Source organism: Rhizobium giardinii bv. giardinii H152, from assembly GCF_000379605.1.
GTDB classification, from domain to species: Bacteria; Pseudomonadota; Alphaproteobacteria; order Rhizobiales; family Rhizobiaceae; genus Pararhizobium; species Pararhizobium giardinii.
Genome location: NZ_KB902591.1, coordinates 1 through 49,797 on the forward strand (window position 1 = coordinate 1; position 49,797 = coordinate 49,797).

A 49,797-nucleotide genomic window follows, 5' to 3' on the forward strand; every position below is an offset into this window, starting at 1 on the left:
TGGAAGATCTTGTCCTTGCCGATCGAGAAGCGCGAGGTGCCGTCCGGCATCAGGCCCTGGCCTTGAGTGGCGCGGATCGAGGTGCACAGGTTGGTCTTGCGCGACAGGCACGAGTAGCATTCGCGGCATTCCGGCGTGTAGAGCGGAATGACATGGTCGCCCTTCTTCAGCGACGTGACGCCCGGTCCGACTTCGACGACGATGCCGGCGCCTTCATGGCCGAGGATCGCCGGAAACAGGCCTTCCGGATCGGCACCCGACAGCGTGAACTCGTCGGTGTGGCAGATGCCGGTCGCCTTGACCTCGACCAGCACTTCGCCGGCGCGCGGGCCATCCAGCTGAACGGTCATGATTTCCAATGGCTTGCCGGCCTGAACGGCAACAGCGGCGCGTACGTCCATGGTTCTTCTCCCTGAATGATTTGGCGCCACAATCGCAGAGTGGCGTGCGGCGCTCAAGCCGGAATCGGCTATTTTGAGTCGTGATTGTCATATGTCCTGCAGGACGCGGTTGATTTCCATCTCAAGGGCAGAGATCGCCTTTCCAGTCTGCTCGTGCAGTTTCTTCACCTGCGCCAGCTGGTCGCGCAACTGGCCGGCAACGCTGTTGGAAAGATCGTCCTTCGGCGCCTCACCGATACCGGCGATCAGCCAGGCCGGGCTGACCCCCAGCACGCCCGCCAGCGTGAACAACCGGCTGGTGCGCGGTTCCGACCGGTCGCGCTCCCATGCGGAAATCGTGTCGCTGCGAACGCCCAGCCGGTCTGCCAGCTCCTGGACAGAGAGATTCATCGCATCGCGCGCGCGCCAGATGCGGCCGCCAAGCGTATCATTGTCGCTTGGCTGGCGAATCATCGCTAGAAAGGTATCGGTTGATAAGCGCATCGGTCTCTCCTTTTGCCTTCTTGGCTTGGATGGTCGAGTTCCGGGGCGGCCGCGCGAATGCGGTCGGATGGTTCACCCGACCAGTCTATACCGACCTCCACGCGATCGGACACTTCAGCACGCCAAAAATACCGCCAAAAACGCCTTTCGCTTCGTGGTCCGACAACAAAGAAATGGAGCGACAGCTTGAGCACGCCATCGCGTATAACCCCCGCCACCACCGTCATGCAGGGTCTTGCGATCATGCTGATTGCGATGATCATCCTGCCCTGCATGGATGCGATCGCCAAATACATGGCCGTCTATCAGGGCATGTCCCCGGGGCAGGTGACGTTCTACAGGTTCTTCTTCCAGCTCGTGTCTGTGCTGCCACTCTTGCTGACCACGGGTGGTCTGCGGGCGCTGAAACCCAGGCGGCTGTGGTTCAATCTGCTGCGCGGCGTGCTGCTTGCCGGCGCGGCATTGTTGTTCTTCGTTTCTGTCAAATACATGCCGCTTGCCGACGTCTTCGCCATCTATTTCGTCGAACCGTTTATCCTTACCTGCCTTTCGGCACTGATCCTGCGCGAAAAAGTCGGATGGCGGCGCTGGCTCGCCATCGTCATCGGTTTCGGCGGCGCAATGATCGTTATCCAGCCGAGCTTCGAGCTCTTCGGCTTGACGTCGCTGCTGCCGGTTTTCTGCGCCTTCCTGTTTGCCTGCTATCTTCTGTTGAACCGGATTGTCGGCAGTGCCGACACGCCGCTGGCGATGCAGACGATCGCCGGGATCGGCGGGTCTCTGTTCATGATCGTGATAATCGCCGTCGGACACAGCGCCGGAGCGGCGGATTTCGTGCCGTCGCTGCCGCATTCCCCACTCGGCTGGGTTCTGGTCATCGCCCTCGGCACGATTTCCGGCTACGGCCACCTCCTGGTCGTCAAGGCGTTTCAGGCAGCCCCCGTATCGCTTCTTGCTCCGTTCCACTATTTCGAGATCATCACCGGGACCGCTCTGGGTTTCCTGATCTTCAGCGAATTTCCGACAGCGTCGAAATGGCTTGGCATCGCGATCATCGTTGGTTCCGGCCTTTTCATGATCTGGCGGGAGCGGCAGGCGGGGCTACTGGATAATTCCCTGGAATCGGATGCTGTTTGAGAATGAGGCGCGGCGCTGCAATGGTAAAATTTGAATGAATCGCGCAGGCGTTTGTTAACGCCCATTCTTTTCTGAATAGAAAGGCGTTGCGCCTACGCTACTTCCAGTTTCATGATGAAACGGGAGAGAGAAAAGATGAGTGAACTTCGTCTTTCTTACCCGGCATGTGCGATCGCCGGGAAAATGCGCTTGACGGCAAAAGATGTCGACGTCCTGCGCGAGCATGTTTTCGCCGGAGGACTGACATCATCGCAGGATGCGATGATCCTCCTGGCAATCAACAGCTCCTGCAGCGAAAAATGTCCCGGGTGGCATCACTATTTCATCGAGACCATGACGGATTTCATCGTCCACCGCACCGAACCGCAGGGCTCGGTGGACGAGTGGAATGCCGATTGGCTGATCGCCATGATCTCGACGCGCGGCGTGATCAATTCGCGCCCGGAACTGGATCTGCTGTTTCATGTCATCGATATGTCGTCGCGCATTCCCGACAGGCTGTCGATCTTTGCGCTTGAGCAGATTCGCCTGGCGATCACCGACGAAATCGGCGCCTGGGCCGTAATGCGCGGCGGCAGGCAACGCGGGTTGCAAAAATCCGACGTCATGCTGATTGGCCGGGTGATGAGCGCGATTGCACGCTCGCGCGGCAACCATCTTACGGCGCAGGAGCAGCGGGCGCTCGATGAGCTCGGCATTCTGACGGGGTTGCCGGCCCATGATGCGACCGCGGCATAGGGCCTTGGAAGCAGGGCAGCGGGCGATCGCCGGCTCTCCGCTTGATTGTGCCTGACGACCGGAAGTTTTTACTGACATTGGCCATTCTCGCGGTGGGCTGGCATATCGGTTTGTCGTCGCAGGCGCTTGGCTGGGCTCGCCGTCTTTGCTCTGCTGAGCCTGATGGGACAGGGCGGCGTCAAGCCACGGCATCGTCTGAACGAGATGACTTGCCGTCAGCGTATCATCAGCCGCCGTGGTCTCTATTCCGCCGTCGCCCTGCATGGCAATGCCATCATCTATGCGACGGACCGGCTGTTTTCCTGAGCGCCGTCGTTGATTGTCGGGCCGAAAATGGCCTCGAACGCCTGGCGCAGCTTGATGTCGACATCGGTGATCATCACCGGCAGGCCGAGATCGACGAGGCTTGTGACGCCGTAACCGCGAATACCGCAGGGCACGATGCCGCCGAAATGATCGAGATCCGGATCGACATTCAGCGAAAGCCCGTGAAAGCTCACCCATTTGCGCAGGCGGATACCGATTGCGGCAATCTTGTCTTCCGCCATCGAGCCATCGGGCAGCGCCGGCCGTTCCGGCCGGCGCACCCAGACGCCGACACGCTCTTCCCGGCGCTCGCCCTTGACGTTCATGCTGGCGAGCGTTTCGATAATCACGCCTTCGAGCGCAGCGACGAAGGCCCGCACGTCCTGCTTGCGCCGCTTCAGATCGAGCATGACGTAGACGACGCGCTGTCCCGGCCCGTGATAGGTGTATTCGCCGCCGCGGCCCGTCTGGTACACCGGAAATCGGTCGGGCATGACGAGGTCCGATGCATCGGCGCTGGTGCCGGCGGTATAGAGCGGCGGATGCTCGACGAGCCATACGAGTTCGTCCGCCTCGCCGGCCGAGATTGCCGCTGCTTCGCGCTCCATCGTTTCCACAGCCTTGGCATAATCGACGAGCGAAGGCGCGATTCGCCAGCGCACCGCCGCTGATCCTTCGGCAGAGAAGAATGTCTTTTCAAGGCTTTCGCGTTGCATGGTCGCCGGCAATCCTGTTTGTGCGTGGTTTCTAGATGGTACGCGAAGGGCCAAGAGTCCAGCGTTCTCAGGGGACGCGAGATCGGCTTGTTGAAATAGTTGCTGTTGCCGTCAACTTTCTGTCATCCTGCTCTTGTGCACCCCAAATGCTTTTGCTACATGCACCCCCGCCGGAGCAATCGGGCACCTACCACGATGCGGTCGTGGCGGAATTGGTAGACGCGCAGCGTTGAGGTCGCTGTGGGGCAACCCGTGGAAGTTCGAGTCTTCTCGACCGCACCATTGGCTTTCGAGCCAAGCAAAAAGAGCCCGCTTTCAGCGGGTTTTTTTATGTCCTGAAAAGCGCTTAGCCAATCCTGCCGAGTTTTGCGAAACGCTTTGTCGCGCGCTCGCGCTTCAGCCGGGACAGCCGCTGCAGCCAGAAGATGCCGTCGAGCTGGTCGATCTCGTGCTGCAGGCAGATCGATAGAAAACCATCGACTTCCGTCTCGACCACATCGCCGGCAATCGTCTGGTAGCGGAGGCGGATCAGGCGGGGACGAACGACGTCTTCGGTGATTCCCGGCATGGAAACGCTGCCTTCGGTGTGCGAGACCGTGTCGCTGGACGACCAGACAATTTCCGGATTGACGTAGATTTTCGGTCCCGATGCGGAATCCAGCTCGATAACCGTGATGCGCTGCAGGACGCCGATATGCGGCGCCGTGATGCCGACGCCCGGCGCTGCGCGCATCGTTTCCAGGAGGTCGTCGGCAAGCGCGGCGAGATCCTTGTCGAACCGTTCCACGGGAACTGCCGGCATGCTCAGCCGCGCATCGGGAAATCGCAGGATCAATCGTATCGGCAAGGTCGCCTCCGCGTAATTAAGCCGCCTCAGAGCTAAACAATTTCTGTGTTTTTGCAACAGCTTGGGTAAAAGTGATGGCGCGATCGCTCTGGGGGCGAATCGGATGGTGGACCTTGCCGGTAGGTTGGTTTAGCAGGGAAGGGCGGTTCCTCTCGCGGGGGCTCCGCGACCATCGGCATATGACATGGCCTTCCTGCTCCCGCCGGTTCGTGTGCCGGCGGCATGGATGGCTGCAATTCTTGCGAGGGCGGGCACATGAGCAGCACCGGCGATCAGGAAAATGAGCGCAACGCGGTGGGCGAAGACGCCTATGACGGCTCCGACATCTATGCCGAAGACGGGTCGGTGCGTTCCGACTACCTGATGCATGTCGGCGCGGCGATTGCCGATCGCGATCTGCTCTATCTTCGCCAGCATGTTGCCCGCCTGCACGCGTCGGAGATGGGCGACGTGCTGGAAGCGATCCAGCCGGAGCAGCGCCGGGCGCTGGTTTCCCTGCTTGGCGAGGATTTCGACCTGTCGGCACTGACCGAAGTGGACGAGGCGATCCGCCTCGACATCGTCGAACACCTGCCGAACGAGCAGATCGCCGCTGCGATCGGCGAGATGGATTCGGACGACGCCGTCTACATCCTGGAAGACCTCGACCAGGAAGACCAGGAAGAAATCCTGTCGAAGCTGCCGTTCACGGAACGGGTGCGGCTGCGCCGTTCGCTCGACTATCCCGAAAGCACGGCCGGTCGCCGCATGCAGACGGAGTTCGTGGCGGTGCCGCCATTCTGGACGGTCGGTCAGACCATCGACTACATGCGCGAGGACGATGACCTGCCCGAAAGCTTTACCCAGATCTTCGTTATCGATCCGACCTTCAAGCTGGTCGGCGCGCTCGATCTCGACCGTATCCTGCGCACCAAGCGCTCGGTCAAGATCGAGACCATCATGCGCGAGACGGTGCACCCGATCCCGGCCGAAATGGACCAGGAAGAAGCTGCCCAGCTCTTCGAGCAATACGACCTTTTGTCTGCTGCGGTCGTTGACGAAAACAACCGCCTGGTCGGTGTCCTGACGATCGATGATGTTGTCGACGTCATCCAGGAAGAGGCTGAGGAAGACCTGATGCGTCTCGGCGGCGTCGGTGACGAAGAACTCTCCGATTCGATCATCAGCACGTCGCGGTCGCGCGTCGTCTGGCTGCTGGTCAATCTGGGAACAGCGTTCCTCGCGGCTTCGGTCATCGGGCTTTTCGAGGCAACGATCCAGCAGATCGTCGCCCTTGCCATACTGATGCCGATCGTCGCCGGCATGGGCGGCAATGCCGGCTCGCAGACGATGACGGTCACGGTGCGGGCGCTCGCGACCCGCGATCTCGATATTCACAATGCCTGGCGCATCGTTCGCCGTGAGGCCGGTGTCGGCCTCTTGAACGGGTTGCTGTTCGGCGTGTTGATCGGCATCGTCGCTGGCGCGTGGTTCCAGGACTACAATATCGGCGGCATCATCGCCGCCGCCATGCTGATCAACATGATCGCCGCCGCTCTGGCCGGGATCACGATCCCGTTGCTACTCGACCGTTTCGGTGCCGATCCCGCCGTCTCTTCGGCGGTTTTCGTCACCACGGTGACGGACGTGACCGGATTTTTTGCCTTCCTCGGTCTCGCGACCTGGTGGTTCCATGTCAGCTAGCGCTTACGGGAAAAGTTTGACTTTTACGTCAAAGTCAATCAGATTGTCCGAGGGACATGCGACGGCCTCTTTTCAGGCGGGTGACCGGCGCGACACTTGAACCGCATCGTGAAGTACCGGCGTCTCGCTTCAGGTGCTTCAAGCCGCGGTTCCAAGCGAGGCAGGCGTGAATAAATACTATACCATTACGGAACTGACACGGGAATTCGGCATATCGACCCGAACGTTGCGCTTCTACGAGGATGAGGGTCTCATTCATCCGGAGCGGCGCGGTCGCACCCGATTGTTCCGCTCGGCCGACCGCCGGTTGATCATGGAAATCCTGCGCGGTCGCCGCATCGGTTTCACCATCGCCGAGATTCGCGAAATTATCCAGGTCTACAAGGATCCGCCCGGCGAGGCGGGGCAGTTGCGGCTTCTGATGAAGCGTGTCGAGGAAAAGCGCGAAGAACTGCAGCAGAAGCGCAAGGACATCGAGGAGACACTCGAAGAATTGAACAATGTCGAGGAAGCCTGTCTGACACGGCTGGCCGAGATAGGTGTTGGCACCTGACGCGCACGGTCTTGCGCCACAGTTCGTGTCAAATCCACCGGCTGGTGGCGCGGCAATAGCGCTCGAACTCGAACCCGAAGCGCGACAACAGATGAAGTTCCTCATTGCGGATGGCAAAGGCGGTCGTCAGGGCCACGGAAGCGCTGGCCAGAATGAAGAACCATGGGTTGAGCGTGATCAGGCCGAAACCGACCATCATGATCGTGTAACCGAGATAGATCGGATTGCGGGTGAAGCGGAACGGTCCGCAGGTGACGAGATGCGATGAACCCCGATGCGGCAGCACGGCGGTGTGCCGTTCGATCAGCGTCTTCATCGCCCATATATCCAGGAACAGCGCGATGAGAACGAGGGCGGCGCCGGCAAGCCACGGTATCCAGCCCTGGCTGTGAGCGACGGCAATCGGCGCCGAACGCCCCAGGGCCACCGCCCCCAGCATGGCGAGCACATAAAGAAAGGGTGGCCAGGGATATGTCAGCGGCTTGGCGCGATAGGCGTTCATGTCTATTCCTTCGCTTGTGCGTCCACGGTGCATTGACCGGCGATGCGCGCAATGCGCTCGTCGGTATTGATGTCGATTTTGCCGGCGTTCAGCGGCTCGAAAAGATTCTCCTCCATCAGCTTGTCTAGCGTGCAGCCGCAGAAATTCGCGCAGATGGCGGCGGTTTCCTGCTTGCGGCAGGTCATCTCGCAATTGGCGCGGAAGGCCTCGACGGGGTCCGGCTTGGCTGCGGGAAAACCGAGAGAGAAGAGATAGACGAGCGCGAACAACAGCGGCTGATGCAGAAGATAGATGACGAGACTGTTGCGTCCGGCCGTGGTCAGCAGCATTTTCCACCGCGCGCTGCCGTCGGTGCGCAATGCGTCGAACCATCCGAAGCCCGTTGCAATGCGCGCCGCCGCAATGCCTGCGAGGAACGGAGCAAGCCATGGGAGCAAGGGGACATAGTCGTTGGAGCGGGGCAAGGTTTCCGACAGGCCAACCCACAGCAGCGCCGGCGTGTCGAACACCGGTGATCGCAGGTAGAACGGTGCCGCGAAGGCCGCGGCTGCCGCCGCCAATGTCAGGAGGGCGGGCAGCCTGAGGAAGACCAGGCCGATCAGGCTCGCCGCGGCGATCGAATGCAGGATGCCGAAGAAGATGAAGCTGTCGGGGAAGGCAAACCAGGTGACGCCGGTGATGGCGAGGGCAGCGGCTGCTATTTTGGCAAAGCGGATGGCGAAGGAGCGGGCGCGAAAGACGGGGTAGTGCCCGAGCACCAGGCTGACGCCGGCCAGAAACAGGAAACTGCCGGCGATCAGCCGTGCATATATCTTGAATGCCCCGGTCGCGACGGTGCCAGGTTCGATATAGCCGAAGAATTCCAGATCCCAGGAAAAATGATAGGTCGCCATGGCGACCAGGGCGACACCGCGCATGGCATCGATCGCCCAGATCCGGCCCCCTTTTTCGGCGGTTGCCGGCGGCGCTGTCCCATTGTCGCTTGCGTTGACTGCGTTGCGAATCGACATGGCTCTACTTTCCAATTCTCAGAACATACGGCGGCAAGCTTGCGTCAGGCGCAAGGGTTCGCTGTGCTGTGTCAAAAACTTAAGGGTTTGTGTCGTCAAGAAGGGCTTCGCGCGCTTCTGAATAGAATTGTCGCCGCGTGAGCACGAAGATGACGAAGATGGTCAGGGCGATGAAGACGTAGGGGCTGACGAACCAGCCGAGATAACCGATCGACAGGAAGATGCTGCGCAGGCCGGCATTGAAGTGCTTGGCGGCGAGGATGTTCATCTTGACTGCACGTCCGGCCGCTCGTTCGGCGCCGGCCCGGTCCTGCTGCATGTCCGACATCATCGGAATGCCGCCGACCAGGATGGAGCAGTAGTTGAACAGGCGGTAGGACCAGGCGAACTTGAAAAAGGCATAGGCGAACAGGCAGGCAAGGCCGCCGACCTTCAGTTCGAAGGCACTGCGCCCGCCATGAAAGACGTAAGGCAGGTCGTTCATGATCGTCTGGACCTGGTCCGTGGCTCCGAGCAAGGCGAAACAGCCGCCGAGCGCGAAGATTGTCGTGGACGCAAAGAAGGCCGTACCCGCCTGCAGGCCGGCAACGATCTGGGTGTCGATCATCTTCAGGTCGCGATTGAGCGAATTGAGGAGCCACCGGCGGCGGTTCTCCATCATCAGCCGCGTCAGGCTGATCCGCTGGAATTGAACCTTGCCGTCCGTGGCCCAGTTGTATCCGGTCCACAGCAGCGCAAAAACCGCCAATGCGATATAATCGGTAAGTGTCATGCTTGTGTTTTTGGCATGGTTTGCCGAAATTGCAAGGCGCTGCGAAAGTTCACCGTGCCCCTTGAAATCGGCTGCCGCGCATGGCGACTTATAGGTGAAGAATCGCCGTGATGGCGCGGGAGCCGCAAAGCGTGTCGCACCCGCGGGACCGGATGTCGGTCGATCGCCTGATGGCAGGCGCAGGATAGCCTAGTTTCGTAGATATGATCATGGTCGGCGTGTTTCCGGCCAACCAGTGCCCAGGGCGGAGTTCGAATGTTTCTTTCGGTTTTTGACGTCTTCAAGATCGGTATCGGTCCTTCAAGTTCGCACACGATGGGCCCGATGTCGGCGGCCAACCGCTTTCTCGACCTGATCCTGTCGAGCGACTGGCCGCGGCCGGCCAATGCTGCCGTCGCCTCGATCAAGTCGAGCCTGCATGGTTCGCTCGCCTTTACCGGTATCGGCCATGGAACGGGCAGGGCGGTGATCCTCGGCCTGATGGGCGAGCGCCCCGATCAGGTCGATCCAGATCGCATGGACGAAATCATCGAAACGGTCGAGCGCACCGGCCGCATCACGCCGCCCGGACATCCGGCCTATGATTTCCAGCCGAAGACCGACCTCGTCTTCGACAAGAAGGTGCCCTTGCCGGGCCACGCCAATGGCATGTCCTTTTCCGCCTTCGACAGGGATGGGCGGTTGCTGCTGAAGCGCGTCTATTATTCCATCGGCGGCGGCTTCGTCGTCACCGATACGGAACTTGAGGCGATGAAGGCGAGCAAGGCAAAGCCGGGCGGCGTCAAGGTCCCCTATCCCTTCTCGACCGCCAGGCAGATGCTTGAGATGGCGGCGCGTTCGGGCCTGTCGATCGCCCAGATGAAGCGGGCGAACGAGGAATGTTCGATGTCGCGGGAGGAACTGGACGAAGGGCTCGATCGCATCTGGGCGGCAATGAAAAGCTGCATCGACCGCGGCCTGACCGGCGGCGGTATCCTGCCCGGCGGGCTGAAGGTGCGCCGCCGCGCCGCCATGATCCACGACAAGCTGCAGGAGGAATGGCGCTCCAACAAGGTCAATCCGCTGCTCGCCAACGACTGGCTGAGCGTCTACGCGATGGCGGTCAACGAGGAGAACGCCGCTGGCGGCAGGGTGGTGACCTCACCGACCAATGGCGCAGCCGGCGTGGTTCCGGCGACCATCCGTTACTATCTGCATTTTCACGACGATGCGGACCATCATGGCATTCGCGACTATCTTCTGACCGCCGCTGCAATCGGCGGCATCATCAAGTTCAACGCCTCGATCTCCGGCGCCGAGGTCGGCTGTCAGGGCGAAGTCGGCTCTGCATCTGCGATGGCGGCGGCCGGGCTTGCGGCCGTGATGGGCGGCACGCCCGAGCAGATCGAGAACGCCGCGGAAATCGCGCTCGAACATCATCTCGGCATGACCTGCGATCCGATTGCTGGCCTCGTGCAGGTGCCCTGCATCGAGCGCAATGCGCTCGGCGCGGTCAAGGCTGTCACCGCCGCGTCGTTGGCGATCAAGGGCGACGGGCAGCATTTCGTGCCGCTGGATGCCTGCATCGAGACAATGCGCCAGACCGGCGTCGATATGCACGACAAATACAAGGAGACCTCGACGGGCGGCCTCGCCGTCAATGTCGTGGAGTGCTAGCGCGTCGTCCTGTGGAGCGGTCAAGAACAAGCTTGACCGCGAGGACCTACTGGGTGTTCAACACCGGCCATGGCCTTGCATCTCATCAAGCTCTGCGTCGGCGCGGATTCGATCGAGGACCTTCGCGAATGGGTTTCGCGGCGGGCCCTGACGGCGATTGCTGCCGGCCTCGAGCCGCATTCCTCCCACACGACCCGCATGGTCCCCAAACGCACCGAGGAATTGCTCGATGGCGGGTCGCTTTATTGGGTAATCAAAGGCCAGGTGCAGGCACGCCAGCGGCTGATCGGTATTGAGACATTTACCGATGCTGACGGAATTGGCCGTTGCAACCTGGTTCTTGGTCCCGAAGTGATCGAAACAGCCTACCAGCCGCGCCGGGCCTTCCAGGGCTGGCGCTACCTGGAGGACAAGGATGCGCCGCGCGACTTGACGGCGCTGGGCGACGAGGCGACCGAGATGCCGCTCGAACTGCGGCGGGAACTCGCGGAGCTTGGCCTTCTTTGACCGTGCTGAACGATGAAAGCCCGGCGATGCCGGGCTTTCATCGTCCTGGATATCGTCTCTTTTAGCGGATTCTGATCCGGACCGGAAAGCGCCCCGAGGGCGAGGTGACGTGCACGTGGATGGAGGCGTTCGGCTGGGTTGAACGCCAGGCCCGCGCGCCATGCGTGAGCAGCAGCGTCACCAGATCCTTCGTCTTCGACTTCGGGCGGCTGCCGAGTTCGGCGATGCGCATCGCCGCTTCATGCAAGGGATGCAGGCCGTAGCGCGGCGCCTTCCGTTTCTTGTCTGAAGCGGGCGTCATGCCCGGACCATTCTCGTTCATTCCCATAACTGACCTCGTTACGCAAAACCCAATCCGAGGAGGACCGCCGGCAAACACGCACCGGCGATCGAAACTTCCAAACCTTATTGCAGACTTGCCCAGCAGGCGAACCCCTTGCGCTTCAGCGTCTTACAGGCATTCAGGGCCTTATCCTGATTGGCGAAACCACTGAAGCGCGCGCGATAGAGATGGCCGTCACCGCTGGCGAAGGCGACGGTAAAGGGCGTTGCGCCGCGCAGGGCTTTGCCGCCCTTGTCCTTGGCGTTTTCGAGCAGTGTCATTGCCTGGTCCTTGTCCGGCGTCGCGCCGATCTGAATGACCCAGCCGGCAGGCTTCGATTCGGTGGCGGAGACCGGCGTTTCGGCTGCAGGCTTGGCAACGGAATTGGTGATCTGGTTGTCGACAGTGGCGGCCGGGACCGGCGCAGCCTTGGCGATCTTGCGGCTCTGGGCTTCCAGCGTGTTCGGCACGATGTTTTCGCTCAGAACCGGGTTGGCACCGACCTTTGCCGGTTCGGCATAGGCGACTTCGATGCTCTGGGTGGTTTCGCCGCTGTAGCGGAAATCCGGAACAGGGCCGCTGTTGGGCAGGTTGAAGCTGCCGCCGGTCGCGGCAACTGCCGCCTCGGCCGGTTGTTCGACAGCTTGCGCCTGCATGGTCGGCGCATCAGCCGTCTGCGCAATCAGGTCACCGCCGCCGCGACGCGAGGCTGCCGGCAAATATTTGGCGACGAGGGCGCGCATCTGCGCGTCGCGAGCGGCGCCGGACTTGCCGCCGAGCACGACGCCCACGATGCTGCGGCCATCGGCCTGTGCCGATGTCACCAGGTTGAAGCCCGCAGCGCGGGTGTAACCGGTCTTGATCCCGTCGACGCCGCGAACATTGCCGAGAAGACGGTTGTGATTGCCGATCGTCTGCTTGCCGAAACGGAAGCTGCGGGTCGAGAAATAGGAATAATATTGCGGGAAATGCTGGCGAAGCGCGATGCCGAGGCGCGCCTGGTCGCGCGCCGTCGTCATCTGCGCGGTGTTCGGGAGGCCGTTGGCATTGCGGTAGGTGGTGCGGGTCATGCCAAGGGCACGGGCCTTGTTGGTCATGATACGGCCAAAGCGTTCCTCCGAGCCGCCAAGCAGTTCGCCGAGCGCGGTTGACGCGTCATTCGCCGAGCGCGTCACAAGGGCAAGGATAGCCTGTTCGACGGTGATCGAATTGCCGGCGCGTACGCCAAGCTTCGACGGCGGTTCGGCGGATGCGCGCTTGGAGAAGGGAACCGGCGTGCTCTTGCTGATCTTGCCGGCTTCAAGAGCCTCGAAGGTCAGGTAGAGCGTCATCATTTTCGTGAGGGAGGCCGGGTAGCGCAGGCTGTCGGCATCCTCGCTGTAGAGCACCTTGCCGGTCTTGGCATCGACCACGATACCGGCATATTGGGCCGCAGCGGCCGCGGAAATGGTCGTCAGCGACGCAGCCAACGAGACCAACAGCACCCGGCAAGCCCTCTGAAAGAATGGGGTGATGGTGCGTTGAACGGAACCGTTGAATATGGATTTGGACACTACACTAACTCTTCATTCTTTTTTCACAGATGTCGTCCGGGCGTGGCCTCCAGAAACGACTGTTCTCAGAACTCTATCGGGATAGCGTTACCAATCGGTTTATGATGAACGATTGGTTTCTGCATTCTGCCGCTTGAATTGCATTTCGGTACAAACAGCCGCAGCCGAGAAAATGACGGGCGACCGGGGAGGAGGGAATGTCATGGGGCGAGCTTGCTGTTCACGTAGTTGAGGACGGCCGTGTCGATGGCTTGCCAATGTGGCAGCAATTGGCTCGAAAAGCGGTAAAGCACAACAAGATCGTGGCCAGCGTGGATATCGCGCTGGCAATCGGCGCTGGTGGATGTTGCCGGAGTCTCAGGCAGGATGCAGCGCACGGCGTAGGGCGTGTCGCCGCCACGGTCCGCGGTGAAGAAAACTTCCTCGCCGTAGCCGGAGCTCTCTTTCATGGCGTGGCGTTGCAACCCGGCCGGGCCGGGCAGGGCGGTCCCGTCGAAAAGATGCTGGTAGATCGGTTCCAGCCGGCCGGACATGTCGCGCGACATCGTGCTCTGGGAAACTTGAAGAAAGATCAGCGATTCTGGGTGGTTGACGTTGTTGAAGAGGGTACGGGTGCCGTCGGTGTAACCCTGCATGCCGGGCCATGTGAGGTAGAGATCGGCGCGTTCGGCCGCACCGGTGCGGCGTTGCTCTTCGAAGCGGATCACGTTGGACGACAGCCGCAGGTGGTCCTGTCCGATGAAAATATCGTTGTTTTCGGTGCTCGTCGTATGTCCCGCCAGCGCCAGGTTTTCGCCATACCAGCGCCCTGCAACGCTGATGCTTGCGGTCAACAGGGCAAGGCTCGCGACAACCGCCGTCAGTCCATAGACAAAACGCGGCGAGATCAGTGGGCCGTGATCCTCGGCGGTGTCTGCAGGGTTGGCTGTCATCGGCGGGTCGCAACCTTGCTCTCGTTAACAGGCGGTATATGCTCCAGCCGAATGCGTGCCGAAACGAAATAGCCTGGGCGGCACGGAACTTGCTGGTTGGCAGGACAACTTAAACGCTGCCGCAACATGGTTAATTTTCAATGAATTTTATGATGATCTTCATTCTGCTCGCTGCCGGATTTGGCGTCTCCTTCATTGTTCTGGATGTCAGCCGCGTCGCGGGCCACCGTCACTGGCCGGCGTCGCATGATTTGGTGAGGAACAATTTCCGGCCGTTCGCCATCTTCCTTGCGCTGTTTGCCGGCCCTGCTTTGCTCGCACACGCGCTCCGGCGGATGCTGCTCTCCGGCGGCCTGCGAACCGGCGATGGTGTCGCTAGCGTTGTGATCGCCTGCGGCTGGGCCTGCTGCTACGGCGTAGTGGTTGTCGAGTGTGTGCGTCTTGCCGGACTGACGGCGCCCTGATTTTTTTCAGGGACAACTTTGCGCAACGAAAAGGCCGGTTCCGGGGACAGCGGAACCGGCCAAAAAGGGCCCAGGTCTGGGACGGGGATTGGGGACTGACCGAAGCCCTCTTCAGACGCGGGCCGGGCATCCTGAGCCGATCCGCGAATCTCTGATATTCGTGACGCCTACTGGGATACGCTGCCGACGGCGACGGTGCGGCCATCCTCGAGCTTTACCCACCGGCTGGAATTCTGCTCCGACTGCCGCTTGAGATAGGTGTATTCGGTCTCCGACCACAGCAGTACCTTGTTACGCATGTTGTCGAGGATGAAGTCGCCGCGATCGGTCCGCACGGTCAGCACCGCATGGCCGTCACCATTGGGTTGCAGGACGACCGTGATCAGGAGATCGGACTGCGAAAAGCCGGCCTGCATCAGCCGCTTGCGCTTCAAGAGCACATAGTCCTCGCAGTCGCCGACCTTGTCGGGATAGGCCCAATGCTCTTCGACGCCGTAGATTTCCTTGTCGGTCATCGGTGCCACCGCCTGGTTGACGTCGTAATTGACCTCAAGAATCGTCTTCCAGCCATCCCGGGTCAGCACCGCCGGTGCCCGGCTGCCCGGATTGGACCCGCATTCCTGCGGCAGGTTGCGGCAGAATTCGTAATGTCCGACCGGCGGATTGGTCGGGCCATCGGTTGTCATGTTGGCTGGAAAAGCGAGCGCCGAATGCGTGGCGACTGCAGAGAAGAGCGCGGCGACGAAGCCTGCCTTCAGGATTGTTCTGGTTGTCATGCGTGTCTCCCCGTTGTGGTTAGACAATGACACCGAGATTTTTATTGCTCGCGAAAATTGGAAGTAAAATAAAGTACAAAACTGATTTAAATAAGTATAAAACTCGAATTTAACTTGAATAAAACTTGACGTGCATTTGATTCAAATGCGAGTAAATTTTGATCGATTTTCCGCGCACATACCGGCGGTTAAGCGATGGGAAACCATTTATCCAACGGAAAAATCGAGGCTTTCTGGACGTCTCATCGGTGATGGACGGAAAGAGACGCAATGTCGGCACGAATGGCGGCAGGGTCGGACCGGCGCGGTCGTGTCCAGGATAGACTTTGTTTACCAGGATGATTGCTGGTTTTGCCCCGACATCCCTGTAAAAAGAGGGAATTATTTTTTTCTGGCACGAAAAAAATGCGGCCGAATGATGAGATTCAAATAAACGAGACGCTTGCAAGGTTGGAAATGTGCCAAATCGGGACGCTCCGGCGTGTCTTCTGGCGCCGGGCGTGATTTTCTGCTTGAGTATGGCGGTGGGATTGGTTGGCGCTGCGGTCGCAAAGACTGCCCCTGCGGGTGTCGGAGCGCGCGCGATCTTGGGTGGTGGTTGAAGGCACCGCTGAGATGCGGCTCGCCATGTTCGACGGGGGCTAGAGAAACTCTCTCAGCGCTTCACGCGACTGGATCCCGAGGAATTCGATTGCCATGCCTTCCTGGAAATGGCGCACGACGCGGCCCTTCATGCTGCCAAGCAGGACGGCCGTGCCAAGCGGCAGGCGGGTTTCGATGTCGACGGCGGCGCCGGACAGCGACAGGTCGATGATGCGGCAGACATATTTGCTGCCGTCGTCGAGCGTGACTTCGGTGCGGGTCTTGCGCGGCGCAAGGCGATCATGCCGCCGGTCTTCCGGCAGGCCAAGCTCGTGCTTGTTGGCAATCCAGGTCAATTGGGCGGCGAGCTTTTCGCGCTTTCGGTCGGTGGCATTGATCTGGATGACAAAGGCGTTTTCGGCAAGCCGCGAAACGGTGCCTTCAAGCCGGCCGACATGGTCGACATAGGCGATGATGCGCTCGCCGGTGCGCGGCCGCGCGTCGCAGGTGAAAAGAACGTCGCCTGGTGACATGTCGATCGCGGTGCATTCGAACTCGTCGTGGTTCGCAAGCATGAGCCGGCCGGTGAGGTTCACCGAAACGCGTTGAAACGCGCCTTCGTTGTGCTGCTTGGGCCCGGCAGTCTGCGCTTGCTGAAACGAATACATGACCACACTTATGCGATGTCCATCCGGGTCATAGCTTTACACTCTTCCGGTTAACAGAAGGTTTTTCCTACCTACGGTTGCTTGGCGGTCGGCTAATCGCGCCGGCCGCCTTCGAAGACGCGCAGGTGAAGGACGCGCCGGATGGCGCCGGACAGGCTGGTGTCCGCAGCAGGGCGCGGATGAGAGGGCCGGGAGGTTGCAGGACGGTTCTGCAGCAGCACGCCGGCCGCGTCCATATCGAGCCGGCGCATTGCGCCAAGCTCGAGGAAGTTGACGGGGGTAGCCCCGAGCCAATGCGGCCGCGATAGCGGAACGAGCGCGCCGATGATGCGATCGACGCGGCCTTCGGGTGATTTCAGCGGCAGCAGGACAAGTTCGCTCGCCAGGGGATCGGCCGCGCCGGCGATGGCCGCTGCCGTCAGGACGACGGGTGCCTTTTGTGCCATCACGTCGCCGGCGATCCGCTCGATCCGGGTGGTCTGCTCGCCAAGCCACAGCGCGTCGAATCTTGAGCCACGCAGTTCGCGGGCAAACAAAGCGCAGATGCGCGTACCGGCCAATCGGAAACGGATTTCCCCCCTTGGTGTTTTTTCCAGGATGAAGAGGTCCGGCAGAATGTGCCGGACATGAGCAGGCTCGATCTGGCCGCGGGCCGGAACGTCGCGATGTCCGCGCAACTCGTCCCAGTAGGCGTAGATCTCGATTGTCGTTTTGCTGCGCATTTCCTTATTCCATTCTAAACGCTCTGTACCGCTTTGGCACAACTGGCGGCGGAAACTGGCCCCGCAGGAATTACGTTGCGAATTCCGTGCCACGCGGGAATTAAGGTTAATATTTGGTTTAGATTGAAAGCCGCGGGCGCCGGTGGCATTCAAGGCCATCACTTCACGAAGGGTTGCCTTCGGCACACCAATTCAGGGCTCGGGGTTTTTGGGGGCTCACCGGCCGTTCAGTTTTTCACTGGACGGCCTTTTTTTCGTCTGATGCTTTCTGGACAAGCAGGGATATCAAATCCAGGCGAAATCCGCGCGAAGATGCCGCGCTTTTGGCACGCGTGTGAATCGTATAGAGCGAGGAACCAGCGATGCGGCAGCGGATGGTACCGCGGAAGGAATTGTGAGCAGCATGACAGACCAACCGGACGGCGTGACGCCGCCGCAGGATGCCGAAATGGAAAGGCCGGTGCGCGTGCGCGAACCGGCATTCAATCTGCCTGCGGGCCTGGTCGGCATCCTGGCGGTCCTGGTCGCCATTCACGCGGTGCGCACCTATCTGCTGCCGCAGTGGATTGATGACGAACTGATCTTCAACTTCGCTTTTCTCCCGGCTCGCTATGCGCATTCGCTGGCCGATCAGAGCCTCGCCTGGATCTGGAGCCCGATCACCTATTCGTTCCTGCACGGCTCCTGGGAACATCTGATTTTCAACGGCTTCTGGATGGTCGCCTTCGGGGCGCCCGTCATTCGCCGGATCGGTATGATACGCCTTGCGATTTTCTGGTGCCTGTCGGCCGTGGCCGCTGTTGCCCTGCACATCGCATTCCACTGGGGCGACATGGCGGTTGTCGTCGGCGCCTCAGGCGTCGTTGCCGGGCTGATGGGGGCAGCGGCCCGCTTCGTCTTTTCTCCCAGTGGCCGCATCAGCCGGCAGTTTGCCCATCTGAACCGCCGCCTGACGATTGGCGAGGCGCTGGCGAACCGCTCCGTGGTGGTGTTTGCCGGTATATGGTTCCTGACGAATTTCCTGATCGGCCTTGGCGTCTTTGCTTTCGGCGGCGCCGCAAGCATTGCCTGGGAAGCGCATATCGGCGGTTTCCTGTTCGGTTTCTTTCTCTTTGGCCTTTTCGATCCGCGCAATTGACCTTGGAAAGATTGACGATCTCGCCGACGGCGCTTGATTTTCCCCAAGCCGTAGCGCACCATTCCTGTCCGAGGGCAGCCGATCAAGGGAGAGCGATTGGCGGCCGGATGGGCAAATAGCGCGACAGGAATGACATCTGTCTTGCGGATTGGTCCCCAACCGGAAAGGCGCGCCATGCGCGTTTGCGGTGTGCCACTATCCCGGTCAGACGAGGTCGCTGAAACGGGAGGTCGTGAATGTCAGTCACTGCAATTCTCAATGAAAAGGGCCGTCAGGTTTACACGGTCGATCCGCACTCGCTGGTGCGCCAGGCAGTCCGGTTGCTCCATGAACACCGCATCGGCGCCATCGTCGTCGTCAAGCCTGGCGACCGGATCGCCGGCATTTTGACCGAGCGCGACGTGGTCGCCGCGATGGACAAGTACGGTGCCGCATGTCTGGACAAGCCGGTTTCCTCGGTGATGTGGTCCAAGGTCCATCGGTGCACGGAAGAGATGAGCATCCACGACATCATGGAAATCATGAACAACATGCGTGCGCGCCATCTTCCGGTCGAAAAGAACGGGCGCCTCGTCGGCATCGTTTCGATCGGCGACGCCGTGCGCCATCATGTCCGCGCAATCGAAAGCGAGGCCGAGCACATCAAGGCCTATATTGCCGGGCAGGACGGCAAGACCGTCCACTTATAGCGCGGCAATCCGGACGGCGCGGCGAAGCGTTGGGTCCCAACGCTTCGCCTGCGGCTTGGAATCGCCGCTACAGCGCCACGCGGCAAACATGCCGCGCAAATGACGCTGTAGTCCTTTGAAACTGCGGTAGCTAGCCGCGGACCATGACGTCTTGAAGCCGCTTGAGCTCGTTGAGCCTGGCCTTCGTTTCATGATAGCCGCGATCGATGGCTTCGCCGGCGCGGTGAAATTCCGACAATCCGATGTCATTCAGCTTGGGGTGCAGCGCCAGGTCCGGAGGATCGCCGGCAAGGCGTGCGCGCGAGATGCGGTCCTGAATGATATTGAAGGCCTGGACCATGACGCTGGTCATGCCAAGGCGCGTCGTCGGGTGGGGCGCCGGCTGACTGTCGAGCGCCTGGTTGTCGGCGCGATGCTTGATCACGGCGGAGCGACCATAGAGATCGTAATTGAGGTTAACGGCGACGACGAGTTGCTGCTCGTAGGCGCGGCAGACCGATACCGGCACCGGATTGACGAGCGCGCCATCCACCAGCGTGCGGTTGTTGCACTTGATCGGTTCGAAGATGCCGGGCAACGCATAGGAAGCGCGGATCGCGGTGATCATCGAACCCTCGCCGAGCCAGACTTCATGGCCGGTATTGACCTCGGTCGCGACTGCGACAAACGGCCGGTCGAGGCTTTCGATGGATATATCCTGCAGATGTTCCTGCATCCGCTTCGTCAGGCGCAAGCCCCCGAACAGGCCTCCGCCGCCGATGGCGAAATCGAGCAGCCCGGCAATGCGGCGCATGGTCAGGGAGCGCGCAAAGGTCTCGAGTTCATCGAGTTTTCCGGCAAGATAGCAGCCGCCGACCAGCGCGCCGATTGACGTGCCGGCGATCATGCCGACTTCGATGCCTTCTTCGTCCAGCGCCTTGAGGACGCCGATATGGGCCCAGCCGCGTGCGGCACCGCCGCCGAGGGCGAGAGCGATCTTGGATTTTGCCGGCTTGATTGATTCGGAAGGAGGTGAGGTCAGAGCGTGGGAAGGACCACCGGGCGCCGATGCGTCTGCCGTGATCCCGCTTCGATTAAATGTCCAGTTCAACATCCGGCACCTCCATGCCGCAGAACGCACTGTTACAAGCCGTCACGTCTCGCATTGCTGCGTTGCAAGCGCATCCGGTAGACACAATCTACATCGGACCCTCTGTGGCCGGTGTTTCCGACGGAACGCGTCCGAATGTTGAGATTACGCTCCCAGTCTGGTTGCGAAATCGTGAATCACCCAAGAAACTGATCCAAAAAGCGTCAGATGCTTAATTTTTGCCGTAGACGCTGTCCGGAGGGAAATGAATTTCGGTATCAACAATGTTAAGCGTCGTGACGCCGTCCTTCGCGTCAATCCTACGATAGAAGCAGGAGCGGCGGCCGGTGTGGCAAGTCGCATCATGACCGGAAACGAGAACCTTCAGCCACAATGCGTCCTGGTCGCAATCGGTACGCAATTCCACAACATTTTGTAGGTTACCGGAGGTTTCGCCCTTCTTCCAGAGGCTTTTGCGCGAACGGCTGTAATAGTGGGCGATGCCGGTCTCGATGGTCAGCGCCAGCGCCTCGGCGTTCATATGGGCGACCATCAGCAGGACGCCGTCCTTGGCATCGGTAACGACGGCGGTGATCAGTCCGTTGCTGTCGAAACGGGGCGTGAAGGCTGAACCCGTTTCCAGTTCTGCCTTGTCGGCGGGCGGCGGGGCAAATTCGAGCGTCATGGGAAAGCTCCGGGTGAAGGAGCTTACTTGAAGCCCCTGAGCAAGGTCATGAAGCGGGCCTGTTCGGCAGGCTCGGTCTTGAAGACACCGGTAAAGGTGGTGGTCAGCGTTGTCGAGCCCTGCTTTTGAACGCCGCGCATCGCCATGCACATATGTTCGGCCTCGATCATCACGGCAACGCCGCGGGGCTGCAGCGTTTCGTCGATCGCCCTGGCAATCTGTGCCGTCATGGTTTCCTGCGTCTGCAGGCGGCGGCCATAAATGTCGACGACACGGGCGATCTTGGACAGGCCAAGCACCTTTCCATCAGGCAGATAGGCGATGTGCGCCTTGCCGATGATCGGCACCATATGGTGTTCGCAATGCGAGTAGAACGGGATGTCCTTGACGAGCACGATGTCGTCATAGCCGCCAACTTCCTCGAAGGTGCGTCCAAGCACGTCCTCGGCGGCGAGCTCGTAGCCTGAGAACAGTTCCTTGTAGGCCTTGGCAACGCGGGCGGGCGTATCGAGAAGCCCTTCGCGCTGCGGATCGTCACCGGCCCAGCGCAGCAGGACACGAACGGCCTCCTCAGCCTCCTTCTGGCTCGGTCTGCCATCGGTGGCAGGCAGGGCAGGAAAATTCTTGACTATGGCGTCCATAATGGCCCCTTGATGTAACCTGGGTTACTTGACGTTTATCTTTTCGGACAACTCGCCACTGGCCATTTACCTGACGCTTGCAGGCCTGGTTACCGTCGGCGGGCTCCGGGGCTTTCAGATTGACAGAGGTTAAGGGCTCTGGATCATCCGGCACGGTTTCCCAAACAACAGGCGACCGTTCGCTCTTGCGAACCTGTCGCCTCCACACGACATACCATATAATATGCCGAGATACATGTGAAAGGGGCGCAGGCGGAGACACTGTGTTTTTTTCCCGGATACGTTAGAAAATCATGCGCGGATTGCCTGAAAACGCGCAAAATCAACCGGATCACGTCGAATGATGGATGAAATCTACAATAGCAGGATTCTCGAGTTCGCCGGCAATATCCCGCGAAGCGGCAGGCTCGAGCATCCCGATGCCGAGGCGAGCGCACATTCCAAGCTGTGCGGCTCAAGGGTCCGCATCGGCTTGAAAATGGAGGGTGATACCGTCAGCGATTTCGCCCACGAGGTGAAGGCATGTGCCCTGGGGCAGGCTTCCTCATCGATCATGGCGCGTCACGTTGTCGGTGCCACAGCCGGTGAAATCCGTCAGGCGCGGGAGGACATGCTGGCCATGCTCAAGGCGGACGGCGAGGGGCCATCGGGGCGTTTCGAAGACATGCGGTTCCTGAAACCGGTGAAGGACTACAAGGCCCGCCATGCCTCCACCATGCTGACCTTCGATGCGGTGGTCGATGCCATCAGACAGATCGAGGCGGCCCGTCTCGTCAAGGCTGTGGTGTGAAATGTGCGGCGAGCCGGGATGCCAGGAGCACGACGTTCAGGCGGTTCATCGGGCCTATTCCGGTCGCAACTATGCGGGGCCGTTTCGCAAGACGCCCGGGCGGCTCTTCGGCATGGCGTTCATCCGGCTCTATCAACTGACGCTCTCCGGCTTCATCGGCAATTCTTGCCGGCATATCCCCACCTGTTCGGAATACGGCTATGAGGCCATCGCCCGCCACGGTTTCTGGCCGGGCGGCTGGATGACCCTGTTTCGTGTCATGCGCTGCGGGCCGGGCGGCACGAGCGGGCTGGACCCCGTGCCGGTGAAACTTGACGCAACCAAACATTGGTGGACGCCGTGGCGTTACTGGCGCCCGGGCGCTGCGAAGAGCGGCACTGCCACAAAATGACGACCTACGTCGCCCTGCTGCACAGCATCGTTCTCGGTGGCGGACGCCGCGTCGTCATGTCGGACCTGCGGGCGACTGTCGAAAGCATCGGCTTCCGATCGCCGCGCACGCTGGTCGCCACCGGCAATCTGGTCTTCGAAGCCGACAATGAAGCTGTGGCCGACGTGGAAGCGGCGCTGGAAACGGCCTTCACTCGCGATTTCGGCAAACATGTCGATATCATCGGACGCTCGGCCGAAGACTGGATTGCGCTTGCCGCCGGCAACCCGTTTTCGGATGCCAGCGCGTCGGAGGCACCAAACATTATCGTGCGTGCGATGCGCACGCCATTGAGCAGGGATGTTCTGCCGGGCTTGCAACGGCACTCCACCAACGGCGAGAAAATCCGCATCGTCAATGGTGATCTCTGGATTCATTTCCCCGCCAAGCCAAGCACATCAAAGCTGGTTTCGGCGCTGACCACGAAGCGCCTTGGCATCGGCACGCTGCGCAACTGGAATACCGTGCGCGGCCTGCGGGATATGATCAGCGCCTGATCGAGCCTGTTCTTTACTCTGGTGCAAAAACGCTTTATCACCCGCGCGTCAATTTGCCGGGTCTCCGGCCATCAACACCACCCGCATTCGTTGGCGGGACTGGACAAGGAAGAAATCATGCCTGACGCTGTTTCCCTTACATTTCCCGATGGTTCCGTCCGCGGTTACGCCGCCGGCACGACGGGCCGTGACGTCGCCGAATCTATCTCCAAGTCGCTTGCAAAGAAGGCCATCGCGATCGCGCTGGATGGCGAATTGCGCGACCTGTCCGACCCGGTCGTGGCCGGCAAGTTTGAGATCGTCACCCGCGAGGACGCCCGCGCGCTGGAACTGATCCGCCACGACACGGCCCATGTGATGGCCGAAGCCGTCCAGGAGCTGTGGCCGGGAACGCAGGTTACCATCGGTCCGGTGATCGAAAACGGCTTCTACTACGATTTCGCCAAGGACGAACCCTTCACGCCCGACGATTTGCCGAAGATCGAAAAGCGGATGAAGGAGATCATCCAGCGCAACAAGCCCTTCACCAAGCAGGTCTGGTCGCGCGACAAGGCCCGTCAGGTGTTTGCCGACAAGGGTGAGAAGTACAAGGTCGAGCTGGTCGATGCCATTCCGGAGAACCAGGACCTGAAGATCTACTATCAGGGCGACTGGTTCGATCTCTGCCGCGGGCCGCATATGGCGTCCACCGGCCAGATCGGCAACGCCTTCAAGCTGATGCGCGTAGCGGGTGCCTATTGGCGCGGGGATTCGAACAATCCGATGCTGACCCGCATCTACGGCACGGCCTGGCGCACGCAGGAGGAGCTCGACCAGTACCTGCATATTCTGGCCGAAGCCGAGAAGCGCGACCATCGCCGTCTCGGCCGCGAGATGGACCTGTTCCATTTCCAGGAAGAAGGCCCGGGCGTCGTCTTCTGGCACGGCAAGGGCTGGCGGATCTTCCAGACGCTGGTGGCCTACATGCGCCGCCGCCTGGCCGGCACCTATCAGGAAGTCAACGCGCCGCAGGTGCTCGACAAGTCGCTGTGGGAAACCTCCGGCCACTGGGGCTGGTACCGCGACAACATGTTCAAGGTGACGGTCGCCGGCGACGATACCGACGATGATCGGGTCTTTGCGCTGAAGCCGATGAACTGCCCGGGCCACATCCAGATCTTCAAGCACGGCCTGAAGTCCTACCGCGAACTGCCGATCCGGCTTGCCGAGTTCGGCAACGTCCACCGCTACGAGCCCTCCGGCGCGTTGCACGGCCTGATGCGCGTGCGCGGCTTCACGCAGGACGATGCGCACGTCTTCTGCACCGACGAGCAGATGGCGGCCGAATGCCTGCGCATCAACGACCTCATCCTCTCGGTCTATGAGGACTTCGGCTTCAAGGAAGTCGTCGTCAAGCTCTCGACCCGTCCGGAAAAGCGCGTCGGCGACGATGCTCTGTGGGACCGCGCCGAAAGCGTGATGATGGAGGTGCTGAAGACCATCGAAGCCCAGTCGGAAGGCCGCATCAAGACCGGCATCCTGCCGGGCGAGGGCGCCTTCTATGGTCCGAAATTCGAATATACCCTCAAAGATGCCATCGGCCGCGAATGGCAGTGCGGCACGACGCAGGTTGACTTCAACCTGCCGGAGCGCTTCGGTGCCTTCTACATCAACCAGAATTCGGACAAGCAGCAGCCGGTGATGATTCACCGCGCCATCTGCGGATCGATGGAGCGCTTCCTCGGCATCCTCATCGAGAACTTCGCCGGCCACATGCCTCTGTGGATTTCGCCGCTGCAGGTCGTCGTCGCGACCATTACCTCGGAGGCCGACGACTACGGCCGCGAAGTCGCCGAACTGCTGCGTGATGCCGGGCTGAACGTCGAGACCGATTTCCGCAACGAGAAGATCAACTACAAGGTCCGTGAGCATTCGGTGACCAAGGTACCGGTGATCATCGTCTGCGGCATGCGCGAAGCGGAAGAACGCACCGTCAACATCCGCAGGCTCGGGTCGCAGGCGCAAACGTCGATGACGCTCGACGAGGCGATCGCCGCGCTCGTCTCGGAGGCAACGCCGCCGGATGTGAAGCGGAAGGCGCAGCAGCGGAAAAAAGCCGCGGCCTGACCTTTAGCCGCGTGGCGAATGATGACGGGCGGGAGGTTCGCGCCGGCGCGGACCTCCCGGCGCCTGTCAGAAAACTGTAACGCTCGCGGACTATCCGATTGAGCTCCAGGCTGCGGCACCGAATAAGCGCCGCCGGACGAAATTCAAAAAGCTTCTGTGCTGCGTTCGCCGGACGCGCCTTTGACGGAACGAGGGACAACGTGCAGTTCAAGGAACTGTCCTACGCCAATGAGAATGATCGGCGGCTGAAGCGTTGGTTCATCCGCGCGATGGAAGGGCTTGCAGGGCGCAATCGCTATGGCAGGCTCTACAATCAATGGCGCCAAAATGTCGTCGGCAGAAGCGATCGGGTTTTCGGCGAGATGCTGGAACTGATCGATGTGCGCCTGCGCATCGATGGCGAATGGCCGCCGCGCCATCTGCCGGATACGCCGATCGTGATCGTCGCCAACCACCCCTTCGGCATTGGCGACGGCATCGCCGTCTTGTCGCTCGCCGAACAGCTCGGCCGTCCGTTCCGGGTGCTGATCAACAATGAGCTGATGAAGGTGCCGGAGATGGCGCCTTATTCGCTGCCGATCTCGTTTGAGGAAACCAGGCAAGCGCTGGCGCTCAATATGCAGACGCGCCACGAGGCGGTTCGTCTCTTGAAGGAGGGCGTAACGCTCGTCGTTTTCCCGGCCGGAGGCGTCGCGACGGCCAGGCGGGGCTTTGGCCGCGCGGAAGATCTTCCTTGGAAAATGTTTCCGGCAAAACTCATCCAGGCCGCCAGGGCGAGCGTCATCCCGATCTATTTCGAGGGCCAGAACGGCCGGCTGTTTCATCTTGCCAGCAAGGTATCGATGACGTTGCGCATTTCGCTGCTCATTCGCGAGTTTCGCCGGCTTTCCGGGACGACGATCTCGTCGCGCATCGGCATCTTGATCGCCTGGGAAGAGCTCAGCGCGATTGCGGACCGTAAGGATATCCTGACGCGGATTTATCAGGCCGTCTTTTCCATGGCGCCGCCGCGTCGACGGTCTCTCGGCAAGGCCGTTTCCTGACAGAGACGCTCAATCCTGCGCGTCCGCCGCCCCGTTGGCCGCCGGCTGCGATCCCTTGTCGTCCAGCAAGACCTCGACATCGGTATTGACGCCAGCCTTCACTGTGAAATCCCGCTGGAAAATCTTCTCGTTGTTGCGGGCAATCGCCGTATAGCCGCCCTCGGCGAGAACCAGCGTCGGGAAGGCGCCGACGCTTTCGCTGACGACGTCGCCGGAAGAGGTGAGGATCGACCAGGCGGTATCGGCGATCGCTTCGCCGCCCGGTTCCGATACCAGCTTCAGGGTCAGCTTCGCGGCCCGGTGCTGGATCGTCGCTTCGGTCAGTTTTCCTGCCTCGATCTGGATATCGGCGCGAATGACCGCATTGACCGAACCGTAGTTGGACACCACGTGATAGGTGCCGGTGTTCAGCCGGACCACGGTGCCCGGCTTGACGTCGGCGACGACGAGCGCACGCTCGCCATCTTCCTTCTCGTCTGCGGAAAAAATCGAGAAGCTCAGTTCACCCGGGGGAATGCGCACATCGCTGCCGGAGACCGCGTTCAGCATGACGCCGCCGGCGTCTAGAACGAGGACCTGCTTTTCAACCGGGCCTGCCTCCGCGATCTTGATCTTGCGGGTCGCGCCGGCGCGTCCGAAGGCAACGTTGACGAAATATTCGCCGGGAATAAGCTGGAATGCCGCCGAGCCGCCTTCCGAAGTCGCCAGAAGCGGCAGCTTGCCGTCTGAGCCGGGGATGGGGCTGAAAACGCGCCAGGTGAGGCCCTGTTCGACCGGCTTGCCCTTTTCGGTCAGCAGCGCTTCAAGCCGTATGTCCTTGGCGCTTACGCCTTGCGTCACCGCTTCGGGACCCAACGGATTGAAGCTGTTGAGCTTCGGCATCTTGTGCGGCGAGGCTATGGCCGGGAAGCTCTTGAATGGATCCGCAAGATCTTCGGCGCGTGACGCGGGACCACCGGTGACAGTGAAAACGACTGCTGCAAGGACTCCAAGAAACTGACCGGTCGTGATGCGCATGAGGGAGTTGACTTCCTGAGTGTGTGGCTCCACTTGAAGCGCCGGTATGGCAATTTCGTGGCTGCCCCTTTGATGCGAAATGCGATGGCGAGGTTCGGCGGCAAAACTAGTGGAAATGGACGGCGATGAAAACTGAAATCAGTCTGCGTGAGTATCTGGCGACCCGCCGTTCCATTCCGGCCTTTCAGATGGGCGGTCCGGGGCCTGGAACGGCGGAAATCGAGGAGATGCTGAAGCTCGCCTCCCGCGTTCCCGATCACGGCAAACTCGCGCCCTGGCGCTTCATCGTCTATCGCGGCAAGGAGCGGGCGCGAATCAGTGGCGAGCTTGCGAAGATGGCGCTTGCCGCCAAGCCTGATCTTTCGGAAGAGATGATCAAGGTAGAAAACACGCGCCTGACCCGGGCGCCCGTTGTCGTTGCCGTCGTCAGCAAGGCGGCACCGCATTTCAAAGTTCCGGAATGGGAGCAGCTCATGTCCGCCGGTGCCGTGTGCCTCAACCTGCTGATGGCAGCCAACGCGCATGGCTTTGCTTCCAACTGGCTGACGGAATGGTACGCCTTCGATGAAAAGGCCTATCCGCTGCTTGGCGTGCAGCCTGGCGAGAGAATTGCAGGCTTCATCCATATCGGCACGCCGCAGGTGCCGCCGACGGAGCGCCCGCGACCGGAACTGGCAGACATCGTCACCTGGGTTGGCGAGGACGCGTGATGTTTTACGAGACCGGGCAAAACGCCCACGGCCTTGCCCATGATCCCTTCAAGGCGATCGTCTCGCCACGGCCGATCGGTTGGATCGGTTCGCGGGCGGCCGACGGCAGCCTCAATCTCGCGCCGTATTCCTTCTTCAACGCGATCAGCGACACGCCGAAGCTGGTGATGTTCTCGTCATCCGGCCGCAAGGATTCGGTCCGCAATATCGAGGAAACCGGCGAATTCACCGCCAATTTCGTCAGTCATGACCTCAAGGACGCAATGAACATGACATCGGCACCGGTGGCGCACGGCGAGAGCGAATTCACCCTTGCCGGATTGACGCCGGTCGAAGGCAGGCTGGTACGGGCGCCGTTCGTCGCCGAGGCCTATGCGGCGCTCGAATGCAAAGTGACGGAGATGTTCCAGCCGAAGGCTCTCGATGGTTCGACCTCCGAAAGCCACATGGTGATCGGGCAGGTCGTCGGCATCCATATTCGCGAAGAGGCGATAAAGAACGGGCGATTCGATATGGCCAAGGTCAGGCCAATCGGCCGCATGGGCTACATGGATTACTGCGACGCGGGCGACGTCTTCGAGATGTTCAGGCCAAGGCGCTAGGCAGGTCAGCCCGACGCGAGCGCCGGCAGCTGGGCGGCGTTGCGCGCGATCACGCCGGAAAAGCCGTCGGCACGGCTGACATCTCGTATTGCGCGTAACTCCTCGGGCAATAACGGCTCTTCGGTAAGCAGTTCATAACGGGGAAGACTGGCCTGCGCAGCCTTGAGCACCGTGGCTGCGCGGGCAAACAAGGCCGGCGCGCCGGGGCCACCGGCCGTAGCGCCGTTCGCCGGGCTGGCTGTCACTTTTGCCAGCGCCGCACCATCGAAGATCAGCCCCTTCAGGCGCTCCGAGGCTCCGCCAATTGCTTCTGCCGAGAGAAAGAACGCCAGCAACGCGCCGACCTCGGCAAGAATGGCGAGCGATCCGGCCACCAGCCCGTTTTCCGCTTCCGCAACGCGCAGCATGACATCGAATTTCTGGATATCGGTCACGCCGCCACAGCGTGACAGCACGAAGCCGTCCGGTCGCGCCGCTACAAGGCTTGAAAGCGCCTCTTGACCGTTGTCGCCGTCCGGCATGCCGATACGCAGAAGCGTTGGCCCCTTGATGCTGTCTGATGCACGACTATCGAGGATCGGCTGTACCCTGTCGGCTGCTGTCGCCCAGTCGCTGACGATGTCGACAATCACGGTGACGGGCTGGTCGGCCGGTACGTCCGCCGGCATCAGCGCCTCCGTTGGCGCGCAGAGCAGCGAAGGCATGATATCGAAACGGTTAACGGACATGGTGAACCAATCTTAAACCTTTAATCGCTAACATACATCGAGACTAAAATGTGGTGTTGGTGTGTAGTGAGGCGTTGGTGATCATTCAAGCATTTCTTCGCTGGGTCGAAACCGCGAAAACCGGGGATCGGGTTCGGGCAGCGTCGGCTCTGGGCCGGGCCTACGTGACGGCGGAGATGAATTCGCTCGACCATCATGCCGCCGAAATGGCGATGACCTTTCTTCTGGATGACCCGTCGCCGAAGGTGCGGCTGGCGCTCGCCGAGGCTGTTGCCGATTGCAACCGAATCCCCCGCTCGATCATCCTGTCGCTGGCCGAAGACCAGCCGGAAACCGCCTATGCCGTGATTTCCCGCTCGCCCGTGCTGAACGACATGGATCTCGTCGATCTCGCCGCCAAGGGGACGGCGGAGACACGCGCCGTCATCGCCGCGCGCCGGGCCATGTCGCCACCGGTTGCCGCTGCAATCGCCGAGATCGGTGGCGAGGAAGAAGTACTGATCCTGCTCGAAAACGAGCATGCCCGATTTTCCTGCCGGACGTTGAAGCGGTTGAGTGACCGGCTTGGTCACCTCTGGTCGATCCGCAACCGTCTGCTCGATCGCGACGACCTGCCGGCGGACGCCCGCCACGCGCTGGTCGAGAAGGTCGGCGCGGCCTTGTCCAGCTTTGGCCTGGTGCAGGCAGCGATTGGCGGGCGGCGCGTCGAACGCATTACCCGTGAAGCCTGCGACAGGGCAGCCGTCGATATGGCCGGAGCCGTGCATGCCGATCAGATTCCGGCACTGGTCGAACATCTGCGGGCGACCGGCCGTCTGACCCCCGCCTTCCTGCTGCATACCCTGTGCTCGGGCAGGATCGATTTCGTCGCTGCGGCCATTGCCAACCTGTCGGGCGTAACAGACAAGCGGGTGCGTTCGATCCTCTCCGATGGGCGGATCCACGCCATTCGCGCCTTGTTCGAAAGCGCCGGCCTCGGCTCCGATGTGAGCGCGCCCTTTGCCGAGGCGATGATGCTGTGGCGCAAGGAAAACCGGTCGGCTTCTGTCGGCGCGAGCGCCACCATTTCCTCTGTCCTGCTGTCGAAGTTGCGGGGCAGAAGGCATGCTTCGGAGGCATCCGGCGGGCTTGCCGATATCATCGAGAAATTGACGATTGCCGAGCAGCGGCAGACAGCCCGCGACTATGCCCGCCTGGCCGCCAGGGACGCTGCCTGAGGTCAGGCGCAGGTTGCGGCTCCGAGCAATCGCATCAGCGCGGAGAGCCGCCCGTTGAGCCCGTCCAATCCATTCGACGCTTTCTTGATGCCATCCAGGCAGACGTAGAGAAGATCGGTCAGCGTTGCCGCGGAAAGCCCGGTGGCTGACAGCGAGATTTCACCTCTGGATACCGCTTCCGTCAGGGCGTTTTCCATCAGCGAACGCAGGCGGGTAGAGGTCGCCGCCATCGTATCGCTGGCCAGCGCCATATTGGCCTCGAACAGTTCCTGCCCGTGCGTGCTGGCTCTCACTGGACCGAACAGGACCGTCGTGAAATCCGTCAGCGCCGCCTCCAGGCGGACAAGGAAAGGTTTCTCCGATGCAAGGGCAGCTTCGGCCGCCTTCAGCGCTTCTCCGTGATGCCATTGCATCAGCGAGCGAAAAAGGTCGTCTTTATTTCGAAAGTGCAGGTAGAGCGCGGCGCGCGACATCATGGCGGCATCGGCAATATCCTGCATCGACGCCTTCTTGAAGCCATAGCGGGTAAAGACATCCGCGGCGGCCATGACGATGTGCTGCTTCCTTTCGTCCATGCAAGTGAATTGACACTTTGGACTAAAAATGTCAAACTGACAAAATAGACAAGAAACGTCAGAATGACAGATCCAACAGGAGATCAGGCAATGCAGACAAAAAACGGGCCGGTCGTCGTTACCGGCATTGGAGGTTTCCTCGGAACGCATGTTGCGGCGCGATTGCTGCGCGCCGGCTACGATGTTCGCGGCACGTTGCGCTCGCTGAAAAGAGCAAACTCCATCGAGACGGCGATCCGCTCTGCAGATGGCGCCACTGCCGGCGAGCTGTCCTTCGTCGAGGCCGATTTGCTGTCCGACAATGGTTGGAAAACGGCGTTTTCCGGGGCGATCGGCGTGATCCACACGGCGTCACCATTCCCCTCGACCGTGCCCCGGGACGAAAACGAGCTCATTCGGCCCGCTCGTGAGGGAACGCTGCGTGTATTGCGGAACGTGAAGAAAGCGGGCATCCGCCGCGTTGTCCTGACGTCGTCAATCGCGGCGATCAACTATGGTTCGGGGAGGGCGCCATTTACCGAATCTGACTGGACCGATGTCGAAGGCCCGCTGGCCGCGCCTTATTACAAGTCCAAGACCCTCGCGGAGCGTGCCGCATGGGATTTTGCCGGCGAAAACGATCTGGAACTCGTGGTGATCAATCCCGGCATGATTCTCGGACCCATTCTCGGCAAGGATTCGGCGACTTCGGTTGGGGTCGTGAAAAACCTGTTGAAAGGTCGCTATCCGGCCGTGCCCGATTTCAGCATGTCGGTGGTCGACGTGCGCGATGTCGCCGAGGCGCATGTCCTTGCGTTGACCGTCCCGGAGGCTGCGGGCGAACGTTTCATCGCCGGGGGCGAGGCCCTGTCATTGAAGGATATTGCCGGCGTGCTGAAACGCGACTTTCCCGCCTATGCGCGCAAGCTGCCGAAATTCGTACTGCCCAATTGGCTGGCCCGCCTTGCCGCGCGCTTCGATCCGGGTCTCAAGCTGATCATCGACGAGCTGGGCCGCGATGCGCGTGTCTCCAACGAAAAGGCCAGGCGGGTTCTCGGCTGGAAACCGCGATCGGAAGAGGACGCAATTCGTGCCAGCGCCGAAAGCCTGATCGCCGCCGGTCTGGTGTAGCCGCTTACTTCGTGAATTTTCGCGCCACCCAGGAATAGCCATCCTCGATATAGTGGACCGGCTTTGTCACGGCGTCGCGCAGCCTGGAGGTATCGGGCAGGGCGCCGGAAATCATCGCCAATGTCCGGCGCGGCAGGCTCGGTTGTTGCTGTTCGGCCAAGGGTGGTGTCGGAACGGGATCCGGGTTTGCCACATGGCCTTGATCGAGCGCTGCTTGAGCCGCGGGCAAGGGGGCGGGATCCTGCACCTTTGCCATCTGCTCGCCGGACCTTTCGCAGACGGCGACGATCACCGGGTAGTTGCTGTTGGAAAACTTCGGCAGCTGCTTCTGCGATTCGGCATCGCAGATCGCAACGGTCTCCCAGGTGCCGTGCACAGTCGATACGTAGTGGCACTGGCTGACACTGTCATCGCAGCCGAGGATTGTCATGACGATCAGGGCAGGAACCATCGCGAATAGGTCTCCAGTTCGATTTCGGCATCAGCCGCCAAGGGCTCGATTCGTGTTTCGCTGACGTAACGGTCGGTTTGCCCCGGAAGTAAGGCAGGCCGGAAAAATCTTCGAAACAAATTGTTTCCGCGCGTTTCGGGGGGTGAGCGACGGTTGTCGCCATGCGAAAATTGCCGTCTGTTCGTTGGCGCAAGCTGCTCGTAGTATCGACTTAGCGGAATGAATCGATCTGTGAAGGAATACCGCCAAGTGACCGTCGTCATTGCAAAAGAACCGCCCCGCCAGCTTGGCGTGCTGAGCTTGCTTGAACAATCAGACGCCTATGCGCAATCGATCTACCCGGCCGAAAGCAATCATATGGTCGATGTGTCGGCGCTGGAAAAACCGTCGGTGGCCTTCTTCGTGGCGCGGCATGAGGGCGAGGTGGTCGGCTGCTGCGCGCTGGTGGATGCCGGCGACGGCAGCGCCGAGATCAAGCGCATGTTCGTCGATCCGAAAGCGCGTGGCTTGAAAATCGGCCGCAAACTCTTGGAGACGATCGAGAGCCATGGCCGCGGTGCCGGCCTGTCGGCCATCCGGCTCGAAACCGGTATCTATCAACCCGAGGCCATCAGCCTCTACCGGACTGCCGGCTACGTCGATATCGGTCCGTTCGGCGCCTACCAGCCCGATCCGCTCAGCCTGTTCATGGAAAAGACGATTGGCTGACGCAGCGTCAGCCGAAACAACGAAAAATCCTTTTCGTTGCGTAAGTTAGAGCAGAAACCTCAATCAGCTCGACAGCCTTTTGAATCAAGCTGGCAGGCGCCGCTAGATATCGAGGTTTTCCACAAACACCGCGCGTTCCTGGATGAAGCGGAAGCGCGCGTCCGCCTTAGTGCCCATCAGATTGTCGACGGCCTCGCGGGTGCCTTCGAAATCCACCTCGTCGATGGCAACCTTCAGCAGCGTGCGCTTGGCCGGGTCCATGGTGGTTTCCTTGAGCTGCGCCGGCATCATCTCGCCAAGACCCTTGAAGCGGCCGATCTCGACCTTGCCCCGGCCGTTGAACTCCGTTTCCATCAGTTCCACCCGATGCGCGTCATCACGGGCATAGAGCGTCTTTGCGCCTTGCGTGATGCGGTACAGCGGCGGCACGGCCAGATACAGGTGCCCGCCACGGATCAGTTCCGGCATTTCCTGGTAGAAGAAGGTGATCAGCAGCGATGCGATATGGGCGCCGTCGACGTCCGCGTCGGTCATGACGATGACGCGCTCGTAGCGCAGATCTTCCTCGCGGTATTTGCTGCGGGTGCCGCAGCCGAGCGCCTGGATCAGATCGGCAATCTGCTGGTTCGCGCCGAGCTTTTCGCGGCCGGCGCTGGCAACGTTGAGGATCTTGCCGCGCAGTGGCAGGATCGCCTGGTTGGCGCGGTTGCGCGCCTGCTTAGCCGAGCCGCCGGCCGAATCACCTTCGACGATGAAGAGTTCGGCGCCCTCGGCCGAATTCTGCGAGCAGTCGGCAAGCTTGCCCGGCAGGCGCAGCTTGCGCACGGCGGTCTTGCGGCTGACTTCCTTTTCCTTGCGGCGGCGCACGCGCTCGTCGGCGCGCTCGATCACCCATTCGAGCAGCTTTGCTGCTTCCTGCGGGTTGTCGGCGAGGAAATGGTCGAACGGGTCGCGCAGCGCGTTCTCGACGATACGCTGGGCTTCGACGGTCGCCAGCTTGTCCTTGGTCTGGCCGACGAATTCCGGCTCGCGGATGAAGACCGACAGCATGCCGGCGGCCGAAATCATCACGTCTTCGGTGGTGATGATCGCCGCCCGCTTGTTCTGCGTCAGTTCTGCGTAGGCCTTGAGCCCCTTGGTCAGCGCGATGCGGAAGCCGGCCTCATGCGTGCCGCCTTCGGGCGTCGGGATGGTGTTGCAGTAGGAATGCACGACGCTGTCGCCGCCATACCAGGTGACGGCCCATTCCAGCGCCCCATGGCCGCCGGTCTTTTCGGTCTTGCCGGCAAAGATTTCGCGCGTGACCGTGAATTCCTTGCCCATCGTCGCCTGGAGATAATCCTTCAGGCCGCCGGGGAAGTGGAAGACCGCCTTTTCCGGCGTCTCCGTGCCTTCGATCAGCGAGGGATCGCAGGACCAGCGGATTTCGACGCCGCCGAACAGATAGGCCTTGGAGCGGGCCATGCGAAACAGCCGGGCCGGATCGAACTTGGCATGCGCGCCGAAGATCTCCGGGTCCGGATGAAAGCGCACCTTGGTGCCGCGCCGGTTCTGGATATCGCCGAGCTCCTCCAGTCCGCCCTGCGGGATGCCGCGCGAAAAGCGCTGGCGGTAGAGTTTGCGGTTGCGGGCAACCTCGACTTCGAGAATATCGGACAGCGCGTTGACGACGGAGACGCCGACGCCGTGCAGACCGCCGGAGGTCTCGTAGACCTTGCTGTCGAACTTGCCGCCCGCATGCAGCACTGTCATGATCACTTCCAGCGTCGACTTGCCCGGAAATTTCGGGTGGTTTTCGACCGGAATGCCGCGGCCGTTGTCGGTGACGGAGAGGCAGCCTTCCGCATCGAGATAGACGTCGATGAAGTTCGCGTGCCCCGCTACCGCCTCGTCCATCGAGTTGTCGATGACTTCGGCGAACAGATGGTGCAGTGCCTTTTCATCCGTGCCGCCGATATACATGCCCGGACGGCGGCGCACCGGCTCCAGCCCCTCGAGCACCTCGATGGCCGATGCATTGTAGTCGCCATTGTCTGTTTTCAGGGCAGGCGTCGCATTGGTACGCTTTTCGGCAGCCGGCTGAGCAACGGCCGGCGCAACCGGCTTCGGCACGACGGGTTCGATCGCGGGCCTGGGTTTCTCGGGAAATGCTGAAAAGAGATCGTTGCTATCGGTCATTGGCTGTTCAGAGGTCTTTCCGTGGTGAGGCTTTTCGCACGATCAAGGTTGCGGACGAAGCCGCCATGAATGTCTCGCGCGAATCGCCGGAATTCTGCCAGACTCTTGGCGTCAGAGCGACCAACACGCCATGCTGTTCAGCCGGATGCCCGCAAATACACCGATTGCGCCTTCAATAGCGCCAACTGTTGCGTTGCGGAAGGCCAGATGGCAAGGCTTGGACCAAAAGAGGAACATCCCGAATGCACCTGTCCACAGCTCATTTGATTTTTCGTGGCCTTCTGGCCTGCGCCGTAATGGTCGCTTCGTCTTTTCCAGCTGCGGCCGCACAGCTGCAGCCCTTCAAGGATGAGCTGTTTTCCTATGGCACGGTCCTCGAAACGGCGGATGGCGGCGATTATCGCGTCGTCGACTATCAGGAGATGCGTGACATCAACGGCCGGGATCAGGTCCCCGAACGCCGGGCAAAACGCGCCTATGTATCGCTCGGCGTGAAAAGCGAGCAGGTCAACGAGACGATCGATGCCGCAGGGCGACCGCTCGACATCACCCGTGTCGGTCGCGGGCAGGGGGCGGCATTCGCGGTGATCTTTATCCATGGCCGTGGCGGCGACCGGCGCCTCGGGGCCAACGACTGGTCCTTCGGCGGCAATTTCAACCGGCTGAAGAACCTCGCCGTCGAAAACGGCGGCGTCTATTACGCGCCAAGCGTTCGATCCTTCGACGATGCAGGCGTGGCCGATGTAGCGGGACTGATCGCCTATGCGCAGCGTCAGTCCCCTGGCCGACCGCTGGTGCTGGCCTGCGCCTCGATGGGGAGTTTCATCTGCTGGGGCATGACCCGCAATCCTCAGGCGGTCGCCGCCCTCAAAGGCATGATGATCATGGGCGGCCCCACGGACCCGACTTTCCGCAACAGTGCCGCCTACAAGGCGAAGCTGCCGCTGTTCTTCAGCCACGGCAGCGCCGACAGCGTCTACGCCGCAGCCGATCAGGTCGCGCTCTATCGATCGCTGAAGGCGGCGGGCTATCCGAGCCGTTTCGTCCTGTTCCAGACCGGATCACACGGTACGCCGGTTCGCATGACGGATTGGCGCGATGCTCTGAACTGGATCGGACTCGATTGAATTCTCTGTAATTATATCGAGAATCGTTAACCACCGAAGTAGATTGATACTCGTGAAGCGTGCACCGTTTGCTTTTCTTAAAGCTGATCATGGGACTGTCGCCGGCACGTATTCTCGGGGTTTTATCTTATGGATGCTCGCACTGAAGCACGGCATATTCCGCTGTGCGTCGATCTTGACGGCACGTTGCTTGCCGCCGACACGCTCTGGGAGGGCGTGGCGATCGTTCTTCTGCGCAATCCGCTGATGTTCTTTGCCGTGCTTTATTGGATGGCCAAGGGCAAGGCCCGGCTGAAACACGAAATCGCCGCCCGCTCCGGGCGCCAGGCTGCCGATTGGCCGTATCGCCAAGCCGTGCTCATGCGCCTGGAGCGCGAGCGTGAAACCGGCCGTCAGATCATCCTGGTGACCGGCGCGGCCAAAAGCGTTGCCCTGGGGGTTGCCGCCCATGCCGGTGTCTTTTCCTCCGTTCTTCACAGCTCGCCCGAGGTCAACCTCACCGCCGGTCGTAAACGCGAAAAACTGGTCGAACAGTTCGGTGAAGGCGGGTTCGACTATATGGGCAACAGTCGCGACGATGTGCCGGTGTTCGACGCGGCCCGCAAGGCGATCGTCGTGGCACCGGATGCAGCGGCTGAGAGATGGCGCCGTGCCCATGATGCCGAGCGGCTGGATATCGGCAAAACGAGCCGTCTCGCCGCCTTGAAATCGATCCGCGTGCATCAGTGGGCGAAGAACGTGCTGATCGGCGTGCCGATGGTGCTCAATCACGACATCCTGCATCTCAATGCGGTGATCAATGTGATCCTTGCCTTCTTTGCCTTCAGTTTTCTTGCCTCCGCTGTCTATGTGATCAACGATCTCTCCGATCTTGCCAACGACCGGCGCCACCCGAAGAAGCGCAACAGGCCGCTGGCAAGCGGTCAGATGTCGGTGCCGATGGGGCTGACGATGGCGCTTTGCCTTGTCCTCGCATCTCTGTCGCTGACGGCTGTGCTGCCCTATGATTTCGCGCTCGTGCTTGGGTTTTACGCCGTGGCGACAACCGCCTACACGTTCGTGCTCAAGCGCAAGCTGCTGGTGGACGTCTTCACGCTGGCGGGCCTTTACACGGTTCGTATCGTTGCCGGTTCCGCCGCCACCGACACGGTGCTATCCTTCTGGCTCCTGTCCTTCTCGATCTTCTTCTTCCTTAGCCTGGCGCTGGTGAAGCGTTATGTCGAGCTCGACGAATATGATGGACGCGAGGGCAACCAGGTTCCCGGGCGCGGTTATGTGGCCGTTGATTTCGAAATGGTCGGGCAGGCCGGCGTTTCCTCGGCCTTTGCCGCCGCGCTGGTGCTGGCGCTCTATATCCACAGCAAGGAAATGCAGGAGATGTACACGCTGCCCTGGGCATTGTGGCCGCTCTGCCCGCTGGTGCTCTATATGCTCTTGCGTATCTGGATGCTCGCCCGCCGCCGCATGCTGCACGAGGATCCGGTCGTGTTCATCATGCGCGACTGGCGCAGCCTTGTGACGATGGCGCTGGGCGCCATGCTTATTCTCGCCGGTGCGCTGGGCTCGCAATGACAGATGGTGCATTCGACAGCTGGGGGCGGATCGACTGCCGTCCCCGCCAAAGCATCTCGCCGGACGCCTATGAAAACCTGCGGGACAAGGCGGCCCCCGGCGCCTTTCTGCCCTTCGGCAATGGCCGCTCCTACGGTGACAGCTGCCACAATGACCAGGGCACCTTGATCGACGGTCGCATGCGCAGCCGCATCCTCGGCTTCGATCCGGGGACCGGCATTGTCTCGTGCGACGCGGGCGTCACGCTTCATGCCATCCTCGAACGGGCGATCCCGCACCGCTTCTTCCTGCCGGTGACGCCAGGCACCGCCGCGGTGACGGTGGCCGGCGCGGTTGCCAACGACGTTCACGGCAAGAATCACCACGCGCGCGGCACCTTCGGCAAACATGTGCTGCGGCTGACGCTGCTGCGCTCGACCGGCGAATTGCTGACGTGTTCGGCAACGGAAAATCCCGAGCTGTTTCACGCCACGATCGGCGGCATGGGGCTGACCGGGCTGATCCTGTCCGTCGATCTGCAACTGATGAAGGTTCCGTCCGCCCATATCCAGCAGCACACGATCCGCTTCGACCGGCTGGAGGACTATTTCGGCATGGTCGAGCAGGTGGATGCCGAGCATGAGTATTCGGTCGCCTGGATCGACCAGCTGGCAACGGGAAAACGCGCGGGCAGGGGCGTGCTGCTTGCCGGCGACCACGCCGATGCGTCCTGCGAATTTCCCGACATGCCGCGCTCCGCAAAACTCTCGGTTCCGTTTTCACCGCCGTTCAACCTCTTGAACCGGTTCACGCTGAAGGCGTTCAACGAAGTCTACTTCCGCAAGGAAAAACGCGGCGAGACGGTGACCACCGTCAAGTGGCCCGGCTATTTCCACCCGCTGGACGCCATCGGCCAATGGAACCTGCTCTATGGACCGAAAGGCCTCTACCAGCACCAGAGCGTCTATCCGGCGGACAATGCGCCGGAGATCACGGCCCGGTTGATGGAAGCGGCGCGTCAGGCCGGCCATGCATCATTCCTCACCGTTTTGAAGAAGTTCGGCGAGCAACGGTCGCCAGCGCTTTTTTCGTTTCCGCGACCCGGTTTTACGCTGACGCTGGATTTCGCCAATCAGGGTGAACCGACCCTTAAGCTCCTCGACAGGCTCGATGCCATCGTGATTGAGGCCGGCGGTGCGATCAATCCCTACAAGGATGCCCGCATGAGCCCGCAAACCTTTGATTCTTCTTTCCCGCAGTGGCGAAAACTGGAAGCGCTGCGCGATCCGGTCATGGTCTCGAATTTCTGGAAGAGAACCGCTTTGGCTTTGCCGAAATGAGAATAGCGACAATTTGAATTAAATAAACACGGGAATTTCACGAAATATACGGCTCTTGCGTGTAGGTATCGCGGCGGGAACAGGGAACACCGACATGAAGTATATCATATTCATTCTCTTCACCGTGCTTACCAATGCCGCCGCGCAGCTCATGTTGAAACAGGGCATGCTGTCGCTTGGTCCTTTGAGCTTCACGGCCGATACTTTCATTGCCCGCATCTTCCAGGTGGTTTTCAACCCCTGGGTCTTCGCCGGACTTGCGACCTTCGTCATTTCGATGGCGTCGCATCTCTACGTCCTGTCGAAGGTTGAACTTTCCTTCGCCTATCCATTCCTCAGCCTCGCCTATGTGGCAGTGGCCGTCTTTGCCTATTTCGTCTTCCGCGAGGATCTGAACGCCTGGCGTATCGCCGGCATCGCGTTCATCTGTGTCGGAACCGTCCTCATTGCCCAATCCGGTATGTCTGGGGCAGGCATGTCTTCCCACGACAGCCAGCCGTCGCTTGACGCTGCGGGCGCAACAACAGCAAAAATCGGGAGCGCATCATGAAGCATATCATTTTCGGCGGTGACGGCTTCGTCGGCCGTCATCTGGCTGAACGGCTCGTGCAGGACGGCGAGGAGGTTGTCGTCGCCGATATCGTCAAATCCGACCTGCCGCACTATGCCCGCGCCCGTTTCGTGCGCTGCGACGTGACCGATCCGGATGATGTCATGAACGTCGAGATCGGCCAGGATGACATGGTCTACAACATGGCAGCCAAGATGCTGTCGCCGCTGCAGGTGCGTGCCAAGCGCTGGGAATTTTTCTGGCCGGTGAATTACTACGGCGCCGAAAACATCATGAAGGCGACGGCGAAATCCGGCGCCAGCCGGCTGGTGCAGTTCACCACCGACATGATCTACGGCCACACCGTGCAATCGCCGCAGACGGAAAATCATCCGGCCAACCCGCTCGGTGAATATGGTAAGTCGAAATGGGCAACCGAACAGCTCGCCGCCCAATGGCGCAAGCAGGGCATGAACATCTCGATTTTTCGCCCGCGCCTGATTATCGGCCCCGGCCGCCTCGGCATCCTGGAAAAGCTGTTCAAGCTGATCGACGCAAACCTGCCGGTGCCGATGATCGGTTCGGGCAAGAACCCGTATCAGTTCATCTCGGTGTTCGATTGCGCCGAGGCCGCCCGGCTTGCCTGGAAGGGCGGCGTGCCGAACGAGGCCTACAATCTCGGCTCCGACAACCCGCCGTCCGTGCGCAAGCTGCTGGGCGACCTGATCGTCCATGCGGGCTCCAGGTCGTTCCTGCTGCCGACACCGGCTTTTGCGGTCAAGGCGACGCTCGCGGCGTTCGATTTCATCAACATGCCGATCATGGATCCTGAACAGTATCTGATCGCCGACGAGATGTGCATCCGCGAAACCGGCAAGCTGAAGCGCGAGCTTGGCTGGAAGCCGCAGTACAATGACGGTGCCATGCTGATCGCAGCCTATGACGAATATCGCACCAAGAAGGCCGGCAAGGCCTTCGCACACGCTTCAGCCGTAGCGGCAGAATGAACGAGGGGAACATCGCAATGCTCGACAAGCCAGCCCGCGTCACCGTCGACGCACCCGCCCTCGATGCCCCTGCTCTTGGCGGCGGCATCCGGAAGCCGGATCTGATCACCGTCGAACAGGCCAAGGCGATGAGCCTTGCCGACATGACGACGCTCTTCAAGGATCACCTGAACCCAGGCCAGCTTCACTTCATGAAGCTGCTCGGCTTCAACAAGGTCAAGGTCGAGAGCGCCGAGGGGATGTACTATACCGACCAGAACGGCCGGAAGATCCTCGATTTCTTCGGTGGCTTCGGCTCGCTCGCCTTCGGCCACAATCATCCGCGCATCCTCTCGGCCCGCAAGAAATTCCAGGACGAAAACCGTCACGAGATCGCGATCGCCTTCATGTCGCAATATGCGTCGGCGCTCGCCAGGAATCTCGCGGCAATCGCCCCGGGCGACCTCGATATGGTCTTCCTCGGCTCCTCCGGTTCGGAAGCTATGGAGGCGGCGCTGAAGGTGGCCGAGCGGGCCGCCGGCCCGAAGCGTCCGCGGATCGTCTATGCCGAAAACTCGTTCCACGGAAAGACCAAGGGTGTCTTGTCGATCACCGACGGCCCGCTGTATCGCGGCGAGTTCAAGCTGCTCGACAACAATGTCAAGGTGCCGTTCGGCGATATCGATGCCATCCGCAACGCGTTCGAACGCGATCCGACGATCGGCGTTCTGGTGCTCGAAACCATCCAGGGCGGCGGCGGCATCATTTCTGCGCCGCCGGAATTCTGGCGCGAGGTTCGTGCGCTTTGCGACAAGCACGGCGTGATCTGGGTCGCCGATGAAGTCCAGTGCGGCATGGGCCGCTCGGGTCGATTCTTCGCCTTCGAACATGCCGGCGTCGTTCCGGACGTGACGGCGCTTGCCAAGTCGCTCGGCGGCGGCAAGTCGGCGATGGCCGCGATGATCGCCAGGCGCGACGTCTACATGAAGGCCTACGGCACCAAGAATACCGCGATGATCCACGCCCAGGCCACGTTCGGCGGCATCGGCGAGGCCTGCATCACCGCGATCGAAGGCCTCAACATCATGTATGACGAGGACTTGATCGAGAATGCAGCGGTGCAGGGCGACTACCTGCTTGAGCGGCTGACTACTCTCAAGGCGAAATATCCGAAGATCATCAAGGATGTCCGCGGCCAGGGCCTGATGGTTGGCCTGGAATTCCAGGATTTCAGCCAGACCCTGCCGATGGTCCTGCGCCCGGTCGTCGGCGTGCTTGACGACAAGCTGAAGGGCTCGCTCTCGGGCTTTATCGGCGCCCTGCTCTTGAAGGACTACGACACGCTCGTCGCCTTCACCGAATATAATCGCAACGTCATCCGGCTCGAGCCGCCGCTGATCTGCGAACGCCAACATGTTGACCAGTTCGTCGATGCGCTCGATGATCTGCTTGGCCGCGGCATTATCCGCATCGTCAAGGATTTCATTGGCAGCCAGTTCGACTGAGTTCTCTTCCATCCGCAAATCAGCAGGCCCGGCATTCGCAACGCCGGGCCTGCTGTCATTTGAGCGTCGAAATCTCGACCCGGCGGTTGCGACCGTCCTGCGGGCTATCCGGAAAGAGCAGGGCGGTTTCGCCGAAAGCGCGCACGACCAGCCGCTGCGGAGCGATCTTGTAGCGCGAGACCAGGTACTGCGTCGCCGAGGCGGCGCGTGCCCGGCTGAGCTGGAGATTGTCGCCGTCGGTGCCGGTCGCATCCGTATGCCCGCCGATCACGAACCGGTAGGCGGAGAGCTCGCTCGATTGCAGAGCTTTGCCGACATTGTCGAGAAGCTGTTGCGCCTGCGGCGTCAACTCGGCGGACCCGAAGTGAAAGTTGACGGCGAGATTGACCGTTGCCGCGAGCTTGTCGCCATAGCTGTTGATCGTCTCCAGTTCCTTGGCGCCGACGATCTTCAACCCGCGTGTCTTCTCCTTCTGAGCCAGGATCGGATCGAGCGAGCGGACAAGAACATCCGGCGTTGCGGTCGTCAGCACCTCCTGGGCTGTTGCCGTAGCGGCAGGAATGCTGAAAAACATCAGAGCCGTGAAAAGCTTACCGTGCATCGATCCGCCCCGTGTTTGCCGGGCCATGCAGTAAACCAGTAATGTTTTTCGAAGGATAGGAGCCCATCTATACACCGTCAATTCCCAAGGGATGCTGGAGTTTCGGCGCATTATGGGATTGGAGAGGTCGGCAGGCTTGTTCCCACAGTAACAAGCCTGCAAATGCGGGAACGGCGTGGCGTCGAGAGCCGCTGATCCTAATGCTTCTGGCCATTCACCGTCATGTTGAACTCGACGATGTTGGAATAGATCGGCAAACCGGCAGACATGTTGTAGCGGTCGCGATAGATGTCCCCTTGAATATGAAAGCTGATGACGCGGCGGCTCCATTTCGTCAGTTTCGCGCTGAACTGTTCGGTTCTGGTCGTACCCTTCGCCGTCAGCTTGCCCTCGATCTCCGCCGTGTCCTCGCCGGTTTGCGTGATCTTTGTCGAGCGGAACACGATTTCGGGATAGTTGGCGCTGTCGAAAATCGCCGACGAGCGCAGAAACTTCTCGATGCGCGGCTCGCCGGTTTGCACTGTCTCGGGAAAGAGCGAGAATTCGACCTTGGATTTGCGGATGTCCTTGCCATCCAGCTGCAATGTGCCGGAAAACCTGCCGAATTTTCCCGAGATGCCGCCACCGCCGGTTTGCGCAACCGAGAAGTTGATCTGTGATGATGCATCGATATCGTATCGCCCGGCTGCGTCGTCGAGCGAGGGCGCACGTGCCTGGGCGCCTGTCGCCGCAAGGACCAGCGCCCAGGCGGCAAGGCTTGGTCCGTAAGTTTGTCTCATCGATCGCCTCCTTCCGGCTGTTGATCGGCGTTGGACGCCGCACCACGCCGGAATATTCCAAGCATCCGCCTCAAAACCACGTCCCGGTGCCAGAAGTGATGCAGGAGAGCAGCACCCGCATGCAGGGCGACGAGACCGGCCAGGCCGTAGGCGAGCCAGGCATGCGCGTTGCTCCAGAACGTTTCGGCAGCCTCCGACTTTTCCATCGGCAGATGCGGAATGAGCAACCGGTTGAAAAACAGGGTTGGGATATTGAGCGTCGAGGTCGAGGCGATCGCCCAGCCGGCCAACGGAACGGCGATAGTCAATGCCAGCAGGAGCGCGTGGGTCACCGACGAGCCGCGCCTTTCGAGGCTTGAGAGGCTGGCAACGGGGTCCGGATGGATGTTGGAGAGCCACCAGATGAGGCGGATGAATGCCAGCGAAAGCGCCGTCATGCCGAAGGATTTATGCCATTGATAGAGAGAGAACTGCAGTTCCGGGTCGATATCCGGCCGGGTCATGACGTAGCCCAGGATGATCAGACCCACGATGAGGAAGGCGATCGCCCAGTGGAGGACGATCGTGCCCCATCCGAAAGTATCTTGCCGGTTGCGTAGCATGAAGGCCTCCCATCGCAGATCCATTTTGCAAGTCATTGTTGCTTTGACGCGCGCGGGCAAGCATTTAGTCCCTCACGCTCTTGCTCGGCACCGCTTTCCTTTGCCCGGCATATTTGCTAGGGCCGTTGCCGGGAAACGACTATTGCAGTGAGGAGATCGCATGACGCCCGAAATACGTCCGCTTGTGGCCGGAAACTGGAAGATGAATGGTCTGCGGGCGTCGCTCGACCAGATCAAGGCGATGGCGGAAGGCGTCAAGGGCGAGCTGTCGGAAAAGGTCGAGACCCTGATCTGCCCGCCCGCGACGTTGCTCTATGTTGCAACCGCACTCTGCGACGACAGCCCGCTTTTGATCGGCGCCCAGGATTGCCATGAAAAGGTCTCCGGCGCCCATACCGGCGATATCTCGGCCGAGATGATCGCCGATTGCTTCGGCACCCACGTGATTGTCGGCCATTCCGAGCGCCGCACCGACCATGCCGAGACTGACGCGCTGGTTCGGGCAAAGGCCGAGGCAGCCTTCGCGGCCGGTCTGGTCGCCATCATCTGCATCGGCGAGACTGGTGACGAGCGCAAGGCAGGCCAGACCCTGGATGTGCTGAAACGCCAGCTCGCCGGTTCCGTTCCCGACAGCGCCACCGCCGAAAACACTGTCATCGCCTACGAGCCGGTGTGGGCGATCGGCACCGGCCTGACGCCGACGGCAAGGGATGTCGAGGAAGCGCACGCCTTCCAGCGTTCGGAGCTTGTCGCCCGCTTTGGCGCGGCGGGAGCAAAGATGCGCATTCTCTATGGCGGATCGGTCAAGCCGGGCAATGCCAGGGAACTGATGGGCGTTGCCAATGTCGATGGCGCCTTGATCGGCGGGGCGAGCTTGAAAGCCGACGATTTCCTCGCCATCTACCGGGCGTACGAAGAATTGACAGCCTGAACTCGTCGATAGGCGAGGAGGGGCTTTTAATGCGCGGTGGCTTGGTATATGCAGCCGCCAACACTAATTTTCCCCGCGTGCTGCGGGCGCTGAAACCTGCCTGGGGTTCCGTGCGTCTCTCATGCCGGGCGATCACCCGATTGCGCTTCGGTTCCGGCTTGCCAAAGCCGGACGAGGCATGATCCAAGGCAGGACTGGACAAAATGCAGACCGTATTGCTTGTCATCTATCTCATGGTTGTGCTGGCGCTGATCGGCGTCGTGCTCATTCAGCGTTCCGAAGGCGGCGGTCTCGGCATTGGCGGCGGTTCCGGCTTCATGTCCGCGCGCGGCACGGCCAACGCGCTGACCCGCACCACGGCGATCCTCGCTGCCCTCTTCTTCGTTCTGGCTCTGGCCATGGGCATTCTCTCCCGCTACCAGCCGGATGCGACAGACGTTCTCGACCGGATTCCCGGCACGACCAACAACGGCAAGGGCGTGCTTGATTCGCTCGGCGGCGGCACGACCGCGCCGGCCGGCGAGACCCCTGCGCAGTCCGGCGCCAACACCCAGACTCCGGCGACCGAGACCCCTGCGACGCAGACCCCGGCAACGACCGAGACCAAGCCTGCCACATCCAGCTCGGATGTTCCGACCGGCCAGTAAGGCCGATGCAAGATTGAACCGCCGGCGGAAGCCAGTCTTCCGCCGGTTTTCTTTTGTTTGGATTCTGCCGCCTTAAGCCTTTTGAACGGAAAAATTCTGGAAGATGAATTTTTCGGTGGCGGAATCATTTTTGAAACGGTATCCGGTGAAGCCCATGGCGCGATATGTATTCATCACTGGCGGCGTGGTTTCTTCCCTTGGAAAAGGGATTGCCGCAGCCGCTCTCGGAGCGTTGCTGCAGGCCCGGGGCTACCGGGTCAGGCTTCGCAAACTCGACCCCTATCTCAACGTCGATCCGGGCACCATGAGCCCGACGCAGCACGGCGAAGTGTTCGTGACCGACGACGGCGCGGAGACGGACCTCGATCTCGGTCACTACGAGCGCTTTACCGGCCGCTCGGCGACCAAGACCGACAACATCACCACCGGCCGGATCTACAAGAACATCATCGACAAGGAACGCCGCGGCGATTACCTCGGCGCCACCGTCCAGGTCATCCCGCACGTCACCAACGAGATCAAGAACTTCGTCACCGAAGGCAATGAAGACTATGACTTCGTCATCTGCGAAATCGGCGGCACGGTCGGCGATATCGAGGCGATGCCGTTCATGGAGGCGATCCGCCAGCTGAAGAACGATCTTCCGCGCGGCACCGCGATCTATGTCCACCTGACGCTGATGCCGTATATCTCGGCGGCCGGCGAACTGAAGACCAAGCCGACCCAGCATTCGGTCAAGGAACTGCAGGCGCTCGGCATTCACCCTGATGTCCTGCTCGTGCGCGCCGATCGCGAAATCCCGGAAGCCGAGCGTCGCAAGCTGTCGCTGTTCTGCAACGTTCGTCCGTCCGCCGTCATCCAGGCGCTGGATGTGGCGAGCATCTACGACGTGCCGATCGCCTATCACAAGGAAGGCCTCGACAACGAAGTCCTTGCTGCCTTCGGCATCGAGCCGGCTCCGGCCCCGCGCATCGAAAACTGGCTGGATGTCGCCAACCGCATCCGCACGCCGGAAGGCGAGGTGACCATCGCCATCGTCGGCAAGTACACCGGCCTCAAGGACGCCTACAAATCGCTGATCGAGGCGCTCTACCACGGCGGCATTGCCAACCGCATCAAGGTCAAGCTCGAGTGGATCGAATCGGAAGTCTTCGAGCAGGAAGACCCAGCGCCGTATCTCGAAAAGGTCCACGGCATTCTCGTGCCCGGCGGTTTCGGCGAACGCGGCTCGGAAGGCAAGATTCTGGCGGCACGCTTCGCCCGTGAACGCAAGGTGCCCTATTTCGGCATCTGCTTCGGCATGCAGATGGCGGTCGTCGAAGCGGCTCGCAATCTCGCCGGCATCGAAAAGGCCTCCTCGACGGAATTCGGTCCGACCGGCGAACCGGTAGTCGGCCTGATGACGGAGTGGGTGAAGGGCAACGCACTCGAGAAGCGCGCCGCTTCCGGCGACCTCGGCGGCACGATGCGGCTCGGTGCCTACAAGGCAAGCCTCAAGAAGGGCACCAAGATTGCCGAGATCTACGGCTCGACCGAGATTTCCGAGCGCCATCGCCACCGCTACGAAGTGAATGTCGACTACAAGGAACGCTTGGAAGCCTGCGGCCTCGACTTCTCGGGCATGTCGCCGGACGGCGTCCTGCCGGAAACCGTCGAGTACCCGGATCACCCGTGGTTCATCGGCGTCCAGTACCATCCGGAACTGAAGAGCCGTCCGCTCGACCCGCACCCGCTGTTTGCAAGCTTCATCGAAGCCGCCGTCGAGCAGAGCCGGCTGGTCTGACGATTTGCGGAGGGGCCGGTCATAGCGCCGGCCGCCGATCGTGTGTGGAACTCCGTTTACCGTTGAGCCCGCTTGCAACAGACCGTTGCGAGCGGGTTTTTCCGTCAGGATATTCTTTTGAGGTATCTTGGGAGACTGTCGCTGCAAAAGACCGATTTGTGATTCGCAAAATCGATCGCGGACGGCCGTTTTTATCGGGACTTTTTGAAGCAGACGATTGATCTGCTTTCGGCCCGAAGGGGCGGCAGGCGTCGTCGCAAGTCAGTTCGTGCAGTCGATCGCTCACTGGCTTGCACTTGGTCGTCTCGGAGCGGCAGGCATTCATATGCTCTAGGTGGCGACACAATAGTGTGCGGGGCATCCGACCCCGCGCAAGAGCTAAGCCGTGACCGTCCGCAAAGAGTAAACCTCCAATATTTTCCCCGCATTCATCGGTTTGTTAGCGCGAATATCAACAAGAACCCAGCGGCCACGGCCAGTGCGGCAGACTGCTGGTATTGCGTCTTTGCTGACCTGGGCAAAAGATCCGCGATTGTGAGATAAAACATACCCCCTGCGCCGAACGCCAAGAGAACCCCCAGCATGCTCGGAGCTATGTCGCTCAGAAAAGTCCATCCGACGATAGCAGACGAGAACAGGGCTAAGCCGATCAGGCAGGTCCACACATATATCGATCGAGAGGCATTCTCCCCTTCTTCTGCCCGGATGATTTCAGCGATGCTCATCCCCTCGACGACGTTGTCCAGCATGATAGCTACCCCGATCATGACACCTAGATTTGGATCAGCGGCGAGACCGACCCCGATGCTTAACCCCTCGATCAGTTCCTCAATTGCGGTGCTGCCAGCAAGGAGGGTAACTTTGGATCCCCGGGCTCGTTGGATACGATGCAGGCGAGAAAGCTTGTGCCATTCGTCGGATTCGTGCCCCGCGATGAATCCGTGATTGATGTAGAGGTCGAAGATATAAACTGTCAGAAAGCCGACAACGAAACCGGCGATGGTTGGGATCTTACCAGCGGCAGCTCCAGCCGTGGGTATCATTTCGAAGGTAAAAGTGCCCAATAGCACGCCAGCAGCCATGCCTACCGAGATCGACAAAAATAGCGTCCCGATCTTGCCGTGTGATCCCAGCCAACCACCTACCGGCGACGCAATGGCAGCCCCACTGGCCAACAATAAAAAGGCAAAGTTGCCTTCGACGATGTGCCACGCCCCGAACATAAGTACTCTTCCCCCATGGGATGGAGTATCTCTGTGTCTGTGAAGCAGAATGGTCGCTGTTGAAGGGAGTTACGCAGGTTTAATGAGCACGCGTAGTGCCTGATTCGTTAAATCAACTCGTGACCATAGGTGATCCGCTTGATGATAGTATATATCTGAGCCGTCCGCTTTCGGCTACACGGAAGGCGATCAACGGCCAGCACCGGGAGTTCGGCGCCTGAACGGACAACTTCCGCTGCTGGTGCCAAGCGGAAGAGCGTGTCGCATAAATCTTAAACAGAAATACTGGCTCTGAGAACCATGGGGATTTCTGTCGCGGACATCGGTCGGAGACGCCGCTGACGTCGAGAAAACCTCCCCGCCGATCCCCGCCTCAAAAACCCGTGCCATGATCATGGCGTCCTGTCACGGATACACCGCAAGACGTTGGCGGCGAGGCAGGGCTGGCGCTCCACGGG

The 49,797-nt window shown here is 60.8% G+C and carries 54 protein-coding genes and 1 tRNA gene; 30 read left to right on the forward strand and 25 right to left on the reverse strand.

The annotated features are described in order from the left end of the window. Together A3AY_RS0107600 and A3AY_RS0107605 are read right to left on the reverse strand one after the other, a co-directional pair. On the reverse strand, positions 1 to 401 hold a 401-nt coding region (locus tag A3AY_RS0107600), incomplete at its 3' end, for an alcohol dehydrogenase catalytic domain-containing protein (RefSeq protein WP_018325082.1). An 87-nt stretch (positions 402 to 488) separates the two neighbouring features. Further along, positions 489 to 884 carry a helix-turn-helix domain-containing protein gene (locus tag A3AY_RS0107605; RefSeq protein WP_018325083.1) on the reverse strand — a complete coding sequence of 132 codons (396 nt, stop codon included), beginning with the start codon at positions 882 to 884 and terminating at the stop codon, positions 489 to 491. A gap of 225 nt (positions 885 to 1,109) precedes the next feature. Here A3AY_RS0107605 and A3AY_RS0107610 point away from each other — a divergent pair, with 225 nt between their 5' ends. The 3 genes from A3AY_RS0107610 (at position 1,110) to A3AY_RS0107620 (ending at position 3,065) form a co-directional block, all read left to right on the forward strand. Next, the gene (locus A3AY_RS0107610) at positions 1,110 to 2,021 is read left to right on the forward strand and encodes a DMT family transporter (protein ID WP_018325084.1); all 912 of its coding nucleotides are present in this window, start codon (positions 1,110 to 1,112) and stop codon (positions 2,019 to 2,021) included. A 189-nt stretch (positions 2,022 to 2,210) separates the two neighbouring features. Then, positions 2,211 to 2,759 carry a hypothetical protein gene (locus A3AY_RS34710; RefSeq protein WP_018325085.1) on the forward strand — a complete coding sequence of 183 codons (549 nt, stop codon included), beginning with the start codon at positions 2,211 to 2,213 and terminating at the stop codon, positions 2,757 to 2,759. A 126-nt stretch (positions 2,760 to 2,885) separates the two neighbouring features. Next, positions 2,886 to 3,065 carry a hypothetical protein gene (locus A3AY_RS0107620; protein WP_018325086.1) on the forward strand — a complete coding sequence of 60 codons (180 nt, stop codon included), beginning with the start codon at positions 2,886 to 2,888 and terminating at the stop codon, positions 3,063 to 3,065. On the opposite strand, the gene lipB is transcribed toward A3AY_RS0107620, so the two are convergent. After that, positions 3,038 to 3,781 (reverse strand): lipoyl(octanoyl) transferase LipB, encoded by a 744-nt coding sequence (gene lipB / locus A3AY_RS0107625; protein ID WP_018325087.1) that lies wholly within the window; start codon positions 3,779 to 3,781, stop codon positions 3,038 to 3,040. The two genes, A3AY_RS0107620 and lipB, sit on opposite strands and share 28 nt — an antisense overlap. A gap of 197 nt (positions 3,782 to 3,978) precedes the next feature. Between lipB and A3AY_RS0107630 the strand changes: the two genes are divergently transcribed. After that, a tRNA-Leu gene (locus A3AY_RS0107630) sits at positions 3,979 to 4,063 on the forward strand. 64 nt (positions 4,064 to 4,127) lie between these two features. Here A3AY_RS0107630 and A3AY_RS0107635 read toward each other — a convergent pair. Beyond that, positions 4,128 to 4,628 carry a peptide deformylase gene (locus A3AY_RS0107635; RefSeq protein ID WP_026203217.1) on the reverse strand — a complete coding sequence of 167 codons (501 nt, stop codon included), beginning with the start codon at positions 4,626 to 4,628 and terminating at the stop codon, positions 4,128 to 4,130. Positions 4,629 to 4,883: 255 nt separating this feature from the next. Between A3AY_RS0107635 and mgtE the strand changes: the two genes are divergently transcribed. Both mgtE and A3AY_RS0107645 read left to right on the forward strand, forming a co-directional pair. Continuing rightward, positions 4,884 to 6,311, forward strand: a complete 1,428-nt coding sequence (gene mgtE / locus A3AY_RS0107640; RefSeq protein WP_018325089.1) for a magnesium transporter — start codon at positions 4,884 to 4,886, stop codon at positions 6,309 to 6,311. Between the two features lie 166 nt (positions 6,312 to 6,477). Then, positions 6,478 to 6,864: a MerR family transcriptional regulator gene (locus A3AY_RS0107645; RefSeq protein WP_026203218.1), complete on the forward strand. Its 387-nt coding sequence runs from the start codon at positions 6,478 to 6,480 to the stop codon at positions 6,862 to 6,864. A 28-nt stretch (positions 6,865 to 6,892) separates the two neighbouring features. Here the strand turns inward: A3AY_RS0107645 and A3AY_RS0107650 are convergent, their stop codons facing one another. The 3 genes from A3AY_RS0107650 to A3AY_RS0107660 all read right to left on the reverse strand — a co-directional run bounded on the left by A3AY_RS0107650 (position 6,893) and on the right by A3AY_RS0107660 (position 9,148). Beyond that, positions 6,893 to 7,366 (reverse strand): methyltransferase family protein, encoded by a 474-nt coding sequence (locus tag A3AY_RS0107650; RefSeq protein WP_018325091.1) that lies wholly within the window; start codon positions 7,364 to 7,366, stop codon positions 6,893 to 6,895. Between the two features lie 2 nt (positions 7,367 to 7,368). Then, positions 7,369 to 8,376, reverse strand: a complete 1,008-nt coding sequence (locus tag A3AY_RS0107655) for a heparan-alpha-glucosaminide N-acetyltransferase (protein WP_018325092.1) — start codon at positions 8,374 to 8,376, stop codon at positions 7,369 to 7,371. Between the two features lie 79 nt (positions 8,377 to 8,455). Next, the gene (locus tag A3AY_RS0107660; protein WP_018325093.1) at positions 8,456 to 9,148 is read right to left on the reverse strand and encodes a DUF599 domain-containing protein; all 693 of its coding nucleotides are present in this window, start codon (positions 9,146 to 9,148) and stop codon (positions 8,456 to 8,458) included. A 255-nt stretch (positions 9,149 to 9,403) separates the two neighbouring features. Between A3AY_RS0107660 and A3AY_RS0107665 the strand changes: the two genes are divergently transcribed. Both A3AY_RS0107665 and A3AY_RS0107670 read left to right on the forward strand, forming a co-directional pair. Then, positions 9,404 to 10,804: an L-serine ammonia-lyase gene (locus A3AY_RS0107665; RefSeq protein ID WP_018325094.1), complete on the forward strand. Its 1,401-nt coding sequence runs from the start codon at positions 9,404 to 9,406 to the stop codon at positions 10,802 to 10,804. Between the two features lie 69 nt (positions 10,805 to 10,873). Continuing rightward, positions 10,874 to 11,311, forward strand: coding sequence for a DUF1489 family protein (locus tag A3AY_RS0107670; protein WP_018325095.1), 438 nt, complete (start codon positions 10,874 to 10,876; stop codon positions 11,309 to 11,311). Between the two features lie 61 nt (positions 11,312 to 11,372). Here A3AY_RS0107670 and A3AY_RS0107675 read toward each other — a convergent pair whose 3' ends face one another. The 3 genes from A3AY_RS0107675 to A3AY_RS0107685 all read right to left on the reverse strand — a co-directional run bounded on the left by A3AY_RS0107675 (position 11,373) and on the right by A3AY_RS0107685 (position 14,118). Next, the gene (locus tag A3AY_RS0107675; RefSeq protein ID WP_018325096.1) at positions 11,373 to 11,639 is read right to left on the reverse strand and encodes a hypothetical protein; all 267 of its coding nucleotides are present in this window, start codon (positions 11,637 to 11,639) and stop codon (positions 11,373 to 11,375) included. 77 nt (positions 11,640 to 11,716) lie between these two features. After that, positions 11,717 to 13,186 carry an SPOR domain-containing protein gene (locus A3AY_RS0107680; RefSeq protein ID WP_018325097.1) on the reverse strand — a complete coding sequence of 490 codons (1,470 nt, stop codon included), beginning with the start codon at positions 13,184 to 13,186 and terminating at the stop codon, positions 11,717 to 11,719. Between the two features lie 200 nt (positions 13,187 to 13,386). After that, complete coding sequence (locus A3AY_RS0107685) at positions 13,387 to 14,118, reverse strand: hypothetical protein (protein WP_018325098.1); 732 nt, start codon at positions 14,116 to 14,118, stop codon at positions 13,387 to 13,389. Positions 14,119 to 14,258: 140 nt separating this feature from the next. On the opposite strand from A3AY_RS0107685, the gene A3AY_RS0107690 reads away from it, so the two are divergent. After that, on the forward strand, positions 14,259 to 14,582 hold the full coding sequence (locus A3AY_RS0107690) for a DUF6949 family protein (RefSeq protein ID WP_018325099.1): 324 nt from the start codon (positions 14,259 to 14,261) through the stop codon (positions 14,580 to 14,582). Positions 14,583 to 14,749: 167 nt separating this feature from the next. Here A3AY_RS0107690 and A3AY_RS0107695 read toward each other — a convergent pair whose 3' ends face one another. The 3 genes from A3AY_RS0107695 to A3AY_RS0107705 form a co-directional block, all read right to left on the reverse strand. Then, complete coding sequence (locus tag A3AY_RS0107695; protein WP_018325100.1) at positions 14,750 to 15,358, reverse strand: transglutaminase-like cysteine peptidase; 609 nt, start codon at positions 15,356 to 15,358, stop codon at positions 14,750 to 14,752. A 641-nt stretch (positions 15,359 to 15,999) separates the two neighbouring features. Further along, a complete protein-coding gene (locus tag A3AY_RS0107700; RefSeq protein ID WP_018325101.1) occupies positions 16,000 to 16,608 on the reverse strand; it encodes a PilZ domain-containing protein in 609 nt (202 codons plus the stop codon). Between the two features lie 92 nt (positions 16,609 to 16,700). Next, on the reverse strand, positions 16,701 to 17,330 hold the full coding sequence (locus tag A3AY_RS0107705; RefSeq protein ID WP_018325102.1) for a PAS domain-containing protein: 630 nt from the start codon (positions 17,328 to 17,330) through the stop codon (positions 16,701 to 16,703). 403 nt (positions 17,331 to 17,733) lie between these two features. On the opposite strand from A3AY_RS0107705, the gene A3AY_RS0107710 reads away from it, so the two are divergent. Together A3AY_RS0107710 and A3AY_RS0107715 are read left to right on the forward strand one after the other, a co-directional pair. Beyond that, entirely contained in the window at positions 17,734 to 18,468 is a 735-nt protein-coding gene (locus A3AY_RS0107710; protein ID WP_018325103.1) for a rhomboid family intramembrane serine protease, read from the forward strand. Positions 18,469 to 18,704: 236 nt separating this feature from the next. Further along, on the forward strand, positions 18,705 to 19,157 hold the full coding sequence (locus tag A3AY_RS0107715; RefSeq protein WP_018325104.1) for a CBS domain-containing protein: 453 nt from the start codon (positions 18,705 to 18,707) through the stop codon (positions 19,155 to 19,157). Positions 19,158 to 19,287: 130 nt separating this feature from the next. Here A3AY_RS0107715 and A3AY_RS0107720 read toward each other — a convergent pair whose 3' ends face one another. The 3 genes from A3AY_RS0107720 to folE all read right to left on the reverse strand — a co-directional run bounded on the left by A3AY_RS0107720 (position 19,288) and on the right by folE (position 21,552). Beyond that, complete coding sequence (locus A3AY_RS0107720; RefSeq protein WP_018325105.1) at positions 19,288 to 20,250, reverse strand: patatin-like phospholipase family protein; 963 nt, start codon at positions 20,248 to 20,250, stop codon at positions 19,288 to 19,290. Between the two features lie 208 nt (positions 20,251 to 20,458). Continuing rightward, complete coding sequence (hisI, locus tag A3AY_RS0107725) at positions 20,459 to 20,911, reverse strand: phosphoribosyl-AMP cyclohydrolase (protein WP_018325106.1); 453 nt, start codon at positions 20,909 to 20,911, stop codon at positions 20,459 to 20,461. A 23-nt stretch (positions 20,912 to 20,934) separates the two neighbouring features. After that, positions 20,935 to 21,552: a GTP cyclohydrolase I FolE gene (gene folE, locus A3AY_RS0107730; protein ID WP_018325107.1), complete on the reverse strand. Its 618-nt coding sequence runs from the start codon at positions 21,550 to 21,552 to the stop codon at positions 20,935 to 20,937. A 340-nt stretch (positions 21,553 to 21,892) separates the two neighbouring features. On the opposite strand from folE, the gene A3AY_RS0107735 reads away from it, so the two are divergent. The 5 genes from A3AY_RS0107735 (at position 21,893) to A3AY_RS0107755 (ending at position 26,418) form a co-directional block, all read left to right on the forward strand. Further along, positions 21,893 to 22,342 carry an iron-sulfur cluster assembly scaffold protein gene (locus tag A3AY_RS0107735; protein WP_018325108.1) on the forward strand — a complete coding sequence of 150 codons (450 nt, stop codon included), beginning with the start codon at positions 21,893 to 21,895 and terminating at the stop codon, positions 22,340 to 22,342. Position 22,343: 1 nt separating this feature from the next. Continuing rightward, positions 22,344 to 22,733 carry a membrane protein insertion efficiency factor YidD gene (yidD, locus tag A3AY_RS0107740; protein WP_018325109.1) on the forward strand — a complete coding sequence of 130 codons (390 nt, stop codon included), beginning with the start codon at positions 22,344 to 22,346 and terminating at the stop codon, positions 22,731 to 22,733. Then, positions 22,730 to 23,269 carry a DUF1697 domain-containing protein gene (locus A3AY_RS0107745; protein WP_018325110.1) on the forward strand — a complete coding sequence of 180 codons (540 nt, stop codon included), beginning with the start codon at positions 22,730 to 22,732 and terminating at the stop codon, positions 23,267 to 23,269. The genes yidD and A3AY_RS0107745 overlap by 4 nt, the downstream gene beginning before the upstream one ends. Positions 23,270 to 23,386: 117 nt before the next feature. Beyond that, complete coding sequence (gene thrS, locus A3AY_RS0107750; RefSeq protein WP_018325111.1) at positions 23,387 to 25,375, forward strand: threonine--tRNA ligase; 1,989 nt, start codon at positions 23,387 to 23,389, stop codon at positions 25,373 to 25,375. A gap of 200 nt (positions 25,376 to 25,575) precedes the next feature. Further along, positions 25,576 to 26,418 (forward strand): lysophospholipid acyltransferase family protein, encoded by an 843-nt coding sequence (locus tag A3AY_RS0107755; protein ID WP_018325112.1) that lies wholly within the window; start codon positions 25,576 to 25,578, stop codon positions 26,416 to 26,418. A 9-nt stretch (positions 26,419 to 26,427) separates the two neighbouring features. Here A3AY_RS0107755 and A3AY_RS0107760 read toward each other — a convergent pair whose 3' ends face one another. Beyond that, complete coding sequence (locus tag A3AY_RS0107760) at positions 26,428 to 27,435, reverse strand: hypothetical protein (RefSeq protein WP_018325113.1); 1,008 nt, start codon at positions 27,433 to 27,435, stop codon at positions 26,428 to 26,430. A gap of 125 nt (positions 27,436 to 27,560) precedes the next feature. Between A3AY_RS0107760 and A3AY_RS0107765 the strand changes: the two genes are divergently transcribed. After that, entirely contained in the window at positions 27,561 to 28,145 is a 585-nt protein-coding gene (locus A3AY_RS0107765) for a nitroreductase family protein (RefSeq protein WP_018325114.1), read from the forward strand. Next, positions 28,145 to 28,747, forward strand: coding sequence for a flavin reductase family protein (locus A3AY_RS0107770; RefSeq protein ID WP_018325115.1), 603 nt, complete (start codon positions 28,145 to 28,147; stop codon positions 28,745 to 28,747). The genes A3AY_RS0107765 and A3AY_RS0107770 overlap by 1 nt, the downstream gene beginning before the upstream one ends. 5 nt (positions 28,748 to 28,752) lie before the next feature. Here A3AY_RS0107770 and A3AY_RS34715 read toward each other — a convergent pair whose 3' ends face one another. Then, positions 28,753 to 29,475 carry a hypothetical protein gene (locus tag A3AY_RS34715; protein WP_018325116.1) on the reverse strand — a complete coding sequence of 241 codons (723 nt, stop codon included), beginning with the start codon at positions 29,473 to 29,475 and terminating at the stop codon, positions 28,753 to 28,755. Between the two features lie 77 nt (positions 29,476 to 29,552). Here A3AY_RS34715 and A3AY_RS0107780 point away from each other — a divergent pair, with 77 nt between their 5' ends. Continuing rightward, entirely contained in the window at positions 29,553 to 30,692 is a 1,140-nt protein-coding gene (locus A3AY_RS0107780) for a DUF2336 domain-containing protein (protein WP_026203219.1), read from the forward strand. A 2-nt stretch (positions 30,693 to 30,694) separates the two neighbouring features. On the opposite strand, the gene A3AY_RS34720 is transcribed toward A3AY_RS0107780, so the two are convergent. Then, positions 30,695 to 31,240 (reverse strand): TetR/AcrR family transcriptional regulator, encoded by a 546-nt coding sequence (locus A3AY_RS34720; protein WP_162709263.1) that lies wholly within the window; start codon positions 31,238 to 31,240, stop codon positions 30,695 to 30,697. Positions 31,241 to 31,357: 117 nt separating this feature from the next. On the opposite strand from A3AY_RS34720, the gene A3AY_RS0107790 reads away from it, so the two are divergent. Beyond that, positions 31,358 to 32,377, forward strand: a complete 1,020-nt coding sequence (locus A3AY_RS0107790; protein ID WP_018325119.1) for an SDR family oxidoreductase — start codon at positions 31,358 to 31,360, stop codon at positions 32,375 to 32,377. A gap of 4 nt (positions 32,378 to 32,381) precedes the next feature. Here the strand turns inward: A3AY_RS0107790 and A3AY_RS0107795 are convergent, their stop codons facing one another. Further along, on the reverse strand, positions 32,382 to 32,828 hold the full coding sequence (locus tag A3AY_RS0107795; RefSeq protein ID WP_018325120.1) for a hypothetical protein: 447 nt from the start codon (positions 32,826 to 32,828) through the stop codon (positions 32,382 to 32,384). 219 nt (positions 32,829 to 33,047) lie between these two features. On the opposite strand from A3AY_RS0107795, the gene A3AY_RS0107800 reads away from it, so the two are divergent. After that, complete coding sequence (locus A3AY_RS0107800; RefSeq protein ID WP_051108320.1) at positions 33,048 to 33,536, forward strand: GNAT family N-acetyltransferase; 489 nt, start codon at positions 33,048 to 33,050, stop codon at positions 33,534 to 33,536. A 102-nt stretch (positions 33,537 to 33,638) separates the two neighbouring features. On the opposite strand, the gene parE is transcribed toward A3AY_RS0107800, so the two are convergent. Further along, the gene (gene parE, locus A3AY_RS0107805; protein WP_018325122.1) at positions 33,639 to 35,714 is read right to left on the reverse strand and encodes a DNA topoisomerase IV subunit B; all 2,076 of its coding nucleotides are present in this window, start codon (positions 35,712 to 35,714) and stop codon (positions 33,639 to 33,641) included. Positions 35,715 to 35,956: 242 nt separating this feature from the next. Here parE and A3AY_RS0107810 point away from each other — a divergent pair, with 242 nt between their 5' ends. The 6 genes from A3AY_RS0107810 to A3AY_RS0107835 all read left to right on the forward strand — a co-directional run bounded on the left by A3AY_RS0107810 (position 35,957) and on the right by A3AY_RS0107835 (position 42,773). Beyond that, entirely contained in the window at positions 35,957 to 36,841 is an 885-nt protein-coding gene (locus A3AY_RS0107810) for an alpha/beta hydrolase (protein ID WP_018325123.1), read from the forward strand. A gap of 129 nt (positions 36,842 to 36,970) precedes the next feature. Continuing rightward, positions 36,971 to 38,413, forward strand: a complete 1,443-nt coding sequence (locus A3AY_RS0107815; protein WP_018325124.1) for a UbiA family prenyltransferase — start codon at positions 36,971 to 36,973, stop codon at positions 38,411 to 38,413. Continuing rightward, the gene (locus tag A3AY_RS0107820) at positions 38,410 to 39,732 is read left to right on the forward strand and encodes an FAD-binding oxidoreductase (protein ID WP_018325125.1); all 1,323 of its coding nucleotides are present in this window, start codon (positions 38,410 to 38,412) and stop codon (positions 39,730 to 39,732) included. The genes A3AY_RS0107815 and A3AY_RS0107820 overlap by 4 nt, the downstream gene beginning before the upstream one ends. 94 nt (positions 39,733 to 39,826) lie before the next feature. Further along, positions 39,827 to 40,282, forward strand: coding sequence for a DMT family transporter (locus tag A3AY_RS34725; protein WP_018325126.1), 456 nt, complete (start codon positions 39,827 to 39,829; stop codon positions 40,280 to 40,282). Then, positions 40,279 to 41,289, forward strand: a complete 1,011-nt coding sequence (locus tag A3AY_RS0107830; RefSeq protein WP_018325127.1) for an NAD-dependent epimerase/dehydratase family protein — start codon at positions 40,279 to 40,281, stop codon at positions 41,287 to 41,289. Before A3AY_RS34725 ends, A3AY_RS0107830 begins: the two co-directional genes overlap by 4 nt. 17 nt (positions 41,290 to 41,306) lie before the next feature. Then, entirely contained in the window at positions 41,307 to 42,773 is a 1,467-nt protein-coding gene (locus A3AY_RS0107835; RefSeq protein ID WP_085995014.1) for an aspartate aminotransferase family protein, read from the forward strand. A gap of 55 nt (positions 42,774 to 42,828) precedes the next feature. Here A3AY_RS0107835 and A3AY_RS37000 read toward each other — a convergent pair whose 3' ends face one another. From A3AY_RS37000 to A3AY_RS34735, 3 genes are all read right to left on the reverse strand, one after another. Next, the gene (locus tag A3AY_RS37000) at positions 42,829 to 43,374 is read right to left on the reverse strand and encodes an OmpA family protein (RefSeq protein ID WP_018325129.1); all 546 of its coding nucleotides are present in this window, start codon (positions 43,372 to 43,374) and stop codon (positions 42,829 to 42,831) included. Positions 43,375 to 43,571: 197 nt separating this feature from the next. Then, entirely contained in the window at positions 43,572 to 44,153 is a 582-nt protein-coding gene (locus tag A3AY_RS0107845; RefSeq protein ID WP_018325130.1) for a YceI family protein, read from the reverse strand. Beyond that, positions 44,150 to 44,755: a cytochrome b gene (locus A3AY_RS34735; protein WP_040668338.1), complete on the reverse strand. Its 606-nt coding sequence runs from the start codon at positions 44,753 to 44,755 to the stop codon at positions 44,150 to 44,152. Before A3AY_RS34735 ends, A3AY_RS0107845 begins: the two co-directional genes overlap by 4 nt. Before the next feature lie 160 nt (positions 44,756 to 44,915). On the opposite strand from A3AY_RS34735, the gene tpiA reads away from it, so the two are divergent. From tpiA to A3AY_RS0107870, 3 genes are all read left to right on the forward strand, one after another. Continuing rightward, on the forward strand, positions 44,916 to 45,686 hold the full coding sequence (gene tpiA, locus A3AY_RS0107855; RefSeq protein WP_018325132.1) for a triose-phosphate isomerase: 771 nt from the start codon (positions 44,916 to 44,918) through the stop codon (positions 45,684 to 45,686). A gap of 203 nt (positions 45,687 to 45,889) precedes the next feature. Continuing rightward, positions 45,890 to 46,333 (forward strand): preprotein translocase subunit SecG, encoded by a 444-nt coding sequence (gene secG / locus A3AY_RS0107860; RefSeq protein WP_018325133.1) that lies wholly within the window; start codon positions 45,890 to 45,892, stop codon positions 46,331 to 46,333. Positions 46,334 to 46,478: 145 nt separating this feature from the next. Then, on the forward strand, positions 46,479 to 48,116 hold the full coding sequence (locus A3AY_RS0107870; protein ID WP_276325089.1) for a CTP synthase: 1,638 nt from the start codon (positions 46,479 to 46,481) through the stop codon (positions 48,114 to 48,116). Positions 48,117 to 48,544: 428 nt separating this feature from the next. Here the strand turns inward: A3AY_RS0107870 and A3AY_RS0107875 are convergent, their stop codons facing one another. Continuing rightward, positions 48,545 to 49,339 (reverse strand): ZIP family metal transporter, encoded by a 795-nt coding sequence (locus tag A3AY_RS0107875; RefSeq protein WP_018325136.1) that lies wholly within the window; start codon positions 49,337 to 49,339, stop codon positions 48,545 to 48,547. Positions 49,340 to 49,797 lie beyond the last annotated feature (458 nt).

What these genes read in the sequence shown, in the direction of transcription:
- A3AY_RS0107690 (WP_018325099.1), top strand. Translation starts at nt 14,259, where the DNA reads ATGAATTTTATGATGATCTTCATTCTGCTCGCTGCCGGATTTGGCGTC.
- A3AY_RS34720 (WP_162709263.1), bottom strand. Translation starts at nt 31,240, where the DNA reads ATGGCCGCCGCGGATGTCTTTACCCGCTATGGCTTCAAGAAGGCGTCG.
- A3AY_RS0107800 (WP_051108320.1), top strand. Translation starts at nt 33,048, where the DNA reads ATGAATCGATCTGTGAAGGAATACCGCCAAGTGACCGTCGTCATTGCA.
- A3AY_RS0107705 (WP_018325102.1), bottom strand. Translation starts at nt 17,330, where the DNA reads ATGCGCAGCAAAACGACAATCGAGATCTACGCCTACTGGGACGAGTTG.
- A3AY_RS0107655 (WP_018325092.1), bottom strand. Translation starts at nt 8,376, where the DNA reads ATGTCGATTCGCAACGCAGTCAACGCAAGCGACAATGGGACAGCGCCG.
- A3AY_RS0107700 (WP_018325101.1), bottom strand. Translation starts at nt 16,608, where the DNA reads ATGTATTCGTTTCAGCAAGCGCAGACTGCCGGGCCCAAGCAGCACAAC.
- A3AY_RS0107845 (WP_018325130.1), bottom strand. Translation starts at nt 44,153, where the DNA reads ATGAGACAAACTTACGGACCAAGCCTTGCCGCCTGGGCGCTGGTCCTT.
- A3AY_RS0107715 (WP_018325104.1), top strand. Translation starts at nt 18,705, where the DNA reads ATGTCAGTCACTGCAATTCTCAATGAAAAGGGCCGTCAGGTTTACACG.
- A3AY_RS0107830 (WP_018325127.1), top strand. Translation starts at nt 40,279, where the DNA reads ATGAAGCATATCATTTTCGGCGGTGACGGCTTCGTCGGCCGTCATCTG.
- A3AY_RS0107695 (WP_018325100.1), bottom strand. Translation starts at nt 15,358, where the DNA reads ATGACAACCAGAACAATCCTGAAGGCAGGCTTCGTCGCCGCGCTCTTC.
- hisI (WP_018325106.1), bottom strand. Translation starts at nt 20,911, where the DNA reads ATGACGCTCGAATTTGCCCCGCCGCCCGCCGACAAGGCAGAACTGGAA.
- thrS (WP_018325111.1), top strand. Translation starts at nt 23,387, where the DNA reads ATGCCTGACGCTGTTTCCCTTACATTTCCCGATGGTTCCGTCCGCGGT.
- A3AY_RS0107790 (WP_018325119.1), top strand. Translation starts at nt 31,358, where the DNA reads ATGCAGACAAAAAACGGGCCGGTCGTCGTTACCGGCATTGGAGGTTTC.
- A3AY_RS0107605 (WP_018325083.1), bottom strand. Translation starts at nt 884, where the DNA reads ATGCGCTTATCAACCGATACCTTTCTAGCGATGATTCGCCAGCCAAGC.
- A3AY_RS0107670 (WP_018325095.1), top strand. Translation starts at nt 10,874, where the DNA reads ATGGCCTTGCATCTCATCAAGCTCTGCGTCGGCGCGGATTCGATCGAG.
- A3AY_RS34735 (WP_040668338.1), bottom strand. Translation starts at nt 44,755, where the DNA reads ATGCTACGCAACCGGCAAGATACTTTCGGATGGGGCACGATCGTCCTC.
- A3AY_RS0107795 (WP_018325120.1), bottom strand. Translation starts at nt 32,828, where the DNA reads ATGGTTCCTGCCCTGATCGTCATGACAATCCTCGGCTGCGATGACAGT.
- A3AY_RS0107735 (WP_018325108.1), top strand. Translation starts at nt 21,893, where the DNA reads ATGATGGATGAAATCTACAATAGCAGGATTCTCGAGTTCGCCGGCAAT.
- mgtE (WP_018325089.1), top strand. Translation starts at nt 4,884, where the DNA reads ATGAGCAGCACCGGCGATCAGGAAAATGAGCGCAACGCGGTGGGCGAA.
- A3AY_RS0107875 (WP_018325136.1), bottom strand. Translation starts at nt 49,339, where the DNA reads ATGTTCGGGGCGTGGCACATCGTCGAAGGCAACTTTGCCTTTTTATTG.
- A3AY_RS34725 (WP_018325126.1), top strand. Translation starts at nt 39,827, where the DNA reads ATGAAGTATATCATATTCATTCTCTTCACCGTGCTTACCAATGCCGCC.
- A3AY_RS0107675 (WP_018325096.1), bottom strand. Translation starts at nt 11,639, where the DNA reads ATGGGAATGAACGAGAATGGTCCGGGCATGACGCCCGCTTCAGACAAG.
- A3AY_RS0107660 (WP_018325093.1), bottom strand. Translation starts at nt 9,148, where the DNA reads ATGACACTTACCGATTATATCGCATTGGCGGTTTTTGCGCTGCTGTGG.
- A3AY_RS0107815 (WP_018325124.1), top strand. Translation starts at nt 36,971, where the DNA reads ATGGATGCTCGCACTGAAGCACGGCATATTCCGCTGTGCGTCGATCTT.
- tpiA (WP_018325132.1), top strand. Translation starts at nt 44,916, where the DNA reads ATGACGCCCGAAATACGTCCGCTTGTGGCCGGAAACTGGAAGATGAAT.
- A3AY_RS0107770 (WP_018325115.1), top strand. Translation starts at nt 28,145, where the DNA reads ATGTTTTACGAGACCGGGCAAAACGCCCACGGCCTTGCCCATGATCCC.
- A3AY_RS0107835 (WP_085995014.1), top strand. Translation starts at nt 41,307, where the DNA reads ATGCTCGACAAGCCAGCCCGCGTCACCGTCGACGCACCCGCCCTCGAT.
- A3AY_RS0107650 (WP_018325091.1), bottom strand. Translation starts at nt 7,366, where the DNA reads ATGAACGCCTATCGCGCCAAGCCGCTGACATATCCCTGGCCACCCTTT.
- A3AY_RS0107720 (WP_018325105.1), bottom strand. Translation starts at nt 20,250, where the DNA reads ATGTTGAACTGGACATTTAATCGAAGCGGGATCACGGCAGACGCATCG.
- A3AY_RS0107820 (WP_018325125.1), top strand. Translation starts at nt 38,410, where the DNA reads ATGACAGATGGTGCATTCGACAGCTGGGGGCGGATCGACTGCCGTCCC.
- A3AY_RS37000 (WP_018325129.1), bottom strand. Translation starts at nt 43,374, where the DNA reads ATGCACGGTAAGCTTTTCACGGCTCTGATGTTTTTCAGCATTCCTGCC.
- lipB (WP_018325087.1), bottom strand. Translation starts at nt 3,781, where the DNA reads ATGCAACGCGAAAGCCTTGAAAAGACATTCTTCTCTGCCGAAGGATCA.
- folE (WP_018325107.1), bottom strand. Translation starts at nt 21,552, where the DNA reads ATGGACGCCATAGTCAAGAATTTTCCTGCCCTGCCTGCCACCGATGGC.
- A3AY_RS34715 (WP_018325116.1), bottom strand. Translation starts at nt 29,475, where the DNA reads ATGTCCGTTAACCGTTTCGATATCATGCCTTCGCTGCTCTGCGCGCCA.
- yidD (WP_018325109.1), top strand. Translation starts at nt 22,344, where the DNA reads ATGTGCGGCGAGCCGGGATGCCAGGAGCACGACGTTCAGGCGGTTCAT.
- A3AY_RS0107760 (WP_018325113.1), bottom strand. Translation starts at nt 27,435, where the DNA reads ATGCGCATCACGACCGGTCAGTTTCTTGGAGTCCTTGCAGCAGTCGTT.
- secG (WP_018325133.1), top strand. Translation starts at nt 45,890, where the DNA reads ATGCAGACCGTATTGCTTGTCATCTATCTCATGGTTGTGCTGGCGCTG.
- A3AY_RS0107765 (WP_018325114.1), top strand. Translation starts at nt 27,561, where the DNA reads ATGAAAACTGAAATCAGTCTGCGTGAGTATCTGGCGACCCGCCGTTCC.
- A3AY_RS0107745 (WP_018325110.1), top strand. Translation starts at nt 22,730, where the DNA reads ATGACGACCTACGTCGCCCTGCTGCACAGCATCGTTCTCGGTGGCGGA.
- A3AY_RS0107685 (WP_018325098.1), bottom strand. Translation starts at nt 14,118, where the DNA reads ATGACAGCCAACCCTGCAGACACCGCCGAGGATCACGGCCCACTGATC.
- parE (WP_018325122.1), bottom strand. Translation starts at nt 35,714, where the DNA reads ATGACCGATAGCAACGATCTCTTTTCAGCATTTCCCGAGAAACCCAGG.
- A3AY_RS0107810 (WP_018325123.1), top strand. Translation starts at nt 35,957, where the DNA reads ATGCACCTGTCCACAGCTCATTTGATTTTTCGTGGCCTTCTGGCCTGC.
- A3AY_RS0107710 (WP_018325103.1), top strand. Translation starts at nt 17,734, where the DNA reads ATGACAGACCAACCGGACGGCGTGACGCCGCCGCAGGATGCCGAAATG.
- A3AY_RS0107610 (WP_018325084.1), top strand. Translation starts at nt 1,110, where the DNA reads ATGCAGGGTCTTGCGATCATGCTGATTGCGATGATCATCCTGCCCTGC.
- A3AY_RS0107665 (WP_018325094.1), top strand. Translation starts at nt 9,404, where the DNA reads ATGTTTCTTTCGGTTTTTGACGTCTTCAAGATCGGTATCGGTCCTTCA.